Origin of the sequence: Shewanella sp. SM55, from assembly GCF_025654025.1 — a bacterium.
GTDB classification, from domain to species: domain Bacteria; phylum Pseudomonadota; class Gammaproteobacteria; order Enterobacterales; family Shewanellaceae; genus Shewanella; species Shewanella oncorhynchi.
The window spans coordinates 1-57,671 of the sequence record NZ_JAKKRS010000020.1; the positions used below are offsets into that span (position 1 = coordinate 1).

A 57,671-nucleotide genomic window follows, 5' to 3' on the forward strand; every position below is an offset into this window, starting at 1 on the left:
TTGCTAAGACACTTGATTTGATGACGAGACAGTCAGACTGATCTACTGAAAACCTTAGTCGGGCATAGGCTCATAATGAAGCCGCAAGGATGATAAGGACAGTAGAAGCAGATATCCATCAGGGCCAGAGGAATCCCTCAATAACAGGCCGAATATATGGGTGCAATGAACTCTTCTCAAAATCGCTATCGAATGTCTTGCAAACCGGATGGGTCCATATATGACCGACTAGCTTTCGCAGGTGCAGGGGCGAATGAACATCGGTGATTTTCGCACTTATGAGCGAGAGGCTAGGACTGCCGAACTGGAGGGCTTTACATGGATGTAAAGCGCATCCTTCGGAAGCGATAGCAAATTTGGCAATGAGCACAAGGGGCTTTCAACTCCGTTGGGGGCGTCTTGGAGCATCCAAGGGCGAAGGCCTACTGCCGCTTTGAGCGCGAGATATGGATATCGAGCTGGCTATTTAACATGGACGTTTTTGATAGAACGAGCAGTCCTCCTTGGTCGGGTGTGGGGTGAAGCCCCACGACTTTGATTTTGATTAAAGCATTCAAACTACGAAACACACTTTGGGGCAATAGCTTCTAGCTAAAGGAAATCGTTAGGATTATTAAAGCAGCGACCATCACCATAGGGTCGCGGCTTTAAATCTCACTCATAGGGATATGGAAACAAGACTAGTCTGCTTTAATAACGGCTTGTGTCAGTATTTCTTGGTCATTCTTAAACACCACTAGCTCGCCTAGAGGACTATCGCTGCCGCCTAAGACGGTGACATAACAATAATACTGGTATGGGCCGCTGCGAAATTGGTATGAATGATTCCCTCCACTGCCATCAAAAACGAGTTTGCCTTTATTCAGCACTAAATCTGGCTTTTCACTCAATGCCTTACCCTTTGCCCATGCGGCATAGCGGTATTGGCTGTTCCCCATATCATCGACACGAATGGTAAACTTGGCGGTCTCCCAAGATAACGCTGGGCTGACAAACTCGCTCACACTCGGATGTAATGCCGTTTGTTGCTTAGCAATAAGCTCTGCTTTCAGTTTTGCCTCTACCGGTGTTTGATAGTTAATGGCGATGATCTTGCCATCAAAATCCAGCCACACAACACCGCTACCGAGCATAATGCCGCGCCAGCCCATCGTCTGCCAATCGGCTTCAATCTTAGAATGGGCGATCTGCTCAAGCAGCTTAGGATCAAAAACCTGATCGAAACGTGCGATCATTTCCTGCGTATTTTGAATCGCTGGGATCGGATATTCACGTTTAAGCGGGTAAGCCACACGCTTAGCAAGCGCCTCAAGATCATTGGCCTTGGCGGCGTCGATAAGCCCCTGCACCAGAGGGATATATTCCTGTGGCATGGCTTCATCAGCGGCGTTTGCATTGATGCTTAAACCCATAACGCTGAATATTAACACCGCAGAAAAAGCGATATTCATCAGTTTAACTTGGCTGAAAACGGCTAATTTGCTTCCCTTGAGTCGTGAGGCGAATGGCATCTTTATCCCTTACTCCAAATGTCTCTGCTGAGACTAAAGGCCAAGAATACCATAAGTGCCTCAGACTAAAACCTAAGGTGATTTACACTGCACCTGACTAAGCGGTTAATAATAGGTTTGAGTAAATCGCCAAGGCTACTGACATAAAGATGACACCAATAACCGCATCGATAACCGGTGTTAGTCGCTGCAATTTAAGTTGCACCTGCGCCTTTGACAACATTACCGCTAAAAAACCAAACCATGCCAATGACAAAGACAACAACAAAATAGCGGAAGCGATTTTAGTACTCGTTGTAACACTTGGGGTAATCAAGGCCGAAAACAAGGTTAAGAAAAACACTAATGCTTTCGGATTCAATAGATTGGTATAAAGCCCAGTCAAAAAACCTTGCCTGCGCGACATAGCGCCACCTAAGCCACCAGCAACAGACGCCACGCCTTCAACGTCACCAGCGCTAATAACAGCATCATCATTTGTTCCTGCATGGACTCTGGCACTCATTTTACGTTTAGCGAGTATCGCAAGACCGGCACGCAGGGCACCAAACCCCATCCAAGCGAGGTAAGAAGCGCCCACAATTTGCACTAAGAGATACAGAGTGTGCGAACTCTTAATGAGTAGACTCACACCGGTCAGACTCAAAATCGTATGAGCTAAAATGGCTATTGAAATCCCCACAGCGGCGGCAACCGCAGTGCTTCTGGACTGCTGAGTCGCAATCTTCACCATAATGGCAAAATCGGGTCCGGGACTGATTAAAGCAACGGCATGGATTACAGCCAAGGTGAGTAATAAAGATAAATCCATAGATATGCGGCTCCGCAAAAAAGGTTAATAACGATAACTGAGGCAGCCAGTATGGCAATTTGTCGCAGCGCTGAATTGTAATAAATTGCACTATTCAGTGTTTTTAAAACCAGCGGCGTCGAAAGACGGGGAAATTAGAGCATACGCCGCTGAAATTGCACTGGCGATAATAGGAATGCCTGCTTAAAAGCTTTGTTTAAATGACTTTGATCGAAAAATCCGAACTGCTGCGCCACATCTGCCACTAAAGCGCCATGACTTAAGGACTTTTTCGCCAGCTCTAAACGCACACGCTTGAGATAAGCATGGGGAGTCATCCCTGTCGCCTGTTTAAATTGCCGTAAAAACTGAAACTTACTTAAATTCACTTCATTGGCTAAGGTTTCAAGTTGAGTATTATGCCAAGGCTCATCGTGAATTCGCTGTTTCACTAAGCTCACCTGCAACTTAGATAACCCCTGCGGTTGATTTGGTTTAGATAGGCAAGATGAAATACCGCTCGGGTAACGCTCCAGCAGCAGATGAATAAAATTCAGTAAGTGGGACTCACCCGCAAGCGCACTGCATTGGCCTTGAATTAATAGCTCGTGTAGTTGAATAAAATATTGATAAAGCGTCGGGTCATCCACCATAGGCGCGCTGAAAAAGTGCTCCTTCAAACCCAGTTCTTGGCTGACTTCATTCATGTATTCCACAGGGATCGACATCACTTTCACCCGATAACCGTCGGCATCGCGGCTTTGACCATCATGGGTTTCGTCGGGATTTAAGGTCGATAGGCTGTGCTGACCAAGCTGATAACTGCTGCCCTTATTCACAAACTGCTGCGCACCTTGAGTGACTACGCCTAAGTGGTAATCCAGATGCACATGTTTATCAAAGCTGAAATGCGTGAATTCCGCCTGACTCAGTTCTATGCCTGATAAGCTAGGATGACGCCAATAATTAATGTTTTCAATGGGTGTTGCAGTACTCATAACTCGCGGCGATTACCTATAGCATCAGCTGTAAAACAGGGGGAAACTCAGATCGACTCGTCCTCATTCTAGCCTCCATTGTCAGCGCGGGAATAGTAAATTATTGCAGCCACATAGTTTGAAACGATTTGGGCTTAGATTAGTGCTTAAATTAGTGCAGCAGAAAAAAAGCGCCCAACTATCTGGACGCTTAATTGAGATACATTTTTGCTCGGCGACATACGTAATAACCTTCGATATCGCCTTAACAGATGAATATCACTAGAAATGATAACTCACGCTGACTCTCACCATTCGTGGCTCAACAGGATGATAATGCTGATCTTCAACCCCTTCGGCTGCTTCGCCGGGCAAACGAGAGGCATAAAAATAATCTATGTCGTGATCTTTACTATCAAACACATTGAGCAGCTCAAGCTTAGTGTCGAAGCGGCGGAACTCGTATCCTAACGCGAGGTTAACTAATGTGGTCGCATCAGCCTTGTGATCATTAAAGCTGTCGAGCACCCGCTCGCCAAGGTGTCGCACACGTACACTCGAATACAGGCCATCGCCGTCGGGTCGATAGGTGATGCCCGCACTGGCAACAAAGGGAACCGCGCCATCAATATATTTACCCTCTTCAAATTCATTTTCAGTAAATCTGGCGTTAGTCCACGCTAATTCCATATCGATACTGATTGCCTCATTCAGCCAATAATAAGCCGTTAATTCAGCACCATAACGTTCAGATGCACGACTCGGCTCAGTGTTACCCGCATCGCCCACAAATACTAATTCTGAATCTAGTTGCAGATACCAGATCGCAGCAGAGAAATTAATAAAGTCCCTGTCATAGTATTTCACCCCAAATTCGCCGCCATTTGAGCGCACGAGCAGATCGACTTTTTCGACCTCATCGCCACTCACGGGGTCAACCTTAATCGTCGCACCGCGGGCATCGTTCGAATGCAGCCCTTGGCCTGCATTAACATATAACTCAAGATTATCGCTCCACAAATAAGAAGCGCCGGCTTTGAGGCTGAACATACCATCGGACGCATCGCCACTGTTAAGCGGATTATCACTGTCGACCTGCACATCAAAATAATCGTAACGCAGCCCAAGATTAAAACGCCATTGATCAGCTGGCAGCCACTCAACTTTGCCAAAGATGCCACTCGACAACTCTTGCACTTCATCAAGCCTTACCGTATTCAGCCGTTGTCGCGCCTGAGTGTTATACAAACCCACTGCGCCAATATCGTCATAACGCACATCGCCGCCCACACTGTAATTCAGTTGAGTGCCACCAAGTGAAGTCTGCCAATCACGCTTAAGATCACCGCCCCAAATCGTGCGTTCATCGACTTGTTCAAACTCATCACCATTGATGGGATCGTTTAAGAAATAGGTAAAATTAGAGAATAAATTCATAGTCGAGCGAATGGCGTAGACATTTCCCTGCCAATCACCCGCATCGTAATTAGCTGAAACGCTATAACGGTTAGATTCACCACCGACGTCTTTATCTAAAGATCCATAAAAATCAATCAATCCAGAATCCACCGCACGGGCGGGGATCTGATCCGCCGAATTCCAGCTGTTGTCGTAGGCCATCATAGTGACGCTCAAGTCACCCTCACCCAGCCGAGTTAAATAACGCCCGACGACACTGATCTTACTCACATCCTCATCAATATCCGTCCACGGGCCATCATAGGTTTGTGCCTCACCACCCCAAATAAAACGCCCCATGTCAGTGTTTAACTCCTGAGTCGCCACGAGTCGCTGGTAGCCATATTCACCCAACGTCACCCCAACTTGGTTATGGGGGAGTTGATCAGCCAGCAGTAATTGCGCAGCACCCGCGCCAGAAAAATCGGCCACCTCAGGATAATAAGCGCCTTTGGCATAACGGATCTCGCCTATAAGTTCAGGGATCAAAAAGTTAAGATCCGTATAACCCTGGCCGTGCCCATGGGTTCGCATATTCACAGGCATACCATCGACTCGAGTATTAAAGTCTGTGCCATGATCCAAATTAAAGCCGCGTAAGAAATACTGATTCGCCTTACCCGAACCACTGTGCTGAGTGACTATCATCCCAGGAACAAATTCGAGGATTTCGCCGGTTCGTAATAGGGGGCGACTCTCGATTTCTGCCGCGCCGACTATTCCCTCAGATGCCGAGGTGCTATGGCCTAAGGTGTTAATTTGCCTGCCGCGCACCTCAAGGCGTTCGATATTGTCCGTTGCCGCCTCTGCCACTACGGCACTCGATAAACAACAAAGAGGTAATAACCACGTCATTGATAACCAAAGCTTTGATAACCGCATTCCTGATAATCCCAGTCCCGATTTCATCCTTTCTTTCCTACTACAGGTGATAGACGGCAGGGATTTAACGCCTTATTTACAAGCAAAAAACCGATCAAGCTCAAACTCTGATGAATAAAAAACCAGCAAAATACAGACAAATATCATTTCTATGTGCCGTATCGCACATTTTTAAACCCAAAAGGACAAAATGTCCGCCAGCAGATCACATTTCAACCGTGTGTTAGTGCGAAATCATGGAAATAAAATAATCTTGCTTGAATAAAAATGAACCCATTTATCAGGCTAGCTATACTCTAAATAACTCAACACTTTGAGAGACACGCTATGCAACGATGGAGCAATATGCACATTTGGAGTGTGTGGGTAGGCCTTTTCTTTTGTGTCTCGGTTCATGCAACCAGCAAATCAACAGCAGAAACCACAGCAATGATTGCTGATAAACCTATCATTACGATGGCGTTTTATGAGGACCCCAAACATAACTTCTACTTTAAATGGGCTGAACTGATTTACGCCCAAGCCTTTGAACGCTTAGGATATGACTTCTCCTATCAAGTGGTTCCTGCAGCTCTCGCCAGTATGATGGCGGACTCAGGTAAAGTGGATGGCGAGCCGGGGCGTGTATCTCATTATGGCGAAAAGTTTACCAACCTCATTCGAATTGAAGAACCGGTTATCTATACCCATTTAATTGCCTTCGCGCACAATCCCGAAATCAAAATACCTAACTGGCAAGCACTGCAAAAGAGTCGATACAAGATCGAATACTATCGAGGCGTGTTCCTCGCAGAACAAAAGCTAAAGGGACTCATTCCTAAGGAGCGTCTGACTGAATCTTCGTCCCCCGCGAGCTCCTTTCGTAAAATGCTCCGCGACCGAATCGATATCTATATTGATACGGAGGCAAGCTCATTGGATCTATTACAAACGCCTGAGTTTCAAGGCAGCAAAATAATCGCGATTGCCACCCTAGAAGAACTCACCAGCTATGGTTACTTAAATAAACGTCACGCGGCACTCGCCGTTAATCTTGCTCGTGAGCTAAAACAGATGAAGCAAGAAGGCATATTTGACACCTACAAACAACAGGCCCAAAAATCGCTTAATAATGAAATGAATCATGGCGATACCCCAGAATAAATCAGCATCGACTGTAAAAGTCGTGGCTTACTTTTCTCCACAGAAGATGGCACTAATGTAAAAAGCCTGTTCAATCATACTGAACAGGCCATGTATTCGATGAAAAAGTGAATAAAACTCACCTACAAAACCTAGGTTAAACCTTACTTATTTGCTTGCGAGTTTACGCCAACGCAACCCATCGCGGATCACCTCATAGCCAGGGAACATAGCGGCAATCACTAGAGTATAACTTAGCCAATGTTCTAACTGTAATAACGTAAATTCCCCATTTAATTCAGCTCCTTGGTTTTGTACTTGGCTTTGTAATAGTGGCGAACTAAAGGCCAGAAAGACTAAGAACGAGGCATAAGCAAGATTGATCCCCATATTCGCCAGTAACAATTCAGTAGTCCACACTCGGCGGCGTAGTTGCCAGAGACTATTCCCCATAGACAGCAAAATAATAGGGCTAAACCATTGCAATAATTGCTGAGCATTGGCGCTAAAAATCACAGTCCGCGCGGCTAATTGCTCGCTACTCATCCATACAGAGCACCAGATCACAAGCAAGAGAAAAAGATATGTCGCCAGATCAGTAAACACATCGCTTAAACTAATATGCTGCCAACCGGGCCCAACCTTAGGCAAATTATGCGGCTGCCATTTTTGGCAATTGCTGCCGGACATAGGTTTCCCCTGAGCCGAGAAACTCCAAAAGGCCAACAGGATAGCGGTAAAGGCAAGACAGGCATCGCCGATAAAACCTTTGGCAATATGGTGGATAAATCCTAATAGATCCCCCTCTGCAGAGCCCAACCATTGAGTCGTGCCGCCCACAACCTGCAGCACAAACAAGACCCCAAGCACAGTGAAAAGTGTATGTTTAAAAAGCGGAATATCCTCAGAGGCAATAATAGGCACTGCCGGAACAAATTGCTGCGCGACCTTACAGGGATGCCCCATTTGCTTTAATACCGCGACAATTTGCGCTTCAGTCAATTCGCCTTGTTCAGATAGGGCATCCAATTGGTCGCAGATATTGGCTTTTAATTCACGGCCAATTTCCTGACGTTTGTTCTCGGGCAATTCTCGCTGCACCGCGGCGATATAGCGATCGACTAATTCCATATCAAATCTCCTCTGCACTCTCGTCTGAGCTTTTCATATCAGAGCCATTAGTGTCAGCGCTTTGCTCCAGTAAAAAAGCCAAGGCGCCATTAAGTTGCTGCCATTCATCGGTCAGTTGACTAAGCAACTCAGTCCCCAATGATGACAATTGGTAATAACGACGCTCACGCCCTTCGGCCTGTCGCCACTCACTATCCAACAATCCTTGATCGGCTAGGCGGCGCACTAAGGGATACAGAGTCCCTTCGTCAATATCAATACCACCTTCCTGCAACTGTTTGCGGAGCGAATAACCGTAGTGGGCTTGTTTTAATAATCCCAGTACCGCCAACACTAATACCCCACGGCGCAACTCGAGTCGCATTTTGACTAGCTGTGAACTTGTCATTGTCGAATTCCTGTCCTTAACACTGTGTCACACACACTGTGTGCCACACAGCAAATACTATGTAGCACACAGTAAAATTGCAAGTTTTCATGCACGTTTTTTGTTCGATTTGTTTATTATTAATGCAATCTATTGTTTGTATTGAATTTACAAAAATGCCAACCGTTTCTGCTAAGTGCTCACATTTCCCCACCGCCATACACTCAAAGCGAATGAGTCACACATAAGCAAATTCAAGATAAAAAATTGCAAAACTTCCTATGCTTGAGTAACTTAGCTGCCAACATTGAATCGCTGACTCGTCAACCTAAGTACGGTTTGCTCCTTAAAAAAGATAAATCGGAGCGACTCAAGTAAGTATTGATATTCAATAACTAAAAATATTAAGCGGTTAAATTAAGGACATAGAAAATGCTCATGGATAGAGGCGTGCTGGTACGCTGGAACGATGAAAAGGGATTTGGCTTTATTCAGCCTGAAAAAAACGCAGCCCAAGATGTGTTTATTCACATTTCGGTGCTGAAAAAGATGGCGAGAAAACCCATAGTGGGCGACAGCATTCTGTTTCAAACGGAAGTGCAAAATGACGGCAAAAGAAAAGCGGTTATCGCCTCGATTGAAGGCGTCGCTGTCGTTGCAGCGAGTGCAACACCGCGCTCCCACTCTCATGTCCAATCACGCAATGAAAACTTCAACTTCAATAACAAAGATAAAGCGCATCACCATAACTCACGAAAATCGTCCTTTAATACGATAATCCCGCTGCTAATAATCGTGGCCATAGTTATCTTTGGCTTTAAACAATACCAAGAATTCAATGAAGCTCCTGCAATCGATGAAGTACCTGTCCTCACGAATGAAGACATTGAGAGAATGCCCATATATGAATCTGCAACACCAAGTTTCCAATGTGAAGTGGGTAAAACCCATTGTAGCCACATGAGTTCCTGTGCTGAGGCGACTTTCTACATCCAAAATTGCCCCAATACTCAAATGGATGGTGACGATGATGGCATTCCCTGCGAGCGTCAGTGGTGCAGTTAGCAATGCGACATATGTAAAGTCACGCGTATAACCTTAAGCCTGAGCAGGTAGCAGGTAGCAGGTAGCAGGTAGCTAGTAGTGAAATGATAAATAATCTAAAACAATGGCGAGATAGCCTGACAGGCATACAGCAAATCGGAGTGATTGCTGCCAGTATCGGGCTTCTCATGCTTGGCTTATTCTACCTTGGTCAATTTATCGGTAGTAGCGTGGTAAAAATGGGCTGGCTGTAACCCTAGAAATACGCAAACTAGCCCCATGAATTCATACCCATAGCAACTTCAAAATGGCAACGCATGCACACTGATATCATCACGCACATTGATTCACCTGAGATACTGGAGTCCATGTTAACCGAGCATGCTGCGGTGCTGTTGTTATTTGGCGCGCCAAACTGCGGTGTGTGCCAAACGCTCAAACCGAGAATTGCTGAGATGTTGGCGCAAGAGTTCCCGCTGATGCGGATGGCCTATATTGATTGCCAAGCCCAAGGTGAGATAGCGGCGAGCCGCAATGTATTTGCCTTGCCTGTGGTGGAATGTGTGTTTTATGGCAAAACCTTTGGACGGTTTTCCAAGGTGTTTTCATTAGCGGATATTCGAGGGGCGCTTGCCCGCCCCTATGGTTTGATCGTGACGGAATAATTCAAATTAGACAGTGAGATTATTTGTTTACCAAGGGTCTAAACCCAGCGTAATGCACTGACTTATCGAGCTTAACCTGTACTGCTGGCGTGCTTATAAGACGTGTTGAACCAGGTGCTGCTTTAGCTTTACCACTGCAACCGCAGCCGTCACCTGTAGAATGACAACATCCGCCCTTGGCGGCATGTTTGAGTGAAGCGCGACCTTGGGATGCATCCGTCAACCTAAGATTCAAATCCGCCGTTTGTGCAAGTAAAGTCGCCACTGTTTGGCTCGCACTGCCTTTACTCACGCTAATCCCCGCATCGAGCAACTTTCCTAACATGCGCTCACCAATATTCTGCACAAGTACAATATTGGTACCCTGTTGGATAATCAGCTCTAGTAAGGCTTTTTTAGCACTACAGTCACCTTCAATTGCCGGGTTATCGACCAGCTTGATCAGCTGAAGCTGTTCATTATAAAAGCCAATCTGTAGGGCTTTCGTAAAGTGACTGGCGAGGCGTTCGCGGCTCATCGGCATGGCAATAATCATGATAAATCCTTGTCTGTTTGGGTTGGCAGTCTCAAGGCTTGACCTTGAGTAATGGCCGTCGCCACCTTTTTGCGGGCATTGGCGAGAAGGTATCCAAAGGTTTGCCGAGAGATCCCCATCAAGGCCGCGGCTTCGATCTGACTTAATCTTTTGACGTCACCCAGTTCGAGGGCCTCAAACTCATCGGCCTCTAATTGAATATGAGTTAATTTAACCGCAGGGATCCCATTAGGCTTAAATAGGCTACAGGGCACACAGCTCGATAATTGACGGCATTTTTTGGGTCTTGGCATAAATGTTTTTATCTTTAAGTCGTCTTATATGTCTTGAAATCGTGTTTTAGGTCTTAGTGCACATCTTCGGTACTACGAGTGACACTCGGGCTCATCTCGCTAAGGGAGTCCATAGTTCTGGATTCTCAAGCGTGATAACTGACTTGATGAATAAGTTCAGTGGATGAACCATAAAACTGTCACGAGTTTCCGGCCTAGGCCAGAAACTATTATTCGCGCCAACGACATTCAAAACTGTAAGACGGCTCACAGTTACCTATATCAAGCATGGCTAATTAACAGAACTGCTGTCTGACGAATGGGGGATTAAACACTAGGGCGATGCCATCATTATCGATATGTGGTGCATCTCAGTTTTCACTGGAATACGAAAATCTTTCGCGCCACAGGTATATTGCCATTGAGCGTGACTAACACACTCAATGGCTAGCGCCCTGTAAGGTCAATCTTAACCTGCATTGGAGTGCCGAGGGATAATGACAAACTCTGCAAACAAGTAAGCAGCCGTTAAGCTGCTGTGATAGGTGGCATTTACTGATTTAAACGGGTTAAATCCTCAGACTCACAGTAGTTCACCTGTACCGAATAGTCGTCATCTTGCTTGATAAAATCGACAAAGTTTTTAATCGCAGGTAAGGCATCTTCCCTATGGTGCGACACGTACAGCAATTGGCTCAGATGATGCTCGGCTATCATCTCCAGCGCCCGCATCACTAAGGTGCGATTGATAAAATCTAAGCCCTGATACGGCTCATCTAAAATCAGTAACAGTGGCTGTTTAATCAAGGCACGACCTATCAGCAATAACCGCTGCTGACCATAATCGAGCTTCTTAAAACTCGTGCTTGCCAGCCCTGTCATGTGCAGAATAGCTAACCATTCCTTCGCCAAATCTAGCTGAGGTTTAGTGGGTTTATGGTACAGGCCAATAGAGTCAAAAAAGCCCGAAAGCAGCACATCTAATGCCGAGCAACTGACGCGATATTGCAAGTGTAGCGCCGACGATACTATGCCAATCCGTTGTTTAATCTGCCAAATACTCTCGCCGCTTCCGCGAGGTCGGCCAAAGAGCGTGATGTCATTGCTATAGCATTGAGGATGGTCGCCTAAAATCAACCCCAGCAAAGTGCTTTTACCGCAGCCATTTGGGCCACGAACTTGCCAATGTTGCCCTGCCTCGATGCGCCAATTCACGCCGCTGAAAATCAGCCCACTGACATATTCCACTTTGCCATTTTTAATCTCGACCAGAGGATCAAACGCCTCAGCGTTGTGCCTTTGCCGCTCCATTAAGGCCAAGAGTTCATCGCTACGTTGGGCGGATAACGCATTCAACTGCGCCATCACAGGATGATTGTGCCATTGCTCAATCGACATCGACGGGCTGAGTTTATGCACACTCTGCCCCGATTTGAGCATCTCACCATTAAACAGCGCTACATGGCTGATACACGGCGGCAATTCTTCTTGGCGTGAGGTAATGATCAGCAACTGGCTATGCTCGGCCACTTCACTCAGCAGCTCAGATAAGCTCGCCTGATGTTCAGCATCGAGCCCTGCATAAGGGTCATCTAAAATCAGCAATTGCGGTAACATTGCCAGTGCACGTGCCAGCATGACTCTGCGCGTTTCGCCCGTGGATAATTGCCGAAAACCACGCAGGCGCAGCGGCTCAAGCCCAACCTTTTGTAATAATGCAGGGAGTTGCTTGGCATCTTGGCAGCATTCCAACACTAAGGATTCGACACTCGAACCGTAATCCAGTTCGTCTTTTTCTAACTCGCGCTCCAGCAACGCTTGCTGCAGTCCAAGTGACACCCAGCCGATACGTTGCGGCAGGCCAGCAATCGTCCCTTCATCGGGCAGAATATCACCCGTTAATATTCGCCCGAGCAAGGAACCACAATAACTGTCGGTCGCGAAAATCGCCCAATGTTCAGCAGGGTTCAGTTGCCACTCATCGACGACTAACACCTCATTATCACGCCCGTATCGCAACTGTTTAACCACAATACTTTTGTCTTGGTTCGCGACAACATCAAGCATAACCACAGTTCCTTTCTATTTTTAAGGGATGATAAAAGCCAGCGATTACCCAATCGCATTGCGCCATGATATCTAAGGCAATCATATCTAGAGCCGCAAAATCCAATGCAATGGTTCACACAGCACGACAGTCGCTCAGGTTTTATCGGCAGATTTTGGGGAATACTTCACCAGAGTAAAGCTTATTGGGAATAAAATCTAATGCGCTTAATGGCATAGGCAAAGCGTGGCAACATCCAACGGGTACGCATGTGTGAGGCAACCACTCTGGCAGAACTGTGATAAAATCGGCACCTGTTTAACTTTCATATCAACAAGGTAATGCAATGAATCCCATTATTGCCATTTTAAAAGAACACAACGTCAGTGACGCTAAAATCCAAGAACTGTTTCAAACATTAACCGAAAATCCATTAATGGCGATGGGTACGCTCGGTCAATTAGGCATCCCAGCCGAAAAACTACAACAACTGCTGGGGCTAGTGATGCAGAAACCGGCTTTGATCAAAGAAGCCGTGCTCGAACTCGGTTTGGATTTCTCAAAAGTAGAAGCCGCAAAAGCCCAACTGCAAAAATAAGCGCAGACTGTTCAAGTTTGTAGCCATCATGCGCTAGGGGAATCCGCGTAACTCAGCTCCCCTAGCGAATGTTAAAACCACTAAACCGCAAAGTAACTAAATCTCACAGCAACTAAACCTCAAAGCCATTGACGCTCAAAATGATTAATACCAAGTGAGCTAACTGTTTTGCGCCTGCCACTCCTCAATCGCCTCTTTCGCCGCTCGAAAAGCTTCAATCCCCGCTGGCATACCGCAGTAAACGGTGCAATGCAGTAAGACTTCTTGGATCTCTTCAACCGAGCAGCCATTGTTTAGCGCGCCCCGCACATGGCCCTTTAACTCAGTCGGCGCCTTTAATGCCGCCAGCGTTGCTATGGTAATCAAACTGCGCGTTTGCCTTGAAATGGCATCACGCACCCAAACCTCACCCCAGCAATTGGCCGTAACTAAATCTTGCAGCGGTTGCGTAAAATCCGTCGCACTATTGAGCGCCTTATCCACATAGCTATCGCCCATCACAGCACGACGCACCTCAAGCCCCTTCTCGTATTGCTCATCGTTCATCGATGCATCCTTTTTGTTATGTGATTAGGCTCTGTGATTAGGCTTATTGAACCGCCGCCAACCAATCTGCCCTATATCCTTACCACCTATAACTGATAACCAACGTTAGATTGAGTGCACCCAAGAAACGAACTCTTCGGCGAGTCTGGGAGGGTTACAGGCCTCTGTCTGATCTGCGATCTCGTTATAGTACTCGAGCTCGTGAACTATGATGGGTACCGAACGACCGAAAACGCGACTAACGGTTAAGTTGGAATGGAGTGTAGAAGCGACAACGCATACTGCGGCAACAAATTGCTCGGTTATCTCCTGACCAAGCTCAAGGCAGCGATCAAAATCGACATCTTCCTCCGCATCACTGTACCCGAGACCGAGATCGGCCACCCAGCGAGCTAAGATATCCGCAGTCTGAGAGTCAGAATCCCCAAAGACGAGGAGTTCGTTTTGAAGCCAGAAGGCATAGTTCCATTTTGCTTCGTCAGAGCTAGAAGCCTTTGGAATCGAGGCATGCCACTCATCGACTGTGTTATAGCCGACTGTCAGCGTAGGTAGACGGGGATCGTCATATTCGTTGTTGATATAGAAAGACAATGCATAGATCTGCTCCGCCTCAGAGGTTGGTATACTCTCTAGCGCTTCGGTAATAGCACTCTGAAGCGCGGTAATCATTGGGATATTCATACTGGGTTTCCTGCTCGTTTAATGCCGCATTTAGCGAATGAAAATAGTGCATTGTAATTGAGAAAAAGAGCTTAACCCACTATTTTTGTTCAGCTTAAATGTCTGCCAATATACTAGTATTCAACCAATTTATCATCGAGATAGTCTCCAATCTATCATACGTAAGACTGCCATTTTTATATCACCCTACGGCCAAGTGATAGAAGCTTGGAATACTCAAAGATACCTATATTTTTCTTGTAAATAACTCAGAAAGAAATATGTCTGTCCTCGCTTTCGATCTTATCAAAGGTCGGAAGACTATTTTGCTGCTCGTTTGCTGCTTAACAGCGGAAGCTGATGATTAAGCACTGTCATTCCAGTGACACGCCACCCCTTTTATTTCACAAGAAGTATCCATGAGGGCTCGACGACGGCATCTGCTGCATACGGAAGTGCAAATGCCGCGATCACATGGATGTGAAAGAGCGGCCATGCCGTCAACAGTCACTTACATGCCAATGCTTAATTCAACCAACTCTCCAGTTATCTGTATGCCTTTGTATAAGCATACACTCTGCAAATTTCACAATGGATGGCTCGTTAGATTTACCTAAAAAGCGATGCTTATCCCATCTTTGGCTTAAGAGTTAAATGTTCATCTTGAAAGGGTATACAAGTCGCTTCTTTTTTATCGCGTATGCAGGGTTGCGGTGTTATCAAGCTGGCCATTGGCATCAACCCACACCAGTACCGAATGGTCTCTGGATAATTTAACAAACTTTATCTGTTCTGCTTCAGGCTGTTGCCAGTTAAGGATAAAGAGCGAAGCGTTTTCATCCTGCTCAAACCCGCGCTCGGTATTCAGCTCCCCAAGCGTCACATGGCCATCAACGGTCATTCGATATTGGTTGCCTTGACCAATAATTTCCAGCGTGATGGGCTTAGCATTAATGACGCCACGGTATACCACGCCATCGAATTTATCGTAGGCGGTATGATCCGCATTGCGTTCACAGTGGTCAGAGTGTTGTTCGGAACCGCTGACATGCTGACAGTTATCCGCTTCGCTAACCTCAGGCGCTTGCAGGGCATATCCCCATACTGGTAGTAAAACCAGAACGCCAATAAGAGATGCTATTTTTCTTTTATTTATCAATGAAAGCTATTCCCAGAAGTGTAGTCGCCATGAGCCGATGACAATGATGCTAACCACTTCGCTTGCACTTGTCAGCAATCAAAAGGCTAGCCGCACTAATTTGCACTGAGATTGGGGATCTCTTGCTGACTGTAAAACAGCGCCACATCTTGTAATTGCTCGGCCGTTAACGCACTGATCTGTGATTGCATTAAGGGATCGAGGCGTAAGCCTGTTTTGAAATCGACTAACTGCTTATTAAGGTAAGCCGGTTTTGCCCCCTTCAGTTTGGGAATTGCTTAGCCATGGCGATCATAGCCAGCCCATGACATCGACAAAGATGGGACAGGCATCGAAAACATTAATAAATTTTTAAAAGATGTTGCGGCCAAACGACAAAGATGGGGCAGACATAACTCTTTTGGGTTTAACTGCCGATGCCAAGGCCACAGTATTTCACTCCCCCCTGCGAAATTACCGCTGGGTGATAAGATGTAGCTAGAGCTACACTTTGACATCCCTGACCTCGGCGGCAAAACTAAGGTAACGATCACATCTCGCCAGCAACTGCGCTTTGTAAAGAGCCACAAATGATGTTTCACTCTCATCGAGGGCTGGAAGCATTGAAACCACCTCAGCTATTGCCTGCGGTATTCTTCGCGCTATTGTCGTTAAGTTACTGATTAATAAATTTCTTGGTAAACCTAAGCCATCAATAAATGCGGCCAATTGATAAGCGTAAATGCTGTTTGGATCAAATTCGTCATCGATTGCCATCGCAAGCTGTTGTTCAAAATCCTCATACATAGCCACGCTGACCAAATCGTACCAAGGAGTTGGCTCCATTCCGCTTGGCGTCATAAAAAACGAGTAGTTTTTACCGTGTGCATCGGCATTACCGGTCAGTAAATTGAATAGCGCCCATTGCAACATATCCTGTTTAGCAGCCACTGGATTACAGCATTTTGCTGCGAGACTAAAGAGCCTGTTAAAACTTACCCCTTCACGAATATCTTTAACATCACGCCCTGAACCAAAATTACGTTCATATTTTTTGCTAACACTAAAACCAAGAGCTTGGCAGCTATCGACAATATGCCTTCTTAATACCCTTTGCGCATTTGGTATATAACGTCGGTCAAAGCGTTCGACACAGAGTACTTTGTAATCTCCAAAATGAACGATATCAACATTAGCCACATTCATTCCAATCGCCTTAGCTAGGCGCATCGTCATAAATTCATTGAGCACTAAATGGCGATATTTTTCGAATTTAACAATATGGGTAGATGAAAGCGCGCCTTCGGCAAATGCAAATTTTTCACCGTTATAAAACAGGTTTAATTTAGGTTGTACACCCGCTACCGACAGTCGAGGTTTGCCGTCCCAAATTTCCATAGGCCACATTGTGGGATCTTCAATTCGCTGAATAACTTCTTCAGCCTTAATTGGCCGTAATTGTGTTTCAGGCAGCAAAGTCCCTTTAGGAACAAAAGCAACAGCACCTGCAGTATCGAGACCAATTGCACGGATCAAGGCAAACGTATTTCCCTTGGAGACGCCAAGAGATTCAATTAAATAATCTAATCCTTTGTTTTCCGGTAATAAGTTAACCAAAAACATCGATATCTGACTGCTACTTCCTGTGCCATCTAAAGGAATTGTTGGAGACAGTGGGAATCCGCTTTGTTGCCAGTCTTTGGTGTAATATACGGCAAAGGTGTCGGTCGTCGCATCAAAGGACAATTCCCCGATAATTAAATCACCGAGGTGCATCTCTAACGTGAGCTTTTTAGAAGTACTCATAGGTTAATACCAGCCGTTAGTTTCGGTGTCGCTGGTTTGAACCGAAACGATATCAATCCCCAGACCATCAAGAATTTTGAATACGGTTGAGATATAAACATCCTCACCTTTTTCAACTCGGATCAGCGTTTTTTTGGTTACGCCGCACAGCATGGCCGCCACGTCTTGGGTAAGAGCAGCACTTTTCCTTCGTTCTTTAATTAACAAGCCGAGGGATTGTTGATTTAACGGTGATGCCATCATCATCTCCAAAAGTGTAACTTCATACACCTTAGCCCTAAAACCAGCCCCATTCAATATAAAAGTGTACAGAACTACACTTTTGGATTGTTGAAAATGATAAGCCACCAAAAAGTGTACAATGTTACACCTTCATGACTATTTCAGTACTTAAATCTCAAAAAGTGTAGATAAGTACACCCAATATTTCCCCAAGTTGCCAGACCAAAAACAAAACCCCGATACTGTTACCAGTATCGGGGTTTTTCTTTTACAAGAACTTTGGTTTGAGGCTTTTAGGCTCCAGACCAGCAAAGTATCTTACGTTGGATAAATCGAGTTAGAACAAGGTGCTTTACCACGACGTTTAGCTTTCTGCTCCCAATACAATCTAGAGTGGTTAAGCAACACTTCCTTAGCCCCTCAGATACAAAAAAATCCCTGACACTATTAAGTATCAGGGATTTTTTTAGGTGTCGCTCTTAGCGGACTAAGAACTTAGGCCTAGGGGTCTGACGTTTTTGCACAGCATAAAACGTTCAGTACAAGGCGCTGTGAGCGTAGCATACGTTGTGTGTATGTGAGCGAGCAGCAACGCCGTAATCAACGTTTTAGACCAGCAAAAATTACATCATGCCGCCCATTCCGCCCATCCCACCCATACCGCCCATATCTTGGCTAGCATTTTGTGGGATCTCAGCAACCATAGCTTCTGTAGTGATCATCAGACCTGCGATTGACGCAGCGAATTGCAATGCACAACGGGTCACTTTAGTTGGGTCAAGGATACCCATTTCTAACATGTCACCGTAAGTGTCATTACCGGCGTTGTAACCGAAGTTACCGCTGCCGTTCTTCACTGTGTTAGCAACAACTGACGCTTCTTCACCCGCGTTAGTGGCGATTTGACGCAGTGGTGCTTCCATTGCACGCAGTGCGATAACCACACCGTGTTTTTGGTCTTCGTTTAATACTTCAACGTCAGCGATCTTAGAAGCTACGCGAACCAGAGCAACACCGCCGCCAGGAACCACGCCTTCTTCTACCGCAGCGCGAGTTGCATGCAGAGCATCTTCAACGCGGGCTTTTTTCTCTTTCATTTCAACTTCAGTCGCTGCGCCAACTTTAATCACTGCTACGCCGCCAGCTAGTTTAGCCATACGCTCTTGCAGTTTTTCTTTGTCGTAGTCTGACGTTGATTCTTCAACTTGTTGTTTGATTTGGCTTACACGAGCAGCAATTTGTGTTTGCTCGCCGTTACCATCGATGATGGTGGTGTTGTCTTTAGTGATCACAACACGCTTAGCTGTACCTAAATCTTCCAGCGTTGCTTTTTCAAGCTCTAGCCCGATTTCTTCAGCAATAACAGTACCGCCAGTCAGGATTGCTACGTCTTGCAGCATTGCCTTACGACGATCGCCAAAGCCAGGTGCTTTAACGGCAGCCACTTTCACGATACCGCGCATGTTGTTCACAACTAAAGTTGCTAATGCTTCGCCTTCAACGTCTTCAGCAACGATAAGCAATGGCTTACCGGTTTTTGCCAGACCTTCAAGGATAGGTAACAGTTCGCGAATGTTAGAGATTTTCTTGTCTACTAACAGTACGAATGGGTGATCTAATTCAACGCTGCCCGTTTCTGGCTTGTTGATGAAGTATGGAGATAGGTAGCCACGGTCAAACTGCATACCTTCTACTACGTCCAATTCGTTTTCTAACGCTTGGCCTTCTTCAACTGTGATCACGCCTTCTTTACCGACTTTTTCCATCGCTGTTGCGATGATTTCGCCGATAGATTCGTCAGAGTTTGCAGAGATAGTCGCAACTTGTGCAATCGCTTTTGAATCTGCACAAGGTTGTGATAAGGCTTTTAATTCAGCAACTGCAGCGATAACGGCTTTGTCGATACCGCGCTTCAGATCCATTGGGTTCATACCGGCTGCAACGGCTTTTAAGCCTTCAACTACAATGGCTTGAGCCAGTACAGTTGCAGTAGTAGTACCATCACCGGCGGCGTCGTTGGCTTTAGAAGCAACTTCTTTCACCATTTGCGCGCCCATGTTTTCGAATTTGTCTTCTAACTCGATTTCTTTGGCAACAGAAACACCGTCTTTAGTGATCAGTGGTGAGCCGAAGCTCTTGTCTAATACCACGTTACGGCCTTTAGGGCCTAAGGTCACTTTAACTGCGTTTGCGAGAATGTTTACGCCAGCCAGCATTCTTACGCGAGCGTCATTACCAAATACAACTTCTTTAGCTGCCATCTTGATTATCCTTTAAATTTTTAATGATTAATTGGAATGTCGAATTGATGCTGAGGATTAACCCACTACTGCCATCAGGTCAGCTTCCGACAGGATCAAGACTTCTTGACCGTCGATTTTTTCTTTCTTAACGCCGTAACCTTCGTTGAAGATCACCACGTCACCCACTTTGACATCCAGTGGCTTAACTGTGCCATTTTCTAAAATACGGCCATTGCCCACAGCAAGGATTTCACCGCGAGTTGATTTTTCAGCGGCGCTACCGGTCAGTACTATGCCACCCGCTGATGTTGATTCAACTTCTAGACGCTTAACGATTACGCGGTCATGTAATGGACGAATATTCATCTATGAACTCTCCTAATGATTTGATGCCCTACAATCGAGCCTATTTGTGATTAAAAAAACAGACACCTTAGTCTGCTCTTTTGCTGTCTGAGATATGGGGCTGACAGTGTCGAGATCCAAGGGCATTTAGAAAAAAAACTTCAATTTTTTGATGTCGGTTTTTTCAAGTCCGCACAATCCTGCTAGAATCTCGCCTCCGCTCGCTAACAAGGCACTATTTTTCCATGAAAGACAGACACGGGCTGCTCACCGCGCCAATTGGTCGTGTACTGCTCAACATGAGCCTCCCCAACTTAATTGGCATTATGACCATTCTAGGTTTCAGCCTCGCTGACACTTTTTTTATTAGCCAATTGGGCACCGAAGCCTTAGCCGCCATTAGTTTTACCTTTCCGGTGACCTTAGTGATCTCGAGCATCGCCATTGGTATTGGCGCTGGAGTCTCGACCAATTTAGGTCGACTTATCGGTTCGGGTAATGCCCATAAGGCCAAAGTGTTCTTGCATGATGCCTTATTGCTCACCTTTGTCTTGATCGCCAGTTTAGCCGCACTGGGTAGCATTTTTATTACGCCACTGTTTCGCTTACTCGGGGCAAACGATGACAGCTTGCCGCTGATCCACGACTATATGATTTACTGGTATGTCAGCGCACCGCTGCTGGTATTGTTGATGGTAGGCAATCAAGGCTTACGTTCCACTGGCGACACCCGCTCGCCGGCGATGATCATGGCGCTGGCGGCAATCATCAATCTTATCCTCGATCCGTTACTGATTTTTGGTATTGGGCCATTTCCACGTTTAGAAATCCAAGGCGCCGCAATTGCAACCCTGTTCGCTTGGTTGATTGCCTTATCTTTGTCGGGATATTTGTTGATTGTCAGGCGCAAAATGCTCGAATGGGCCGCCTTTGACATAGACAGAATACGCGCGAACTGGAGCAAACTAGCCCATATAGCACAACCCGCCGCCTTGATGAATTTAATCAATCCACTAGCCAATGCCATTATTATGGCCATGTTGGCGCATATCGATCACAGCGCCGTGGCAGCCTTTGGTGCCGGTACTCGGTTAGAGTCAGTGCTATTAATAGTAGTGATGGCACTGTCGTCGAGTTTAATGCCCTTTATTGCGCAAAACTTAGGGGCAGGACAGCCACTCAGAGCAAAAGAAGCCCTGCTATTATCGATAAAATTTATCTTTATTTTCCAAACCTTACTCTATATCCCACTGATCTTTTTAGCCGAGCCTATCGCGCATTTATTCAGTACCGATCCGCAGGTTATCGAATGGCTAAGTTTTTATATCTTAGTGCTGCCCTGCGCCTACGGACCTTTGGGTATAGTGATTATTGTCGCGACCTCCCTCAATGCCTACCATAGGCCTATGAGTTCATTAGTCATCAATCTGTGCCGCTTAGTACTGCTCATGCTGCCGCTAGCAGCCTTGGGATCGTATATAGGTGACGTTAAGGGCCTGCTGCTCGCGCTACCTGTGACCAATATTTTGATGGGAATTGCCTGTTACTGGCTGGCGCAGCGGATCTGTGAGCCCACAAAGATCACGACCGCAAACGCCATTAGCGAGGGGTAAACTAGCTTGATTTTTTAACGGGAAAGCGCAAAACATCGTCTGAAAACGCTCCCGTAGAGGCTTTGCAGGATCGACGTGGGCCTTGCTCACTCATATTAGTCGGCACCCCGTTTGGCACTAACTCTTGCATGATATAGTCGATAAAGCGCCGACTGGCTAAACTTACGTAACGTCTTGATGGATAAGCTAAGAAGCACTCGCCTTGGTGGGGTTGGATTTCAGGTAATAAGGTCACTAACTCACCTGTTTCCACATATTCGGCAACGACTTCAGAAGGTGCATACACGATACCGCGTCCTTGCAATCCAAACTCAACCGCCACTTCAATACTGTTGGAGCAGAAATTGCCTCTGACTCTCACCTCTTGTTCTGAACCGATAAATAACTCATTAAAGATTTTGCCATTGGATAAACGGAACATAGACACATTATGTGCTTCAATCTCTTTCGGTGTTTTAGGTGTGCCATGTGCCGCTAAATATTGCGGACTGGCGTAAAAACGTAAGTCAGTGGTAAAAATCGGCCGCACTACTAAATCTAAGGTATCCAACGCAGGCTCGACTACAAAGGCCACATCGAGATTATGTTTCACCATATCAACGGATTCTGAACTGCTGATGACTTCTAAGGTGAGTTTAGGGTGCATATCCATAAAGCGGAAAATGGCTTGCATCAAGATTTTCATGCTGTGGATGGGGAACATTTGAATACGCAAATGCCCGCTGATCTCAGCATCGTCATTGGTCATTTCGAATAGGGTTTCGTCGAGCTGAGCCAAAATATTCTGCGAGCGCTGGTAAAAATGACTGCCCGCAGAAGTGAGCGTCATAGAGCGGCTCTGACGGTGAAACAATTTAATGTTCAGCTCATCTTCCAAGGCTTGCAAACGCCGACTCACAGTCGATTTAGGTAAGTTAAGTAAATCCGCCGCTTCAATCAAACTACCGGTTTCAGCAATTCGGTGGAATAACGCTAAGTCCTCTGTCTTCATTTTGACCTTAAGTTCAATCTCATTATGTGGGACTGATAATCCCAAAGTATCCCGTTTATTGCAACTAATTTAGCTGGTATCTTCGCGCCCAGAAATGCTGACAATTTGTTAACTAGGAAATCTCCACCATGAAATCATATCGACTCTTGCCGCTGACAATGCTGCTTCCAGCCCTGATCAGTGGTTGTTCGCCTGCGGAAAGTTCAGTGCAAGTGGCAACAATTCGTCCGGTTAAACTGTTTGAAGTACTCAATGTAGAAGACGGAGATTTCAGAACATTTCCAGCCCGCGTTGCCGCCAATAGTCGCGCAGAATTATCGTTCCGCATTTCAGGACAATTAACAGAATTGGCATTAGTTGAAGGGCAAAGAGTCACTCAAGGTAGCTTGCTCGCAAAACTTGATGACAGGGACGCCCACAATAATTTAATGACCCGCGAGGCGGAGCATGAACTGTTAGCCGCTGACTTTAAACGTAAAGTTGAGCTACTCAATCGCAAGCTGATTTCACAATCTGAGTTTGATAGCACTCAAGCGCAACTCAAATCGGCCACCGCCGCCTTAGCCGCTGCACGCGATCAACTGAGTTACACCCGTTTAACGGCGCCTTTTAGCGGTACAGTCGCCAAACGTTTAGTGGATAACCACCAAATAGTGCAAGCAAACCAAGGGGTATTAACATTACAAAACAATAATTTGCTCGATATTAGCATTCAAGTTCCCGAGTCGATGGCGGCGGGTTTGAAACAATATACCGATCAAGCTCACTTTGCAGCTAAAGTGCGTTTTAGTGCCTTCCCCGAGCAAAGTTTCGATGCCAAATTTAAAGAATACTCGACTCAAGTCACGCCGGGTACTCAAGCCTATGAAGTGGTGTTTTCGTTACCTCAACCTCAAGATATTCAGTTACTTCCAGGAATGAGTGCCGAGTTGACTTTAGCCTTAGTCAAAGATCCTAGTGCCCTTGCGTCAACGGTAGTGCCAGTGACCGCTATCGATAAGCGCGACCAAGATGGCCAAGTGCAAGTGTGGATTTATCAAGCGCAATCGGGTGAAGTAAAACCGACGATGGTGACGCTAGGACGCGTGAGTAATCAAGGTATTGAGATTTTAACGGGCGTCAACAAGGGCGATCTCATCGTCAGCGCTGGAGTGTCTCAATTATCCGATGGCATGAAAGTCAAACCACTACGCTGGCAGCGTGGGGTGTAATTGATGAACATTGCAGAATATTCGATACGCCACAAAGTCATCAGTTGGATGTTTGTGTTGCTACTACTCGTGGGTGGTAGCGTCAGTTTTACCGGTTTGGGGCAACTAGAATTCCCCGAATTTACCATTAAAGAAGCTTTAGTGATCACGGCTTATCCCGGTGCATCGCCTGAGCAAGTTGAAGAAGAAGTGACATTACCGCTCGAAGATGCCCTGCAGCAACTCGACGCCATTAAGCATGTGACTTCAATTAATAGTGCGGGTTTATCACAAATCCAAATCGAGATTAAAGAAAGTTACGATAAAACCAGCCTGCCGCAGGTGTGGGATGAAGTGCGTCGTAAAGTTAATGATGCTGCGGGAAACTTGCCGCCGGGCACAGCAACGCCACAGGTGATGGACGACTTTGGCGATGTGTATGGCATTTTATTTAACCTTTCGGGACCTGATTACAGCAACCGCGAGTTGAGCAATTACGCCGACTATCTGCGCCGCGAGCTAGTGCTAGTACCTGGAGTAAAAAAGGTTTCTGTTGCTGGCAACGTCACTGAGCAAGTCGTGATTGAAATCTCCCAGCAAAAGCTATCGGCACTGGGGTTAGATCAGAGCTATATCTATGGCTTAGTGAACAATCAAAACGTCGTCTCTAACGCGGGCAGCTTAGTGATTGGCGATAACCGTATCCGCATTCATCCCACGGGCGAATTTAGCAATGTGCAGGATCTCGCGCGTTTAATCGTCAGCCCTCCAGGTAGCTCTGAGCTGATTTACCTTGGCGACATTGCCAATATTGAAAGGGATTATGACGAAACCCCTAATGTGCTTTATCACAATAAAGGTGAAGCAGCGTTATCGCTGGGGATTTCTTTCTCTAGTGGTGTGAATGTAGTCGAAATCGGGCAAAAGGTCAGTGACCGTTTAGCCGAGCTTGAATCACAACGCCCAATCGGCATGAATTTAGCGACGGTTTATAATCAGAGTCAGGCGGTAGATGAGACAGTTAACGGCTTCTTAATCAACCTAATGGAATCCATTGCCATAGTGATCGCCGTGCTTCTGCTGTTTATGGGATTGCGCTCAGGTCTATTGATGGGCCTGATCTTACTGCTGACGATTCTAGGCACTTTTATCGTGATGAAAGTGCTCGGGATTGAGCTACAACTCATCTCCCTCGGCGCACTCATTATTGCCCTCGGTATGTTGGTCGATAACGCCATTGTCGTTACTGAAGGCATTTTAATTGGTATCCGTCGCGGTAAGACCCGCTTAGAAGCGGCCAAACAGATAGTGTCCCAAACCCAGTGGCCGCTATTGGGTGCGACTGTGATTGCCATTATTGCCTTTGCCCCCATTGGCTTATCGCAAAATGCCGCCGGTGAGTTCTGCCGTTCTTTATTCCAAGTGTTGATGATTTCACTGTTTATCAGCTGGATCACCGCCATCACACTCACGCCGTTTTTCTGTCATCTGTTATTTAAAGATGCGCCGAGCGATGAAGAAGCCCAAGACCCCTACAAGGGCTGGTTCTTCAGCTTATATCGCACAAGCTTGATTGTAGCGCTGCGCTTTAGGCTGGTGAGCATGCTGCTGGTTATCGCTATGCTTTTCAGCGCTGTGGTGGGCTTTGGTCATATCAAGAATGTGTTCTTTCCTGCTTCTAACACACCGATTTTCTTTGTGGATATCTGGATGCCAGAAGGGACAGATATTAAAGCGACCGAACGCTTTACCGCTGATATCGAGAAGTTAATGCTTGCGCTGGACGAGCAAAAAGACGTTGGGCTAAAACACTTAACAACCGTTATTGGCCAAGGTTCGCAGCGCTTCGTACTGCCCTATCAGCCAGAAAAAGGCTATCCCGCCTTTGCCCAGTTGATTGTAGAAATGCAGGATTTAGACGCAGTTAAAGCCTATATGCCAGAATTAGAAACCTTGTTAAATCAACGTTTCCCGCAGGCACAATATCGTTTAAAAAACATGGAGAACGGCCCTTCGCCCGCCGCCAAAATTGAGGCACGCTTTTACGGTGATAACCCAGAAGTGCTGCGCGCTTTAGGTGCTCAAGCCGAGGCGATTTTCCACGCCGAACCGAGCATGGATGGCATACGTCACAACTGGCGTAATCAGGTGCCGCTGATCCGTCCGCAACTGGAAAATGCCCAAGCGCGCGAAACAGGCATCAGCAAGCAAGACCTCGACAATGCCTTGTTGGTTAACTTTAGCGGTAAGCAAATTGGTTTATACCGAGAAACCAGCCACTTGCTGCCCATCGTCGCCAGAGCGCCCGCCGAAGAACGTTTGCAGGCCGACAGCCTATGGAAGCTGCAAATTTGGAGCAGCGAACACAATACCTTTGTGCCCGCCACCCAAGTAGTCAGTAGCTTCAACACTGAGTGGGAAAATCCGCTGGTGATGCGCCGCGATCGCATGCGCATGCTCGCTGTGATGGCCGACCCTAGGCTTGGTAGCAATGAAACCGCCGATTCTGTACTGCGCAAAATCAAAGACCAGGTCGAAGCGATCAGCCTGCCCGCAGGTTACCGCTTGGAATGGGGCGGTGAATTTGAAACCGCAGGCGAAGCACAAGCGTCGGTATTTAGCTCGATTCCCTTAGGTTATCTAGCGATGTTTTTGATTACCGTATTCTTGTTCAACTCAGTGCGTCAGCCCTTAGTGATCTGGTTTACTGTGCCACTGGCATTGATTGGGGTTTCAGCGGGACTCTTGTTGTTCGATGCGCCCTTCAGCTTTATGGCACTACTCGGATTACTGAGTTTGTCGGGCATGGTGATTAAAAACGGTATTGTCTTGGTCGATCAGATCAACCTCGAGCTCAGTGAAGGTAAACCAGCCTATTTTGCCTTAATCGACTCCTGTGTCAGCCGTGTTCGCCCAGTGATGATGGCCGCGATAACCACTATGCTCGGGATGATACCGTTGATCCCTGACGCATTTTTCGGTTCTATGGCGATTACGATTATTTTCGGTCTAGGCTTCGCTTCTCTGCTGACGCTCATCGTACTGCCAGTGATGTACAGCCTAGTATTCAATATCAAAGCGACGGCAACAGGAGGTCAATCACCCAGCTAACCTGCTCCGCATTTTATCCAAAAACGCTTCCCGGCGCGGCCAGTCAGTCCCTATGCAAGTGGGCTGGCTGGCCATTTCATTTTTGATCTATTACGGTTTGAGGGACAATTTAAACAAGCACATCCATTAGATAAACAAGTTTGGCAAACTGAGATTGGTCTTTAATTACGATAACTAATATGACTGATAAATAAATATATTAATTAAAAATATGAACTATCAGTTCCATATTTTCACCGCTAATACGGGACAATTACCTGTTACACACATTTACACGAGTAAATAGCAGCGGTATATTTAGTGCTGATTATTCATTTACAATGCCATCTGAAATACCACTACCTATAACTAACAGCATAAATAATGTTATTACTTTGTTGAAATACTAATTTATGTTTGAGAAACATCATGAAATTACGCTTTGATAGCGTCCAGGCAATGAGTAAACAGACAATATTACTGGCAGTTATTAGCACTTTACTAATACTCACTTCAATCCCGTTTATCTGTAGGTCATTCTGGCTCGCACTTGTACTATTATGGTATGTTTTTTGTAGTTTTTAATTCTAAAATTAATTAGAAATCTGCCTAATCAAAAACTTTATTGCTTCAAACAGAAAAAATTTAAGTCATTTATACATAACATCAGCCTCACTACAAAACATTGCTTTTAATAGAGATTAGCTAAAAAGAGTTTTCGATGAAATATGCAAAGAAAATTTTATTTGTGACTATTAGAGCACATCTAATTTATACGGTAATATTTTTACCGAGTACTTTCGCAGAAAATATCAATTATAGTCATTATGGGCCACTTCGTGTGCATGCCCAATCACCTACACATGCGGGTAGCTTAACGCCTCTACTTCGTTCAGGATTTGCACAGCCTGAAGGGAAAAAAGAGATATACGGATCTGCAACAGTAGCAAGTGTATGGGCTGAAACTGACGATTACTATGCTGACTATTATCATAATTCTCTTAATGGCGGAATAAAGTGGCAACTCACTGAAAAATGGATGTTTGATAGTAATTATAAGTGGAGTTTTAGTGGGGATAACCATCTTGACTCGGTCACTATCTGGTTTCATGATGCATTTGGTGTGGGTCAAAATGGCCGCGACAATACAATCAAAGACAAAAACCAAATATTTTCAAAGAATGGTATAAATCAACCTGATCTTTCTGGCGATACGCTAACGAATGCCCTAAATTTCTATTTAGAATATCAATTGCTTAGTGAGGATAATTATGGTCTATCAATAGGTGGCAGCTTATATTACAACCATGTTAATTCTGGCCCATTTGTAGATAACCGTTTTGAACAAGCATTACAGCTGAATTATAGCTATACATCTGGAATGCATCATTTTTACTCCACAACAGGTATAAGCTTTAGACCAAATGATGAAAGTCTATCTGGAATAGACTATAAAGACCATGCTGTAATGTTATCTTTAGGTTATGAGTATTTAATGGGACGCCATGGTTGGCTTATTGAATTACATCATTATGAAGGTTTACTCAAAACAGATAATGACTTTTCAAAACCTTCCCACGAAGTATTTCTAGGCTATAGGTATTATCTGAATAACAGTGCAATTGAATTCACTATCGTCGAAAACCTACTCAACATGGACAACAGCACTGATATTGCTTTTTCTCTTGGGTACAGAGTCATGATTTAATAATACCTAACTTTATCGCGTGGATGCGAAAAAAAAGCTTTTCTCTAATATCATGTTAACTCTTATACCTTAGTGGGCGGGTTATTAGTATTGGAGTTTTTTAAGAGTGAAATGGCTATTACTGTGGAGGTGAACCAGCGGCACAGGTCAGATTGATTCAGTGGGCCACTGGTATCTAAGGGATATTAGGGAGAAAACTCAAGCGAATAAACGCGATAATCAACTGAGTTAATCCAATAACAAACTAACGCAACAAGCGACTGAGACAATACGAGACTAAGACTAATACTAAGGCTTAGGATCTTTATCCTGTTCTTTGTCCTGCGCTTTATCAGAGAGTTGATGGCTAGCGGGCTTGATATCACTTGGATCGACTTTATGTTCGAAGTCCCCCTCAAACACATTACCGTCCTTTTTCACACTATCATCAAATGGCGCTTGGCCAAATGGGTCCTGTGGCTTAGGCCCAAAGGGACCTTGGCCCGCTTGAAAGCCACCGTGCATTGTGCCCTGTAAACCGGCAACAACCCGTAACTGCATGCGTTTGAACAACAAAGCAGCAATGGGGCGACGGGTTAATGGCGTCAAGAATAATAGGCCAATGGCATCGGTCACAAAACCGGGGATCACGAGCAAGATGCCCGCCATAGCTAACATCATGCCTTCGACAATTTCTTGCCCCGGTGCTTCACCGCGGGCGAGTTTTTGTTGTACTTGCATTAAGGTATTTAAGCCTTGGCTGCGAACCAGAGAGACCCCGAGCACGGCGGTAAACAGCACTAAACCTATGGTAGTCCAAGTGCCAAGCACTTCACCCACACGGATCAGCACCGACAGCTCTATTACTGGGATCAGCACAAAGAGTAAAAAAATAATGAAAAACATACCGACCTCAGGTTTATCTGACTATCTCTGTAAACTAAATGGGGGTTATCCGGTCTTAATTCAAGTCAGGATAACCATTAGGACGAAGTAAGGGAGCAAAACACTGATATTTAGCTCACCCTTTTGTTAACCCGCTAATGTATGAGACCATTAAAACACGTAAAGTAGCCTAACGGAGTTGGCTTAAGCGAACTTTAAGATTCTTAAGAGACGATACCTAACACTATGCAGCATCAGTATTTAGTGGTTAGCACTACCTGCCCCGATGAAGTACAAGCCAATACTTTGGCTCGAGCTTTAATTGAGTCGCGTATTGCCGCTTGTGTTCAGATTTCCGCCCCGATACGTTCAATTTATGCTTGGGAAGGAAAAATCTGTGAAGAGCAAGAATTTAGCTTACAGATTAAATGTTTACAAAGTCGATATACAGAGTTAGAACAACTTGTGCTTAGGCTTCACCCTTATCAAGTACCCGAAATTATTGCCGTGCCTGTGACCCACGGGCTACCAGCCTACTTAGATTGGATAAAAGACAACACTCAGCCATGAAAAAACTACTCAGCCTTATTTTCACTTCTATATTGCTTCTTGCGCCCTTAGCTCATAGTGAAGGGGTTTTCGGTAACAAATTCGACTTCATGAAGGGTGAGCCTGAATTGATGCCTGTCGATCAAGCATTTGCCTTCGATTCCAAGCAAGAAGGTAATCAGGTCAAACTCAATTGGGTGATTGCCGACGGTTACTATATGTACCGCGACAAGCTTAAATTTAGCGTCAATGGTGCCGAGTTAGGCACGGTCGCTCTACCAAAGGGAAAGCCCCATGAAGATGAGTATTTTGGTAAGCAAGAAGTCTATTATACCTATGTCGATATTCCCGTTGGTTTAAAACAGGCCGATGAAAATGCCACGCTCACAGTGACCTTTATGGGTTGTGCCGAAGGTAAATTGTGTTATCCACCGACCAAGCATGAAGTCGTTTTAAAGGCGATTGCAGCCAACGATGGCTTAATTGTAGGCGCCGAATCAACCACGACGACTGAGCAAACCAGCACTGAGCCAAGCACTGCCGATAAAGCCAATACGCAACCCATTACTCAGCAAGATACCCTGAGCCAAATGCTGTCAAACGACAGCTTAATTTGGACTTTAGTGATCTTCTTTGGTCTAGGTGTCGGTCTGGCATTAACGCCCTGCGTATTTCCTATGTATCCGATTTTGTCGGGTATTATTGTCGGCCAAGGGCAAAAGCTCTCAACCGCAAAAGCCTTTACCTTGTCCATGGCTTACGTCCAAGGCATGGCAATCACTTACTCTATCTTAGGGTTAGTGGTCGCATCGGCGGGACTAAAATACCAAGCGGCATTACAACATCCTGCCGTATTAGTCGTACTCGCGATTTTGTTCTTTGTGCTCAGCTTATCTATGTTTGGCCTATACGATTTGAAACTGCCATCGAGCTGGCAGGAGAAGATGAACTCAGTCTCGAATAATCAAAAAGGCGGCAACTTAGTTGGCGTGTTCTTGATGGGCGTGATTTCTGGCCTTGTCGCATCACCTTGTACTACCGCGCCGCTGTCGGGTGCACTCGTTTATGTGGCGCAAACCGGCGACCTACTCCAAGGTTTCTTAGCCCTGTATGTACTCAGCATGGGTATGGGATTACCACTACTGATTATCGGCACCTCAGGCGGTAAATTATTACCGAGAGCCGGCGCTTGGATGGACATCATCAAGACTATCTTCGGATTCCTGCTGATCGCTGTATCTATCGTGATGCTTGGCCGTATTTGGACAGGCGTAGTATCCGATATGCTTTGGTCACTGTGGGGCGTAAGCTTCACCGGCTACTTGATGCATCAGAACAAACTCAGTGAATTTAACTGGAAACAAACTGTACGTTCAGTGCTATTAACGCTGGCGCTACTGGCGAGCTTCTCCTACGGATTCCAAGCTGTGATGGGACACTTTGGTTTTAATAACAATTCCGTAGGCACTGCGGCGACGACCGAAGAAGTCCATGGCTTTAAACGCATTAAATCCATTGAAGATCTTGAGCAAGAAATTGCAGCCGCTACCGCCCAAGGTAGGCCTGTGATGCTCGATCTGTACGCCGATTGGTGTGTTGCCTGTAAAGAGTTCGAAGCCATCACCTTTAAAGATACCGACGTGTTAGCCCGCATGAATAAAATCGTGCTACTACAAGCGGATGTGACTAAAAGTGACAAGGTCGATGTGGCCTTACTCGAAAAATACAATGTGCTCGGTTTGCCTACGCTGTTGATGTTTAACGAACAAGGTGAGCAAAGGGAAGATTTACGCGTGACTGGTTTTATGGGCCCCAAAGATTTTGCAACCCATTTAGATCATCTCGTGAAATAGTAACGATTTAGGCTTAGACCAGCGGAGTGATTTAGTTCACGTGTGTTTTAACAGCCAAGTGTATTTACCGCAACACCAATAAAAAGCGGACTTTTTTCATTAAAAGTCCGCTTTTTTATCCAAGTGTCATAGATTTCTTATACAATCACTTACAATTTTAGACTTTTTAGATTGGAGCATCATGGAACCAGGCATCCTCATTATTACACTCATCTGCGGCATGCTCGTCAGCCGTATAGGACTCCCTCCGCTCATCGGCTACTTAGTGGCAGGCTTTGTACTGTTCATCTTAGGAATAGATAAAGAAAGCCTGCCATTACTGCAAGAACTCGCCAGCCTAGGCGTCACTTTACTGTTGTTCGCCATAGGGTTAAAACTCGATATTCGTAGCCTGTTCAAGGCCGAAGTATGGGCGGGTTCGAGTGTGCACTTAGTGCTCTCGATCGTGATTTTTGTGCCGATTCTGAAACTCTTCGGCTTACTGGGCTTAAGCCAACTCACGAGTCTGAACCTAGAACAACTGACGTTAATTGCCTTCGCATTAAGCTTCTCCAGCACCGTATTTGTGGTCAAAGTGTTAGAAGATAAAGGCGACGTGCAATCCCTCTACGGCCGGGTCGCTATTGGTATCTTGATTATGCAGGATATCTTCGCCGTACTGTTTTTAACCATTTCTAAAGGCGATGTACCTTCGGTATGGGCCTTTGCATTACTCTTACTGCCACTAGCTAAACCGCTCATCTATAAAGCGTTCGACCGTGTCGGCCACGGTGAACTCTTAGTCCTTTTCGGCCTAGTTATGGCACTCGTGGTTGGCGCTTGGTTATTTGAATCTGTTGGTTTAAAACCCGATCTCGGCGCACTGATTATCGGTATCTTGTTGGCGGGCCACAAAAAGTCCTCCGAGCTGGCAAAATCCCTGTTCTATTTTAAAGAACTCTTCCTCGTTGCCTTCTTCTTAACCATAGGACTCAATGGCTTACCTACGGTATCGGATATCGTACTCGCGGCGCTATTAGTGCTGTTAGTGCCACTTAAAATCCTGCTGTTTGTTTACATTCTTACCCGCTTTAAACTGCGTTCACGTACCTCTATGTTGGGCTCATTTAACCTAGGTAACTTCAGTGAATTCGGTTTGATCGTCGCCGCAGTAGCCACCTATAAAGGTTGGTTACCTCCCGAGTGGCTAGTGATCATCGCCGTGGCATTAAGCTTTAGTTTTTTACTCGCCGCGCCACTTAACGCCACCGTCGGTAATATCTACCAGCGATTCCAGCAGCGTTTAATCAAACTTGAAAAACGCCCGTTACACCCAGAAGATAGACCGATAGCCATTGGCAATCCACGCTTTTTAATCTTAGGCATGGGCCGTATTGGTAGCGGTGCCTATGATGAACTCAGGGAACAATTTGATGGGGAAATTCTCGGTATTGAACACAAGCAAGACTTAGTCGACTTACATAAAACAAAGGGTCGCAATGTAGTGCAAGGTGACGCCTCAGATACCGACTTTTGGGAAAAACTCGACAGAGCACCTAATCTTGAACTGGTACTGCTAGCCATGCCGCACCACGCGGGAAATATGTTTGCAGTTGAGCAACTCAAAAAACTGAATTATCAAGGCAAAATCAGTGCAATTGTGCAGTACAGTGACGATGCTGCGGCGCTTCGAGAATCGGGTGTACACAGTGTGTACAACCTGTACGAAGCCGCAGGTGCTGGTTTTGTGGATCATGTGATTTACGAGCTATTGCAAAACTCGGAAAAAAACACAGTTCAAGCGGAAGATACTGTACAAGTGCCTGATCCTAAACTTAATGCGGAGCCACGTAGTTAAGTGCCTGCTAATGCTGCATTAAATTAAAATCACGCCATAACAGGTCGCACAAACGAGCAGTAACATCCTCTGCTAGTTTGTGCGGCATCCAACTAAATGCTGACTAATCTTTACAAATCAATTAGCTAGATAAAACACTCAATACGCTATTTTGCCCCCTCATCCCAGTATCGATTTACTCATTGCAGCCTATCGCCATTTCAGCAAAAAATCTCAGTTACATCACTGACTCAGTCGTGATATAAATCGATGACGGTAACGAAATTAGCTCAGCTTTTTTGGAATTTTTTACAGCATGTCAAACCCTGCGCAGCGCGCCACTAAGTTATTTGTCCAAACCTTTGGCACTAAAGCCGATGATTTATATCAAGCCCCAGGGCGAGTCAATCTGATCGGTGAATACACGGATTACAATGACGGTTTTGTACTCCCGGCAGCCATTAATTTTCATACAGTGATTGCGGTAAAACGCCGTGACGATACTAAGTTTCGAGCCGTCGCCGATGCGTTTCCCGGACAAATTAAAGAGTGGGTTTTCGGCCAAGAAAACGACATGGACCCGCAAGATGGCTGGGTGAATTACCTCAAAGGTTTTACTGCTGCTATGGCGCAAACTGGCTTATTAGCCAAGGGCTTAGACTTAGCCATTGTGGGCGATGTGCCACTTGCCGCAGGTCTTTCATCTTCAGGTGCACTCGTTGTCGCCTTCGGTACAGCCATTAGTGATACCAGCCAACTGCATTTATCCCCAATGGCGGTGGCGCAACTCGCACAGCGCGGTGAGCACAGGTATGTTGAGTCGGCCTGTGGCATCATGGATCAAATGTGCAGCGCCATGGGTGAACAAGACCATGCACTCCTGATTGACTGCTTAGATCTCGATAGCGAAGCCATTCCCATTCCAGAAAACCTAAGCCTTATCATCATAGATGCCCATATCGAGAAACAACGCTTAGCCGCGACCAATGAGCAACGTCGCACTGAGTGTGCACAAGCGGCAGAGTACTTTGGCTTAGATGCACTGCGTCACCTCAATTTACGCCAACTAGAAAGTGCAAAGGCAGATTTAGATGAAGTGCTATACCGGCGAGCGAAACACGTAGTCACTGAGAACCAAAGAACTCAAAATGCTGCTCGCGCCTTAGAGCAAAATAACATCCAAAAATTCAGTCGTTTAATGGCTGAATCCCATGCTTCACTGCGTGATGATTTTGAAGTCACACTGCCCGAATTTGATACTTTAGTTGAAATTGTCAGCCAAGTGATCGGCGAACGTGGTGGCATCCGCATGACCGACGGCTGCGTGGTCGCCTTAGTCGACCATGAACTGACTGACGCTGTTGTTGCCGCCGTTGAACATGAATTCTTCGAAAAAACCGCCATCGATGCCACAGTGTATTTATGTTCCGCCAGCGCTGGCGCGGGCCGCATCGATAACTAGCCCGAACAGGCAATTTGCTAGAACAAGCACTTAGCCGCACTTAAACCAAAGACAACCGAATAGAGTGACTACGCCGTCGATAACATACGAATTCATCACTGAACTTTATGCTGTTGATGGCAAATGATAGGGTTAACATACTCATTTAACACAATAAGCAGTGAGCATATTCAACACAGAGGGAAGCTAAATGGTACGTTTCAGTGTTTTGGATCCTTGGACAGATCCCCGCGGCGGTGAAATCGAACGGGTTCGGATCGACAATGGCATACTCGCATTAGAAGTCATCAGCTTAGGCGGTATTATCCGCGCTCTGTGGACCCCTGATAAACACGGCGAACGTGCCAATATCGTTTTAGGTTGTGATAGCGCCGAAGATTACTTGACCCAATCGGCTCATTTAGGTGCCATTGCAGGCCGCTTTGCAAATCGCATCGCTAACGGCAAAATGCACTATCAAGGTCATGATTATCAATTAGATGTAAACCAAGCGACTAACTGTTTACACGGCGGCCATGAGGGTTTTAATCGTAAAAACTGGCAACTAGGTCAACTCCCCGATGGTGTGCGTTTGACCTTAATGAGCCCAGATGGCGACATGGGTTTCCCCGGTAATTGCACGGTTCAGCTGGATTACCGCCTCGCAGGCAATAATTTGTACGTAGAAATCTTAGCCTCCGTCGATAAAGCCTGTCCCGTAAGCCTCACCCAGCACAGTTATTTCAACCTCGATGGCACTGAGACCAATCATGAGCATCTGATGCAAATCGATGCCAAGCGCTATCTCACCATGAATGATGTCAGTGTTCCCACTGGGATTGCCGATACAACTGGGTCGATTTTCGATTTAAGTCAACCAATACGCTTAGGTGACAAGCTGCATGCCGCTGAACTCGCAAGCACTCACGGTTATGATCACTGTTATATGATGAATAACCCCGATGGCTCACTCGCCCGTTTTGGCTGTTTAAGCAGTCCCATCAGCGGTCGCGCTATGACGGTTTATACTAATCAACCGAGTGTGCAGCTGTACTGTGCTAATTTTTTAAATGGCACTGTAGGTCGCAATCAACAGGTATTAAATCAACATCATGCAGTGTGTTTAGAGCCGCAGATGCTGCCAGACTCACCGAACCAAGGCGAGCGCTTTGGTGATGACGTTTGGTTAATGCCAGGCAAGGTTTATCACCACATCAGTCGTTATCAGTTCGATACCGATGCGTAGCAATTCGCAATAAAAAATTGAGAAAACGAGGGAAAGTGCTGTTTATCAGAAGGAAATAAAGCGATAAGGAATAAAATAAACACTACTTTATTCCTTACACTCACAGTGTTAGCCCTTAGGCCGACACTGTGTTAATCATCAAAATCATCGCCCCAATCATCGTCAAAATCCACGCCAACGGCATCAGATTCGACTTCTGGTTCAACTTCAGGCTTCGCCTTACGTACAGGCGCAGTTTCCTTCACGTTGTTCAAGTCAATGCGAGCTTGATGTTTACTCATAAATTGAGATCTTGCCGCCTTCCATGCACCACCAAACTTAGCCTCAGCAGCTTTTAACGCAGCCTCATCTAAGTCGTATAGGTTCACTTTGACTATATCTTCCACATACTCAATGATCGCATCGCGATCGGTATTGTATAGGTAGATACGTCCTGGGGAGGCATCGGGCAGCTGGTTGTCATGGACGACAATCGCGTTGCCTTTCGATGTTCTCAGCTCACCATACCAAACCTGTTTCTTTGCTGTGTTATACATATATGCTAATACCCTTAAATCAACACATACACCATGAGTTTTTTAGCCTGAATAAGCGAAGCATCGCTTGCTTTGATCCACGAATAGCGCCTGAAAGTCTCTGACGTTTTCAACTGGGTATTTTTACAGAATATTTCCGATAATCAATGCCTCATACCATGAAATTTTCACTAATTACGTATTAATTTCTGCCAAAGTACCCAAAAAGTTTAATCATTAACGACTTTAGTCTAAAAAATCGACGCGGCAAGTTTTATTCCCAAGAAAAAGCAATCATATCTATGGTGTTTGATGAGTCATCAACGTTAACAATTCGAGGTTGCTGTAAAGTTAACCATCAAGGTTATCCATGAAGATTTAATTACAGCGCTACAAACTCATATTTACCGAACAATGACTAAGTCACTATGATGTCAGAATGTCTTCTAGATTGACTCGAATGGCAGCGACTTAAAGCAAATATGTCGCTGCAAAACCAAGTATGCCTAGCTCAAACGACAGTCAGTATTACTTTACCCCTGTGCTCACCCGACTCCATCAAAGCATGGGCTTTAGCAGCCTGTGCTAATGGAAAGGTTGCAAAAATATTGGGGACAATTTTATGGGCGTTTAACAACGGCCAAACTTTCTCCAATAATTCAGCGGCAATGGCGGCTTTGGCCTCCACGCTCTGCGGTCTTAGGGTCGACCCTGTCCACATGATACGTTTTGCCATCAGGCGGAAAATCTCAACCTCGGCTTTAGGCCCCCGTTGCATGGCTACCGACACCATACGCCCGTCCATCGCTAAGGCTTGTAAGTCGAGATTGATAAAATCGCCACCCGCGATATCAAATACCACGTTTACGCCCTTATCTTGAGTGAGTGCCATCACAGGTTCAACAAAGTTTTGAGTACGATAGTTGATGACTTCAGCGGCGCCAAGGCTCAAGCAATAATCGCGTTTCTCATCCTGTCCCGTCGTCGCTATTACTTTTGAACCCAGTGCACTGGCCAACTGAATAGCCGTACTACCAATGCCACCTGAGCCACCGTGGATCAGTACCGTCTCGCCCGCTTTGAGTCCCGCACGCATAAACAGGTTACCCCATACGGTGAAGAAGGTTTCTGGCAGCGCTGCTGCCTGCACATAACTAAAGCCCGTCGGGATCGGCAAACAATGGGCAGCATAGGTGAGCACATACTCGCCATAACCGCCGCCCGGCACTAAGGCACATACCTTATCGCCAACTTGCCATTGGCTCACGCCGTCACCGAGGACACAAATATCCCCAGCAACCTCAAGACCAATAATCGGTGATGCACCCGGTGGCGGTGGATACGCGCCCACCCTTTGTTTAACATCGGGGCCATTCACTCCTGCTGCATGTACGCGGATCAACACTTGCCCCGCCGCAGGGACAGGCAAAGGCGAGCGCGATAGCCGCATCACCTCGGGCGCACCAGGTTGCTCAACATGAATATGGGTGTACTCGCTTGGTAAAGCTGACATAAAAGCTCCTGTGAGAATGGCACCAACCTAATAGCAGATTGCTATGCTTAAACGGTTCGTTTGCTAAACCTTAATGCGGCTAAGCTAGCGCAATTTCAAGCCAAATAGCCACAGTTATTCCATTCTATATTCCATCACACTCAATCAAGCGGCTGACGTTAACCATTTGAACTGAAAGCTGAACCTAAGCTGAACAGAAAAGATGTATCAAAAAAATATTATGACAAATACTAGATATATTAAAAACTTACAGCCATTATTCTGAGGCATTATTTGCTGGCTGCGATGTTTGTCGCGCTATTGTTATCACGCAAATAATCCAATGAGGTTTGATGCAAGTCTGTGTTAAATGCATCAAATAACGCCCAAGGAAGATCTGCTTTGCAGACTAGATAACTACGGATACACAATGAAAAACACACTACTCTTCGCAGCAATTAGCTTAGCGATTGCAACTCCCGTTCTTGCCCATAACACCCATGCAAGCCCCCCATTAGGCAACAACAGTTCACCAGCTCAACCCGTCCCGCCACCGCCCTCTGCACCGATTAGCTTAATTGAATCACATAGACCACTGCTACGGGAGACGCCATTGATGGCATCCCCTAATGATCCTACGATGACAGAGCAGCCTAAGATTCATTCACGCCAGAAACGTCAGATAGAGGTCTCGGAGCAACCCCCACTTAAGTTGCAGAATCGTAGCACCGCGATGCAAGTCAGCGACTGCAGTGACTTTGTTGGGAAATCAGGTCAGGCACTAGTCAATGAACTGAGCCAATCTACGCCAGAATGTGTCGGTAAACTCTATAGCCTCAAAGGCAGTAGCGCGACCGCACTATTTAGCGAAGCCAATGTGATCAGTGTCGCCAATGCCATTGCCACTAAAGCAAAGGACTACACTGGGGTCGATATTCAGCATCTTGAGTCCCATATTTACTTTGTCCGCGCCGCCCTCTATGTGCAGTTTTACAGCCCAAATGATGTGCCCGCTTACAGCAATGCTGCTAAGGTCAGCTTAAAATCTGCCCTTAATGCGTTATTTGCGAACGCTGCGATTTGGACTGTCTCCGATGCTAATGCTGGCGTGTTGAAAGAAGCCTTAATCCTGATTGACTCAGCCGAGCTCGGCGCCGATTTCAATCATGTCACTATCAAAGTGCTTACGAACTATGATGCTAATTGGCAAGCCAGTTTCGCCATGAACGCCGCAGCCAACTCAGTGTTTACCACCTTATTCCGCGCCCAATGGAATGATGACATGCGGGCGCTGTTCGCGCGTGACCAAGGTATTTTAGATGCGCTAAATAACTTCCAACTCGAACATCGCGACTTGTTAGGCACCAATGCAGAGTACCTTTTGGTCAACTCAGTTAAAGAGTTATCTAGGCTGTATTACATTGATGCCATGCGCCCACGAGTGACCCAGCAGGTCAAAAACATCCTCAACAGCACCAGTAAAACCGAACCGAGCAAAGTGCTTTGGTACGCGGCGGCAGAAATGGCCGACTATTACGATCGCAGCCATTGTAACGATTACAATATCTGTGGTTTTAAGGCGCAGTTAGAAGCCGATGCTTTACCTTTTAATTGGAAATGCTCCGACAGCCTCAAGATCCGCGCCCAAGATCTCTATCAAGATCAAGCCAAATGGGCCTGTGATGTGCTGACCAGCCAAGAAAGCTATTTCCACAATAAACTCGAAACGGGCATGCAACCCGTGGGGCAGGATAACAACGATGATTTAGAGCTAGTGATCTTCGGCAGTTCGTCTGAGTATAAATCCTTAGCCAACAGTATCTTTGGTATCAGTACCAACAATGGCGGCATGTATTTAGAAGGCTCGCCCGCTGGACTCAAAAATCAGGCACGTTTTATCGCCTATGAAGCCGAATGGCGCACGCCGGATTTCCACGTCTGGAACCTGCAACACGAATACGTACACTACCTCGACGGACGCTATAACCTGTTTGGTGACTTTAGTCGCGGCACTTCGGCCAATACCATTTGGTGGATTGAAGGCCTAGCGGAATACATCTCTTACCGTGACGCAAACCCTGCGGCAATTGCCATGGGCGAAACCGGTGAGTTTATGTTGTCGACCATATTCAAAAACAACTATGAATCTGGTCAAGACCGCATCTATCGCTGGGGTTATCTAGCGGTGCGTTTCATGTTTGAACACCACAGGGACGATGTGAGACAGATTCTGGCCTACCTACGCAACGATCAATATGCAGAATATCAAGCCTTTATGGATAATATCGGCACACGTTACGATAACGAATGGCAGGGTTGGCTCGCCAGTGGTTTAAGCACGGCTGACGATGGCATAGTCGATAAGGGCCCGAGTGATGTCGACGCTGAGCCCAGTGGCCGCGAAGGCAACTGGACAGGACCCGCGGGCACAATCAGTAAGGATTACTCACCTTGCCAAGTGACGAACGAAGCCTACCGTTACACTGAATCGGCCAGCCTGAAAATTGATGTGCCAATGGAATGTATCGATTCAAAACTCGGCCGCGCCAGTTTCAGCTTCACCAATACCGATCGCACAGCCCAAGAGCTTTGGATCAAGATTGGCGGTGGTTGGGGAGATGCCGACATTTATTTCGATTCTAGAGGCTGGGCAAGCCCTGAGCAAAACCAAGGGGCTGGTATCGATAATGGTAATTATCAAGTGATTAAGGTGCAGTTAAACCCTAACGAGTATTGGCACTACATTACCTTATCGGGGGATTTTGGCGGCGTCGATATGCAAGTCAGCACCACTGAGCTATTTGCTGATATCGACCCCGATCTGGGGGATGGCGGTGTGGATCCTGAGCCACCAGCCAATTGCGGCGCAGCGACCTTAGATTACGGTAAGCTCACCCTAGGCAAAAATGAGTGCATCAGTGGCGGGCGTAACAGCTTCTACTTCTGGGTTGAGGAAGATAATACCCAGTTCACTGTCACCACTAAGGGCGGCGCTGGGGATGCCAATATTTACTTCAATGCCAGTCAGTGGGCCGACGCAGATAATGCCGATGCAAAGAGTGCTAAAGCAGGAAATCAAGAATCGCTTAGCTTCAGCGCCAATCGTGGCTGGCGTTATATCACGATTGATACTGCCACTGAGTTTAGCGGCGTAACACTGACCTTAAGCACAGGCACGAGTAACACACCCGATCCGGTGCTCATTGCCAACGCCTGCGCGACGCAATCACCTTTAAGTTATGGTGAGCTCAGTGCTGGCAAAGCCATTTGCACCGCCGATGGGCGCAACGATTATTACCTTTGGGTACCAGAGGGAACGAATCAGCTAAGCATCAACTCCGCCCACGGCAGTGGTGATGTTAGCCTGTTTTCGGGGACGACTTGGGCGAATGCTCAACACTTCGATGCAGCCTCTGTGACACCCGCCAACACGCGGGAAAGCATCACAGTCAATGCGCCAAACGTGGGGTGGTATTACATCACAGTGCAAAGTGAACCCCAGAGTTCAGGAGTCGCACTGCTGGTTGATTTACGCTAGTTTGATGACTCGCATTACTTAAATAAGCAGTTTTAGCCATTACGCATAAATCAAGCATTTGAATAAATAACAAAATCCCTGCTTCGGCAGGGATTTTTATTGAAGATAAGCTGAATAAGCGACACTGACGTCATAGAGTCTTTAGCGACAATACGTTATTAGCGCATCCCTTCGAGCACTTGCACTCTCTCCTTGGCCCTTACTGCATAGTCGTTTGAAAACCGCTCTGCCATTTCAATGCTCTGCTGATAAAGCGTTAACGCTGCTTTAGCATCGGCCGGTCCACCCTCGCCTTTATCTAATAAGGTTGCGAACTGAAAGTAAGCATTGCCTAGAATATCCGCCTGCAAACCTTGTTTAGCACCCAAGGTTGTCACTTTTTCTAACCAGTATCGCGCGTTAACCGTATCTCGATAGGGTTCCAATAACAGGATATTGGCAAGTTCAGCGGCGGCGTAAAGATCTCGCTCGGCGGCAATGTTCCAAAACTCTTCGCTCTGCTCAAAATCCTCTTTAAAGTAATAATAGGTTTCGGCAGCATCTCGCGCTAAATCAGGTTGAGCTTTAACGCTTTGGCGATAATTTTCCAATGCCGTTGTAGCATTAAAATAGGGCGAGCAAGATAACACTTGATAAAACGCCATCAGACTTCTTGCCTCAGGCAACCCTTGCTCAACTAGCTGATTTAACTGCTGCCATGCTTGCATTTCACGGACCTTATCCGCACCTGTATTAACCAAGCCACGCTCGATAACCGATAAAGGTAAACGGATTAACTCAAGCTTTGCCGCGTTATCACCAAAGCTTGCGGCGCGTTCCAGCCAATAGATCTTTTCATCGGCACGCCCCGCGTAACCCGCTTGATCTCGCATCCAATGCAGCGCCTCAATATCGCCAGCTTCAGCGGCTTCACGGTAATATTTCTGTGCCTTAATTTTATCCTTGGGTAAGGCGTGCCCAAGCTCATAGATACGTGCCAAGAAGCGCTTATCTTCGGCCTTGGCACTCTGAGCTAACGTCTTGATTTGAGATTCAGGTTTACCATAGGCATACAATTTCACATCACCGTTAGCATAAGTATATTGAGTACCATCGGGATAATTCACCTCAACCGTATCAGGCTGATACCAAACATTGACCTCATACTGTTCGGCAATCTGTGGATTAAAATTCACCCGCATCACAGCCTCATCACCGCGACGAACCGCTTGAGTATAAGGACTAGCCCATAGGCTAGAAATTTGCTGCAAACTACTTTTCAGCCTAGCCTCGAAGGGTTTGTCTTCCTTAGGAGAATGAATAAATACTGGATAGTAAACTGGCGCTAAAGATAAAGGCGTAGTCGCAAGCAACGAATTATCCGCCTCGCTACCCGCATGAATAGGATCGATATTAAGTTCATGACTTAAATAAAAATCATCGTGGGGTGACACTTGAGTCGGCAACGTCGTTTGGCTAGCAACTTGTGCCGCATCCACAACAGAAGTGCGCTGCAACTTAGCAAGGTATTGTTGTTTAAGTGCTTTAGCCCTTTGCCACAACGGATGGTTCGGCAGTATTGTCACATCGAGCATTAAATCCTCAAGCCGCCACTGACAATCGCCGCCACCGTTCAAAGCTAAGGGCAGCGAAAACTCACTCGCTTTGCTACCACTGCTAATCACTTGCCGCAGCACTGAGGTTTCTTCGAATGTCGCGCGGTAGGGATTAGCAATATCACCACTGGGAAAACGGATTTCCTTTCGGGTACAAACAGATGAAACGTAATAACCGACAAGTTCTAATTGCGTATTAGCAGGTAATACACCAACAAACTCGAAACGCGGACTATCTACAGGTGCAGTCACTTGATCGACGGGCAACTCACTACGAAATAAGGAATCCCAAAAAGAGGCCATGGCGGGAGAGGCAAACATCAATCCAGCCGAGCAAGCCAAATATAAAAAAGCCCTATGAAGGCAATGTAACAAACTCATAATGCCAGCTCTCCGTCGCTGATGAGGCAAATCCACTCGCACTTAAACACTCGCTTAAATACAACAAAGATCATTAAGTTATCGACAAAAAATTAAGCCAACGCGTTTAGCCGTTGGCTTAAATCATAACGTATTTACAGGCAAGTTGAACCCATGCCTCTTAGCCTAGGGGCGATAAACCCAGCGCATAAAACTCAACTTAAGCACTTCGCAGTCTAGCAAGCACATCCTTGGCCTTCAATTCAGCCATAGCGACATAGGCCACAGGCACTACAAATAACGAGAAGAAAGTGCCCGCTAACAGACCTCCGACTAAGACTAAACCTATGTTAGCTAACCCTAACGAGCCCGGTCCCGATGCCAAGGCTAAAGGAATCGCACTTAAAATCATGGTTAAAGACGTCATTAGAATCGGTCTTAAACGAGATTTGGCACTGCTTCGCGCCGCCTCAATCGCACTCAAACCTTGGTCTTGTTGCTTATTGGCAAACTCCACCAGCAAGATACCGTGTTTAGTCACTAGCCCCACTAAGGTTAATAAACCAATCTGCGAATAGATATTCACACTCTGGCCAAACAAGGCTAAGGTCAATAACGCACCGACAATACACAAGGGCACAGTCAGTAAGATAATTAAGGGATCGACAAAACTTTCGAACTGCGCAGCCAAAATCAAATAGATAAACACCAATGCCAGCAAGAATAGCGACTGAGTGCCCGCCTGCGAATCCATAAGATCCTTTACCACGCCATTGTATTTAAAGCCTTGGGCATCATTAAGCAATGTCGGTAATTGTTCATCTAAGTAGGTTTTGATTTCATCAGTTGAATAACCGGGCATAATATCTGCCGTCAATTCAGCGCTATCAAGACCCATAAACGTCTTAATGTTAGATTCTGCCGTAGTCTGTTTAATCGACACAAATTGCGATAATGGCAGTGCTTGCCCAGATTCAGAAGTGACATACAGCTTATTCAACACTTTAAAATCACTCAGTTTGTCTAAGTTTACTTGCACTTGAATAGGATAAGTAAAACCATCGGTAGCATGTAAGTCCGCCGCCTTCACTGAGCCAAGAAAGGTAGAAAGCGCATTAGTGACATCACCATAACTCACACCAGAGAGGATAATCGCGTTGCGATCGATAGACAGATCGTAGCGTAGTTGATCCCTCAGCACTGAGTTGCCCACGTTATTCAGGCCAGGATAATCCTCGAGTAACTTTTGCACTTTGGCGGCGGTTTCGCTGAGTTCGTCCTTATTCCGATCTAAGGTCGTCAGTTCTAAACGCAAGTTATTGGCAATATTGAGATTATTCGCTGAGCGAATGCTAAACGACATGTTATAGGCAGAAACGTTTTCCTTTGATGTTGTAATCAAGTCGCTGATCACATCATCTATACCCTCACTGCGCTCACCCCAAGGTTTGAGTAGTACATGGTTCACAGGCTCTCCCTCGATATAAGACAAGTTAGCCCCAACCGCGGGATGATCGTCCATCACGCTATTAAGCTCAGCATTGTGATTGAGATGATACTGCCGACCGACACCGGTAGGGCCATTAGACGCCACATCGATAAAGCCGGAGTCCTCCGCAGGCAAGAGTATTTTGGGTAATTGCCAGTAAGCAATACCCGCAAGACCCACCAAAACCACAGCCGCGCCAAACATCAAACGCTTGCGAACAAACCACTTATTCAGCTCATTGATATACAAATGATTTAACTGCTGCAGCGCATTCTCGACTCGGCTAAACCATTTAGGGTGTTGCTCAGTGGTATTGATAAGATAGGCGCTCATCATAGGCGACAAAGTTAACGCCACCACGCCAGAGATCATCACGGCCGCTGCTAAGGTAAAGGAGAATTGCCGAAACAGATCGGCGGTTAAGCCCGACATTAATCCGATCGGCAGATACACGGCGGCGAGCGTTAACGTCATCGCAATGATAGGGAAAATGATCTCCTGACAGCCTTTAATCGCCGCATTGAAAGGCGTTTCACCGTTTTCAATATGGCGATAGCAGTTCTCGACCACCACAATGGCATCATCCACCACCAGGCCAATGGCCAAAATAATCGCCAGAATAGTCAACACATTGATGCTAAATCCGAGCGCCGACATCACAGCAAACACCCCAATCACGCACACGGGAATGGTAATAATGGGGATCGATGCCGCCCGCAGGCTACCCAAAAATAACACCACAATCAGCGAAACTAAGATCACCGCTTCAATCAACGCAGAAAAACCTTCGTCGATGGAGGCTTCAATAAAATCAGCTTGGTTATAAGCCAAGTTCATTTCTAAGCCTTGGGGTAAATGTTTTTGCATGCGTGCAATTTCGGCTTTAATGTTCGAAGCCACTGTCACTGGGTTAGCGTTGCTCAGCGGTAAAATCTGCAATGACATTGCACTATGTCCACCGATAGACAACATACTCGGCGACAGACTTTCCTCGCCCATCACCACATCGGCGACATCGGACACGCGGATGATCTTACCTTCGCTGACCTTAATCACCAGATCCTTCACGTCTTCAAGCGTTTCAACTTGATTCAAAGGGTTAATCGAAAAATCCCGCGACTTACCTTTGATCGCACCCGAGGTAAAACTGGCATTGTAGGAGCCTAACGTGCCCACCACATCGGCAGCTTTAATATTCAGCGCCTTCATTTGTTCAGGATTGAGCCAGACTCTGACCGCCTTTTGTGAGCCACCATATGGCCCCCAAACGGCACCAACGCCTTGAACTTGTTTGAGTTGCGGTACTAACTGCTGGCTAATGTAGTCGTACATAGCCTGCTTTTCCATGCCACCCGCGTTCACAAAGGTGATGATATTACTGGCCGAATCCGTGGCCGAGGTATCGTCGGTGACTGTGGGCTTATCTATCATGCTCTGGGGGAAATCGTTAATCCCTTCGACGCTGCTACGCAACTTGTTCATTAAGTTGGTGTATTCAATATCGCTGGTGTCATCATTGAATTTAATCGTTAATGAGCAACGCCCCTCGCTACAGTCGGTCGACATGGTATCGACTTTATCTATGCCCGAAGCCGCAGCAATCAACTTATCGGCCACGTTGCTCGACATAAAATCGGCGCTCGCCCCTGCAATCGACGCATTCACAGATGCCGAGTGGGTGGTATGCTCAGGGAAGTATTGGATATCGAGTTTTTGAAAGGCAATCAAGCCCAGTAACACAGCCATAATACTGAGTACGGAGGCGAAGATAGGATGACGAATACAGACTTCGGGTAAACGCATTATTCAGCCACCTCAATATTTGGAGTAGCTCCTGAATCAGCACCTTTATCAGCGCTTGATGTTGCCGCTTTATCTCCAGTGTTTCTATCCTGCACGACTTTGATCTTGCTATCGGACTTGAGGTTTTGCATACCCGTTTTAACGACTAAATCGCCTTCGGCTAAACCTTCAGTCACGACGGCATAACCGTCATTTGTATTTTGAGCGAGTTTAACTACTTGTTTTACTACGCTATCGCCCTGCACTAGCCAGACAAAACGTTCATCGTTATTGGCAATAATCGAATTTTGCGGCACTAATAGACGTTTAATCCCTAGACTATAGAACTGCTTGATGTTGGCGAACATGCCAGGAGCAAGCTTAAACTCAGGGTTTTCAAGGGCGGCATGCACTTCAACCCGTCCTGAGCTTTCGTCTACCGCTGGGGCAACATAGTTAACTAACCCTTTGAATACCTTATTACCATAGGCCTCAACAGTCACATTCACCTTTTGGCCCTTTTGCGCCTTGCCTAAATCCTTCTGACTGATGGCATAACGCACTTCGACCGGATTTAAACTATAGAGGGTGACTAAGGCCGTACCAGCACCAATTTGACTGCCGATAGACTGACTAAAGCTGGTCAACTGACCATCGAAGGGAGCCTTGATCAGGTAATCGTTCATGGTTGCTTGTTTCTGGCGAAAATCCGCATCGGCCAGATTCACATTTTCCCGTAGCTCATCCACATCTTGCTTAGCAAGCGCAAAGGGTTCTTTAATCAGTAAATCTTCGATACGCTCCAGCTTAGTTTTAGCCAGTGCTAAGGTGCTCTTGGCTTTGTCTAAATCAGCCTTGGCTTTAATGTTGTCCTGCTCGGCAATCACTTGACCTTTAGTCACTTTGTCGCCGTTACTAAAATGAATCGCGCTAATTTTTTCGCTAGCATTAAAGTTCAGCGTGGCTGAATCGATAGCGTTGATTTTACCGACTTCATTCACTACATCGGCAAAGGACGTTTCTTTAACGGCCTCGACCGTCACAGGGATGATGTCGACCTTGTCCGCCGACATCACGGCCATAGGGGCTAAAGCGAAAGCACTCGCCAGTAGAAACGGCAAAGGCGCGAATAAGGGCGCCTTTGGGAGATGATGGGGATGGCTTTTTAATGAAATATCGCATGCACTGCGTGCTCGTTCAGTTACTCTTTGTGTAAACAGCGTTCGTGTAAACATAGTATGCAAACCTATCGTTCTTACTATTCAACGGACATCCTATCCGACAACAGCAAACCGGATTGAACCCAAAACTAATACCAAGTCCCCCCAAAGTGCCTGTTTCAGCAATTTGAGGTTATTTGGGTATACAGCCTATAGGCTTAATCCCAGTCAGTGCCAGTAAAAACTCGGTTACACAACCAAACAAAACAATAACTTAACGATAAACTTAATAGTGAGCACTTAAATCACACAAACAACCATAAAACACAGCAAACTTGAAACAAGTTTAGAGCCAGCCGGTTAGCAAGCCACTATTTACCTTTTAGCAGGGCTCCGATGGCCTTTTTCACGTCTGCAAAACAGGGGCGCTGAGCCACATCTAACTGCATGCACTCGTCTTTAATCGCACTCAACTGTGTGTAGTACAGAGGGCCAATCGAGGCACTCATATAGGCAGATGCATCCACATAGGCCAATAGATCTTCAATCAAGCAACCGAGCGCCCGCACTTCAATAGCTTCTATCGCTAAGCGTTCTGCTGTCGATAGATTGCGTAAGTTTGATGCCGCACCAAAATCCCCAAACAATAAGCTCATCTGTTGATTAACCATAATATTATGGGCGTAGACATCACCATGGCTTACTTGTTTGGCATGCATGTGCGCCATCGCATCGGCCAACTGGTGTGTGATTTTGGCGACTTTATCAAGGCGAAATTGGCTACCGTCTTTAAAGGTATCGCGAGTGCAGGTGACAAGACTTGGTGGTAGCCCTAAGTTACTAAACCCTGGCGGAATTAGTTCCATTACTAAACCCAATTGATCTTTTTGGCTAATATGCGCCACGACCTTAATAAGGCAGGGATGATCACCCGTTGTGAGACAGCAATCTAACTCGTCAGCGGGATAACCATCGCTCGTCACTTCACCCTTAAAGAGTTTTACCGCAATCTGCGCCGACCCCGTCGCGGCTATCATGGCTTGATTCAACCAATCGCCTCGATAAATGACCCCAGAAGCCCCTTCGCCAAGCTTCTCAGCCAACTTGATATCAACCAGAGTCACATTCGCCACTGTGGCCACATCGGCGTGGGGATCGACTAAGGTATGGCTGAATGGATTTCCCGCAAAGGCGAGCCAAGTCAGTTTGGGCAAACTGAGTAACCAAGCTGGCAGTGCGTGGAGTTGATTGGCCGATAAACGCACTAACTCTAAATTGCGGCAATTGGCCATCGACTCGGGCAAGGTTGTTAAACGGTTACCCGCTAAAGCTAATTTTTGCAGACGATGTAAATCACCCATGGCCGCAGGCAATGTCTCAATGAGGTTATCGGTTAGGATGAGCCAGCGGGTTTGCAGCGGTAATGCCGCAGCTGTCACTGTTTTAATTTGATTGGCCTTAAAGCCAATCATCTCTAAATTTGTGCAGCGCCCTAATGCCTCAGGCAAATGTTCAAAGCAATTATTCGAGGCGAAAATTATCTTTAAATGCGATAAGCGGTGTAAATCCTCGGGCAAAGTGCTCAGTTGATTATTCGATAAATCGAGGATTTCGAGGGTATCGGCTAAATCAAAAATCTCCCGCGGGAACTCGGTTAAATCCTCAACCAATTGTAAACGTGTGATCCCTTGTAACTGCCCTGCCCTTAACTGCGCTAACGTCTGCACTTTGCTACCCAAGTTAATGAAAAATCGCGGCTATGGTAGCGTATAAATCGACAAAGCTAAACGCAGGATCTGCAATCAAAGGGCGGCACAATCGGCCTTAAGACAACTTTGATACTATAGGTAAAACTTGGGGGAGCTATCCAGAAACTCGAAAACAGATTAGCATGTGCACCAATATGGAATGCCCAGTCAACTCATCACAGGACAATCATGCGGACACATTTTCGCCAAACGCACTCATTTACAGTGCTTATGCTTGCCATGCTAATGGCCCTACTGAGCGGTTGTGCTACAACATCAGCAAGCCCATCAACCACTGAATTCAATGCCACAGCAAGTGATGTCAGTAACGATAACGACCACTCGCCACAACAGCATCAAACACCACCCGCAGTGATTGAGCAGTACAGCGATGTGTGGGAAAAGATCCAACACGCCAATACCATTGATGTCCATGATGATGCCGAAGTACGTAAACAGCGTAACTTTTTCGACGATAAACAAAAATTTATGAATCAGGTTGGCGATCGCGCCGAGCCATTCTTGTATTACATAGTCAGCCAGCTCGAAGCGCGTAACATGCCATTAGAATTGGCGTTATTGCCCATAGTCGAAAGTGGCTATAACCCTTTAGCACAAGCTAACGGCCCCGCAGGACTGTGGCAAATGATCCCCGCCACTGGGCGTAATTTTGGCTTAACGGTTAACTCAGCCTACGACGGTCGCAAAGATGCACTGGCCTCAACCGATGCCGTGCTCGACTATCTACAGCATTTGTACGACACCTTAGACAAAGACTGGATCAACGCCGTCGCCGCCTACAATACCGGTGAATTGGTGATTAAAGCCGCCATCGACAAGAATAAAGCCAAGGGTAAACCAACGGACTTTTGGTCGCTGGGCATTCCGGCCAAACGCGTACAAACTGTGCCTAAGTGGCTGGCCTTTATTCAAATTATTCGCGCACCCAATCATTACAATCTAAAAGTGCGACCGATTGCGAACCGCCCTTTCTTAGATAGAGTCCCTGCGCCCAATGGCGTGGATATCGGCCAAATCGCCAATGCGGCAGGGCTGAGCAAGGCAGAATTTAAAACCTATAACCCGGGCTTTCGCCAAGGCGTGATCCCGAGCAAAGGCAAATATCAGATCGCCTTACCGCTGGAAAACATAGGCCAATATCAAGAAAATCACGACAAACTCTACGCCCAAAAACGCTATGACAGCCAAAGCTATATCGTTAAGTCCGGCGACAGCCTAGGCACAATCGCGGCTAAGTTTGATACATCAGTCAAGGCATTAAAACAGGCTAATAACCTGACCTCTGATCGCCTCAAAATCGGCCAAGAGCTCACACTCTTAACGCCAATGGCAGCCAATGATAATGAGCCAGAACCCGCTAAAGCCAACACTAAGTCCGATAGCAAAGCCAAGTCATCGACCAAAACAAATGCCAACGGCACTAAAACCACCAGCTCAAAATCGGCCGATATGCCAACGGCAAAAGCCAAAACCTACAAGGTAAAATCCGGCGATTCGCTGGATAAAATCGCCCGTAAGAATAAGGTCAAACTGGCTGATTTAATGAAGTGGAACCAGCTCAATAGCAAGAGCATTATTAAGCCAGGCCAAGAGCTGAAAATCAGCGAATAACACTTGCGATATTAACTGCAAAAAAGCCCAACAAAGCGCCAATTAAAAACGCTGTGTTGGGCTTTTTGCTGTCCCAGTGTCAGAGTTAACCATCACTTAAACATTGCTACTCAGTTGACCTCACATTGACTTCCAGATAATGACTCCAAAACAAACCATTCTAATTGCACGCCATTATTTTGTGTCTTTCTTCGCTAAACCAAGGGGATACAATTGCTGCTTAAACATGCCAACAGGCATGTAATCGCCCACGACACCATATTGCTCTGGCCACTCTTTCTGACCTCGAACTGCAGTCCCAAATAGGTAATCTAAAAAAGAAAAATGGGCAGCATAGTTACGGTCGATTGCCGCCTTATCGGAAGCATGGTGCCAATGGTGAAATTGCGGACTGACAATTAAATAACGTAGCCAGCCAAAGTTAACCTGCACATTGGCATGATTAAAGACCGCCTGCACGCCAACGATAATCACATAAATACTGATGATGTCTTTGGAGAATCCCAAGATAAAAATCGGCGTGAGCACTAAACAACGGGTAGCAATCAACTCAAACATATGTTGCCTTGAACCAGCCAACCAATCTAAATGTTTCGCGCTATGGTGCACCGAATGGAAGCGCCACAGGAAAGGAATTTCATGGTAGGCACGGTGCGCCGCATATTGCATTAAATCGGCGACCAATAAAATCAACAACAGTTGCAACACAAAGGGAAGACCCGCGATAAAGCTTTGCACTGTGCTGGAAATAGCCCAAGAAAAGGTCGACTGCACAAATTGGTTTGCCACCAATAATACAAATCCAATCGCTAAGTGATTCACCAAAAAATGGTTTAAATCCCCTTGCCACTCGGGTCTCAATATTGCTTGTTCTGGTTTATGGGGTAGCCATTTCTCGATAAAAATGAAAATTAAGGTTGAGCCTAATAAGTCTAAAATAAACCAATCTAAACCCAGTGAGACCTTATGATTAGCAAAAGGCTCGACCTCAACTTGATGACCACCAAAGGCAATCGCTAAACTCACAAATACCCAAGCCACAAAGCCGAAACGCTTATTTTTATTTCGAATAAAATTCAATAAACCTAAACTGCCCGACACCACTAAGGCGACAAATATTAAGCTGCGAATAACATCGACATTATAGCTTTGGCGTAATTCTGGAGTGGTGAGATATTCTGGAAAATGAAACGCCAATACGCCCAGAAACGATAATATCGCTAACATACACGCTATAGTACCGCTAATACTGCCTTCACCAATTTGGAAATGACCGTCTTTAAATCCTTTACTCATCACAGTGAACTCCTTTTCCTATATTGCTCGCGTTATTCACATCACAGCAATGCTCGGCTTAATTTTTGCCGATCAGCCTACATTAACCCCGCAGCCACAATCAATAAAAAGTGAATGCTAAGACAATAATGCTCAATCTACTAAGCCCACTAAAACGAGCACACAAAAACAGCTCAAAAAAAGCGCTACCTAAGTAGCGCTGTTTTATTAGAGCCGTTCACTCACCTTAGCGGTTAGATCTTAATCAAGTTATAACCAAAGCTAGTAGAAGGATCTTTATTCAGCACCATAGTCACATTGTCTTCATTGCTGAAATCCATTAAATCGGATGCATAGACAACGGTTTTAGTACCGTTTTCCACAGCGATAACCTTAATAGAATATTCGCCAGCTGGCACAGTCAATGACTGATGGCTTGCTGGATTGACCGAGGTGATCTTATTTACAGCCGTTTCAATCGTGTCATTTGCCTTTAAGAAATACACGGTTAGATTGCTTTTATCGGCAAAACTCACAATGTCGAACTTAAAGCTATAGGGACTTGGCGTCTTAGTTTGCTTCATCTCCATCGCCTTTACTTGGCTGCCCTGCTCGGTCGTTTGCTCATAGATGAAGATGGTTTTAATCTCATCTTGGTTCAGGGTGATAAGCACATTATCGAGCAATTTATTTTGCGTACTGTGGTCGAACACACTCACACCAAAATCATTAAACTCAGCACCTTGATAGCTCGTCACCCCAAAAGATGGCACTTCGCTAAACAGAGTATCTTGCTTACTGCTAGCCACTTTCACATCGATAATGTGCGAACCTAAACCGTTAAAGACGCGATAATCGACACTCGCTTCTAATGCTACATGATTGCGAACATTGGTGGTTGAATCGACACTGTCCAAGGTAATTTTTGAATCCGAAGCACCAAAACCTTCGCGGATAATCAGCTTATAAGGCACCTTAGAACTGAATTTAATGTTTGCAGTTGTATAAGAAACATTGGTTGTTCCCGCTGGTGCGAGGTAAACCTTATATTCACCCGTATCCATCACTTGCGGCTGCGACACTTCACCATAAGCCACACTACCTAACATCACGGCATCGGCAAAGGTTTGGGTCGACTTAGAAACATAAGCGTCAAAGGCTTGGGCATGAACTGCAGTATTGGCAATCAAGAGCTGCATTTTACTGTTTTCAGCCACTTCGTTGAGCTTATCGAGTTCAGTGCGAGAATAGTTGATATTAAGTAATTTAGGTTCGGTAAAATCACCATGTAATACAAAGAAATGGTCCGTTGCAACTTTCAAATCGATATCTTCTTTATAAATAGAGATATCTTTATCAGAGGCATCCTTAGCCATCACTTCAATCGCAGCTACGCCAGCCGTCGACGTAAATCGCGGCATAGTGTCCCCATAGATCACACTTTCATAGGTTTTATCGGCAACTTTGAGTGCAGTAGCAGTGCTTCCAGCTGAAGCATTATAAAATTGCACATAGGTGGCATTTTGATCTGTGCCCTCTTCATTATTATCATCTGAGCCACATGCCGTTACCGCTAAACAGGCAACAGCCACCGCAGCGAATCCCTTTAGCTTACTTTTTATCATTGTTTCCCTCATTAGCAGACAAAAATTCAGTTCAATCTACGCAGTTATACAATGACAACAATGGCAATTTCCACTAAAAACAAAAACAAATATTTTACAAACTCAAACACTTAACAAACATTTCAATAACACACCAAAAAGTGATACAAACCACACTTTTCAGGCCCTTAATTGATACAAATGCGGCTGCTGATACTTTTGCTCGCCTATCAAAAATTCTGCTCCAGTGGAAAATGGCTGATCTATCGAACTCCTCTCTTTTAGGCTTATAGCGACTATGGATAAACTATCCTCAGACGGTACAAACCTTGTTCGACTAATGCGATTAGGTTACTCTCGCATCGCCAATTAAGCCTTTGGGATGGATAGGATTTGCAAGGGATTCTCAACTACTACAAACAATGTTTTCAACACGATAGTGCCGAAATCAATCTCTGGTCTAGCCACAAGCTTACCGAGCAAGATCAGCTATTACTCCAACATGAAGACGAGTTAAGCAGTGGCTTCCTACCCCGCTTGCCTGTGCCATTTGCTCCCGCCAGTGCATTACTAGCACGTAGCGCTTTGTATTTACGTGAAAAGGTATTATTGCACTGCTGTCTGTTTTTCTGCGGCACAGTCGACCTTAATGGTGAAAAACGTAAAGTCGTGACGCCACTGCTGTACCGCGAATGCCAATTACAGGCTGACGGCGATAATCTCTACCTAGAGAGCAATAACACTCTAGCTGGCAGCGGACCATTCACTATCAATGAAGCTCTATTAGAAAAATTAGTCGTTGAAGGACATAGCCTAAGCCAAGATTTACGCGATAATCCAACGGATGTCAGTGGCTGGATAGCTTGGCTGCGGGCGGGCCAAGCCGACGTTGATACCAGTCACTTATTGCATTTTCCCAAGCTGATCGATGAGGCTGAATTTACTAGCTTATGCCGTAAACGTGGGCAGTTTATGGTTAGTCGAAGCCAAATCATTTTGGCAGAACGTTCGATCGCGAGTCGGGGCATTTTGCACGAACTCGACAAACTAATGACAGCGGCTGAACCATCAGCACCGCTTAAAGCACTATTCGCAGAAACACAACAAACAACATCAATAAGCGCTAGTGTAGACACGCAAGAGGCTTATCTTCCTGGGCTGTTAAGCCGCGCGCAAATTCAGGCCTTCAAGATTGCGGCCAATCATACTTTGGGGCAGATCTCAGGCCCACCGGGAACAGGTAAGAGTTACACCATAGCCACAGTGGCGGCGGAGCAGGTATTAAGGGGCAAATCTGTCCTCATCGTCGCCCACACTGATGTTGCTGTTGATGTGATTGCCGATAAATTGCAACAACAATTCCAGCTAGGGAGCAGCCTTATCAGAGCAGGCTCGCCGCAGTTTATAAAAGTCCTTAAAAACCAGATTGATGAAATGCTCCATGGTCAGCACCCTGCATCTGATGAAGCCGTCTCGGATAGGTTGCTATTAAGTGCAAAACAGCAACTTAACACTGTGACTCGTCAGCAAGTCAAGATGGAAGCGGGCTTTATACGTCATTGCCGCCATGCCATACGTCGCGGCCAAAAACTGGCAACCTTACAACAAGGACAATCGCGCTGGCGCTTAGGATTTTACAACTGGGCTTACCGCGCAGGTATAAAAAGGTTTGCCCAGCAATGGAATGAACTCGATAAATTAACCGCCCTCATCGCCCAAAAAGAAGACTTAAGCCTCAAATACTTACAATTGGCCACTCACTATCGATTACACCAATTGCTCAAACATAAGCGCAGTACGCTGGTGAGTTTTGCCAGTGCACTTCGCGCTCGACAATCAGCTAAGCAACTCGACGGTTTCTACAAAACGGATTTTGATGCCTTAAAGCAAACCTTTCCCATTTGGTTATCGAGCCTTGCCAGCTTGCATAAAGTGCTGCCCATGGAGCAGCAAATGTTTGATTTAGTGATTATTGATGAAGCCACCCAAGCCAATATTGCCGCATGTTTACCGGCCTTGCAGCGGGCAAAAGCAGCACTGGTGGTGGGCGACAGCAAACAGCTGCGCCATTTCTCGTTTTTATCCCGCGCAAAACAAACCCAAATCCAGACCCAACTCGGACTCGCCCCGGATTGTCGCGGCCTAATGAGCTACCGTGATGCCAGTATGCTCGACTTAGTATCGCAATCCCTTGCGAGCCAATCCCAAGTGGTATTTTTAAATGAGCATTTTCGGAGTAAACCTGAGCTGATCCAATTTAGTAATCAGCAGTTTTATCAAGGTATGCTGAAGATTATGCAGCACAGACCCTGCACGAGTTCGGGGCACTTACACAGAGTCCAGGTGACTGGCAGCCGTGACAGTAAAGGAATTAACGCCATAGAAGCGGAGGCATTAATTGAAAAGTTAGCTCAACTGATTGATGAACAAGAAAATGCATTAGTGCCCGCCAGCATTGGTGTGCTCTCCTGTTTTCGCAATCAGACGGAGTATTTATCCCAGCAGATCCTCGCACGCTTTAGCACGCAGCAAATAGAACGTCATCAATTACGGATTGCCACGCCCTTTGGTTTTCAAGGGGAAGAGCGCGATATTATGCTGCTGTCGTTTAGCATAACGGCCAACGACAGCCGCGCCGCCGTGTATTTAAATCGCGAAGATATGTTCAATGTCGCCATCACCCGTGCTAAACAGATGCAGTGGCTATTTTTATCGGTACAAGCGCATGAACTCCCCAACAATAATTTACTGGCAACTTACT

The 57,671-nt window shown here is 46.0% G+C and carries 43 protein-coding genes (1 of these 43 running past the window's edge); 17 read left to right on the forward strand and 26 right to left on the reverse strand.

The window, feature by feature from the left end; all coding sequences use genetic code 11:
* Window positions 1-680: 680 nt before the first annotated feature.
* The 4 genes from L5L91_RS20790 to L5L91_RS20805 all read right to left on the reverse strand — a co-directional run bounded on the left by L5L91_RS20790 (window position 681) and on the right by L5L91_RS20805 (window position 5,618).
* Window positions 681-1,511 carry a hypothetical protein gene (locus tag L5L91_RS20790; RefSeq protein ID WP_198573449.1) on the reverse strand — a complete coding sequence of 277 codons (831 nt, stop codon included), beginning with the start codon at window positions 1,509-1,511 and terminating at the stop codon, window positions 681-683.
* A gap of 97 nt (window positions 1,512-1,608) precedes the next feature.
* Complete coding sequence (locus L5L91_RS20795) at window positions 1,609-2,322, reverse strand: LysE family translocator (protein ID WP_028759343.1); 714 nt, start codon at window positions 2,320-2,322, stop codon at window positions 1,609-1,611.
* 134 nt (window positions 2,323-2,456) lie between these two features.
* Window positions 2,457-3,299, reverse strand: coding sequence for an AraC family transcriptional regulator (locus L5L91_RS20800; RefSeq protein WP_113939990.1), 843 nt, complete (start codon window positions 3,297-3,299; stop codon window positions 2,457-2,459).
* A 261-nt stretch (window positions 3,300-3,560) separates the two neighbouring features.
* Entirely contained in the window at window positions 3,561-5,618 is a 2,058-nt protein-coding gene (locus L5L91_RS20805) for a TonB-dependent receptor (protein ID WP_411568917.1), read from the reverse strand.
* 327 nt (window positions 5,619-5,945) lie between these two features.
* Between L5L91_RS20805 and L5L91_RS20810 the strand changes: the two genes are divergently transcribed.
* The gene (locus L5L91_RS20810; RefSeq protein WP_263237612.1) at window positions 5,946-6,761 is read left to right on the forward strand and encodes a hypothetical protein; all 816 of its coding nucleotides are present in this window, start codon (window positions 5,946-5,948) and stop codon (window positions 6,759-6,761) included.
* A 147-nt stretch (window positions 6,762-6,908) separates the two neighbouring features.
* Here the strand turns inward: L5L91_RS20810 and L5L91_RS20815 are convergent, their stop codons facing one another.
* Entirely contained in the window at window positions 6,909-7,871 is a 963-nt protein-coding gene (locus tag L5L91_RS20815; protein ID WP_263237613.1) for a hypothetical protein, read from the reverse strand.
* Window position 7,872: 1 nt separating this feature from the next.
* Entirely contained in the window at window positions 7,873-8,259 is a 387-nt protein-coding gene (locus L5L91_RS20820) for a PadR family transcriptional regulator (RefSeq protein ID WP_263237615.1), read from the reverse strand.
* A gap of 411 nt (window positions 8,260-8,670) precedes the next feature.
* On the opposite strand from L5L91_RS20820, the gene L5L91_RS20825 reads away from it, so the two are divergent.
* From L5L91_RS20825 to L5L91_RS20835, 3 genes are all read left to right on the forward strand, one after another.
* Window positions 8,671-9,303, forward strand: coding sequence for an excalibur calcium-binding domain-containing protein (locus L5L91_RS20825; protein ID WP_263237616.1), 633 nt, complete (start codon window positions 8,671-8,673; stop codon window positions 9,301-9,303).
* A gap of 83 nt (window positions 9,304-9,386) precedes the next feature.
* A complete protein-coding gene (locus tag L5L91_RS20830) occupies window positions 9,387-9,536 on the forward strand; it encodes a hypothetical protein (RefSeq protein ID WP_173246947.1) in 150 nt (49 codons plus the stop codon).
* A gap of 63 nt (window positions 9,537-9,599) precedes the next feature.
* Entirely contained in the window at window positions 9,600-9,947 is a 348-nt protein-coding gene (locus L5L91_RS20835; RefSeq protein WP_113939995.1) for a thioredoxin family protein, read from the forward strand.
* A 19-nt stretch (window positions 9,948-9,966) separates the two neighbouring features.
* On the opposite strand, the gene L5L91_RS20840 is transcribed toward L5L91_RS20835, so the two are convergent.
* From L5L91_RS20840 to L5L91_RS20850, 3 genes are all read right to left on the reverse strand, one after another.
* Window positions 9,967-10,482: a NifB/NifX family molybdenum-iron cluster-binding protein gene (locus L5L91_RS20840; protein WP_263198426.1), complete on the reverse strand. Its 516-nt coding sequence runs from the start codon at window positions 10,480-10,482 to the stop codon at window positions 9,967-9,969.
* The gene (locus tag L5L91_RS20845) at window positions 10,479-10,775 is read right to left on the reverse strand and encodes a DUF134 domain-containing protein (protein WP_012088215.1); all 297 of its coding nucleotides are present in this window, start codon (window positions 10,773-10,775) and stop codon (window positions 10,479-10,481) included. The genes L5L91_RS20840 and L5L91_RS20845 overlap by 4 nt, the downstream gene beginning before the upstream one ends.
* Before the next feature lie 531 nt (window positions 10,776-11,306).
* Complete coding sequence (locus L5L91_RS20850; protein ID WP_263237619.1) at window positions 11,307-12,821, reverse strand: ATP-binding cassette domain-containing protein; 1,515 nt, start codon at window positions 12,819-12,821, stop codon at window positions 11,307-11,309.
* 326 nt (window positions 12,822-13,147) lie between these two features.
* On the opposite strand from L5L91_RS20850, the gene L5L91_RS20855 reads away from it, so the two are divergent.
* Window positions 13,148-13,399: a DUF2999 family protein gene (locus tag L5L91_RS20855; RefSeq protein ID WP_006083102.1), complete on the forward strand. Its 252-nt coding sequence runs from the start codon at window positions 13,148-13,150 to the stop codon at window positions 13,397-13,399.
* A gap of 159 nt (window positions 13,400-13,558) precedes the next feature.
* Here the strand turns inward: L5L91_RS20855 and L5L91_RS20860 are convergent, their stop codons facing one another.
* The 7 genes from L5L91_RS20860 to L5L91_RS20890 form a co-directional block, all read right to left on the reverse strand.
* Entirely contained in the window at window positions 13,559-13,945 is a 387-nt protein-coding gene (locus L5L91_RS20860; protein ID WP_219253638.1) for a carboxymuconolactone decarboxylase family protein, read from the reverse strand.
* 105 nt (window positions 13,946-14,050) lie between these two features.
* Window positions 14,051-14,626 carry a hypothetical protein gene (locus L5L91_RS20865; protein WP_219253639.1) on the reverse strand — a complete coding sequence of 192 codons (576 nt, stop codon included), beginning with the start codon at window positions 14,624-14,626 and terminating at the stop codon, window positions 14,051-14,053.
* 670 nt (window positions 14,627-15,296) lie between these two features.
* Entirely contained in the window at window positions 15,297-15,764 is a 468-nt protein-coding gene (locus tag L5L91_RS20870; RefSeq protein WP_263237620.1) for a hypothetical protein, read from the reverse strand.
* Between the two features lie 483 nt (window positions 15,765-16,247).
* Window positions 16,248-17,549, reverse strand: a complete 1,302-nt coding sequence (locus tag L5L91_RS20875; RefSeq protein ID WP_263176399.1) for a HipA domain-containing protein — start codon at window positions 17,547-17,549, stop codon at window positions 16,248-16,250.
* Between the two features lie 3 nt (window positions 17,550-17,552).
* On the reverse strand, window positions 17,553-17,789 hold the full coding sequence (hipB, locus tag L5L91_RS20880) for a type II toxin-antitoxin system antitoxin HipB (protein ID WP_105253052.1): 237 nt from the start codon (window positions 17,787-17,789) through the stop codon (window positions 17,553-17,555).
* A 605-nt stretch (window positions 17,790-18,394) separates the two neighbouring features.
* Window positions 18,395-20,032, reverse strand: a complete 1,638-nt coding sequence (gene groL, locus L5L91_RS20885; protein WP_263146635.1) for a chaperonin GroEL — start codon at window positions 20,030-20,032, stop codon at window positions 18,395-18,397.
* 57 nt (window positions 20,033-20,089) lie between these two features.
* Window positions 20,090-20,380 carry a co-chaperone GroES gene (locus L5L91_RS20890; protein ID WP_006086113.1) on the reverse strand — a complete coding sequence of 97 codons (291 nt, stop codon included), beginning with the start codon at window positions 20,378-20,380 and terminating at the stop codon, window positions 20,090-20,092.
* A gap of 224 nt (window positions 20,381-20,604) precedes the next feature.
* On the opposite strand from L5L91_RS20890, the gene L5L91_RS20895 reads away from it, so the two are divergent.
* Window positions 20,605-21,972, forward strand: a complete 1,368-nt coding sequence (locus L5L91_RS20895) for an MATE family efflux transporter (protein WP_263237621.1) — start codon at window positions 20,605-20,607, stop codon at window positions 21,970-21,972.
* Between the two features lies 1 nt (window position 21,973).
* Here L5L91_RS20895 and L5L91_RS20900 read toward each other — a convergent pair whose 3' ends face one another.
* Window positions 21,974-22,963, reverse strand: coding sequence for a LysR family transcriptional regulator (locus L5L91_RS20900; RefSeq protein WP_006086115.1), 990 nt, complete (start codon window positions 22,961-22,963; stop codon window positions 21,974-21,976).
* A gap of 128 nt (window positions 22,964-23,091) precedes the next feature.
* On the opposite strand from L5L91_RS20900, the gene L5L91_RS20905 reads away from it, so the two are divergent.
* From L5L91_RS20905 to L5L91_RS20915, 3 genes are all read left to right on the forward strand, one after another.
* Window positions 23,092-24,174 carry an efflux RND transporter periplasmic adaptor subunit gene (locus L5L91_RS20905; RefSeq protein ID WP_263237622.1) on the forward strand — a complete coding sequence of 361 codons (1,083 nt, stop codon included), beginning with the start codon at window positions 23,092-23,094 and terminating at the stop codon, window positions 24,172-24,174.
* A gap of 3 nt (window positions 24,175-24,177) precedes the next feature.
* On the forward strand, window positions 24,178-27,264 hold the full coding sequence (locus tag L5L91_RS20910) for an efflux RND transporter permease subunit (protein WP_263237624.1): 3,087 nt from the start codon (window positions 24,178-24,180) through the stop codon (window positions 27,262-27,264).
* 700 nt (window positions 27,265-27,964) lie between these two features.
* Complete coding sequence (locus L5L91_RS20915) at window positions 27,965-28,951, forward strand: DUF3187 family protein (RefSeq protein ID WP_263237625.1); 987 nt, start codon at window positions 27,965-27,967, stop codon at window positions 28,949-28,951.
* A gap of 288 nt (window positions 28,952-29,239) precedes the next feature.
* On the opposite strand, the gene L5L91_RS20920 is transcribed toward L5L91_RS20915, so the two are convergent.
* Complete coding sequence (locus L5L91_RS20920; RefSeq protein WP_105251362.1) at window positions 29,240-29,836, reverse strand: FxsA family protein; 597 nt, start codon at window positions 29,834-29,836, stop codon at window positions 29,240-29,242.
* Window positions 29,837-30,061: 225 nt separating this feature from the next.
* Here L5L91_RS20920 and cutA point away from each other — a divergent pair, with 225 nt between their 5' ends.
* The 5 genes from cutA (at window position 30,062) to L5L91_RS20945 (ending at window position 36,720) form a co-directional block, all read left to right on the forward strand.
* Window positions 30,062-30,385, forward strand: coding sequence for a divalent-cation tolerance protein CutA (gene cutA, locus L5L91_RS20925; protein ID WP_113940010.1), 324 nt, complete (start codon window positions 30,062-30,064; stop codon window positions 30,383-30,385).
* Window positions 30,382-32,217 (forward strand): protein-disulfide reductase DsbD, encoded by a 1,836-nt coding sequence (locus L5L91_RS20930; RefSeq protein ID WP_263237626.1) that lies wholly within the window; start codon window positions 30,382-30,384, stop codon window positions 32,215-32,217. Before cutA ends, L5L91_RS20930 begins: the two co-directional genes overlap by 4 nt.
* A gap of 181 nt (window positions 32,218-32,398) precedes the next feature.
* Window positions 32,399-34,054, forward strand: coding sequence for a cation:proton antiporter family protein (locus L5L91_RS20935; protein WP_263181796.1), 1,656 nt, complete (start codon window positions 32,399-32,401; stop codon window positions 34,052-34,054).
* A 295-nt stretch (window positions 34,055-34,349) separates the two neighbouring features.
* The gene (gene galK, locus L5L91_RS20940; protein WP_263237627.1) at window positions 34,350-35,495 is read left to right on the forward strand and encodes a galactokinase; all 1,146 of its coding nucleotides are present in this window, start codon (window positions 34,350-34,352) and stop codon (window positions 35,493-35,495) included.
* A 190-nt stretch (window positions 35,496-35,685) separates the two neighbouring features.
* The gene (locus L5L91_RS20945; RefSeq protein ID WP_263237628.1) at window positions 35,686-36,720 is read left to right on the forward strand and encodes an aldose epimerase family protein; all 1,035 of its coding nucleotides are present in this window, start codon (window positions 35,686-35,688) and stop codon (window positions 36,718-36,720) included.
* Between the two features lie 131 nt (window positions 36,721-36,851).
* Here the strand turns inward: L5L91_RS20945 and L5L91_RS20950 are convergent, their stop codons facing one another.
* Entirely contained in the window at window positions 36,852-37,256 is a 405-nt protein-coding gene (locus tag L5L91_RS20950) for a hypothetical protein (protein WP_105251357.1), read from the reverse strand.
* A 490-nt stretch (window positions 37,257-37,746) separates the two neighbouring features.
* A complete protein-coding gene (locus L5L91_RS20955; RefSeq protein WP_263237629.1) occupies window positions 37,747-38,748 on the reverse strand; it encodes an NAD(P)H-quinone oxidoreductase in 1,002 nt (333 codons plus the stop codon).
* A 409-nt stretch (window positions 38,749-39,157) separates the two neighbouring features.
* Here L5L91_RS20955 and L5L91_RS20960 point away from each other — a divergent pair, with 409 nt between their 5' ends.
* On the forward strand, window positions 39,158-42,265 hold the full coding sequence (locus L5L91_RS20960; protein WP_263237630.1) for a M9 family metallopeptidase: 3,108 nt from the start codon (window positions 39,158-39,160) through the stop codon (window positions 42,263-42,265).
* 158 nt (window positions 42,266-42,423) lie between these two features.
* Here L5L91_RS20960 and L5L91_RS20965 read toward each other — a convergent pair whose 3' ends face one another.
* The 4 genes from L5L91_RS20965 to L5L91_RS20980 all read right to left on the reverse strand — a co-directional run bounded on the left by L5L91_RS20965 (window position 42,424) and on the right by L5L91_RS20980 (window position 50,378).
* Window positions 42,424-44,241 (reverse strand): sel1 repeat family protein, encoded by a 1,818-nt coding sequence (locus L5L91_RS20965; RefSeq protein WP_317630186.1) that lies wholly within the window; start codon window positions 44,239-44,241, stop codon window positions 42,424-42,426.
* 199 nt (window positions 44,242-44,440) lie between these two features.
* On the reverse strand, window positions 44,441-47,512 hold the full coding sequence (locus tag L5L91_RS20970) for an efflux RND transporter permease subunit (protein ID WP_263237634.1): 3,072 nt from the start codon (window positions 47,510-47,512) through the stop codon (window positions 44,441-44,443).
* Window positions 47,512-48,726: an efflux RND transporter periplasmic adaptor subunit gene (locus L5L91_RS20975; protein ID WP_263237636.1), complete on the reverse strand. Its 1,215-nt coding sequence runs from the start codon at window positions 48,724-48,726 to the stop codon at window positions 47,512-47,514. Before L5L91_RS20975 ends, L5L91_RS20970 begins: the two co-directional genes overlap by 1 nt.
* Window positions 48,727-49,022: 296 nt before the next feature.
* On the reverse strand, window positions 49,023-50,378 hold the full coding sequence (locus L5L91_RS20980) for a leucine-rich repeat-containing protein kinase family protein (protein WP_263237640.1): 1,356 nt from the start codon (window positions 50,376-50,378) through the stop codon (window positions 49,023-49,025).
* Between the two features lie 210 nt (window positions 50,379-50,588).
* Between L5L91_RS20980 and L5L91_RS20985 the strand changes: the two genes are divergently transcribed.
* Window positions 50,589-52,031 carry a LysM peptidoglycan-binding domain-containing protein gene (locus tag L5L91_RS20985; protein ID WP_263237642.1) on the forward strand — a complete coding sequence of 481 codons (1,443 nt, stop codon included), beginning with the start codon at window positions 50,589-50,591 and terminating at the stop codon, window positions 52,029-52,031.
* Between the two features lie 174 nt (window positions 52,032-52,205).
* On the opposite strand, the gene L5L91_RS20990 is transcribed toward L5L91_RS20985, so the two are convergent.
* Together L5L91_RS20990 and L5L91_RS20995 are read right to left on the reverse strand one after the other, a co-directional pair.
* Window positions 52,206-53,327, reverse strand: coding sequence for a sterol desaturase family protein (locus L5L91_RS20990; protein WP_173247017.1), 1,122 nt, complete (start codon window positions 53,325-53,327; stop codon window positions 52,206-52,208).
* A gap of 233 nt (window positions 53,328-53,560) precedes the next feature.
* Window positions 53,561-54,931: a DUF4397 domain-containing protein gene (locus tag L5L91_RS20995; RefSeq protein ID WP_263237643.1), complete on the reverse strand. Its 1,371-nt coding sequence runs from the start codon at window positions 54,929-54,931 to the stop codon at window positions 53,561-53,563.
* Between the two features lie 372 nt (window positions 54,932-55,303).
* Between L5L91_RS20995 and L5L91_RS21000 the strand changes: the two genes are divergently transcribed.
* Window positions 55,304-57,671, forward strand: partial view of a DEAD/DEAH box helicase gene (locus L5L91_RS21000; RefSeq protein ID WP_263237644.1) — the 5' portion only. Its footprint extends 350 nt past the window's final position; the window shows 2,368 of its 2,718 coding nt (coding positions 1-2,368); it begins with the start codon at window positions 55,304-55,306; its stop codon lies off the right edge, out of view.

What these genes read in the sequence shown, in the direction of transcription:
- L5L91_RS20800 (WP_113939990.1), bottom strand. Translation starts at nt 3,299, where the DNA reads ATGAGTACTGCAACACCCATTGAAAACATTAATTATTGGCGTCATCCT.
- L5L91_RS20915 (WP_263237625.1), top strand. Translation starts at nt 27,965, where the DNA reads ATGAAATATGCAAAGAAAATTTTATTTGTGACTATTAGAGCACATCTA.
- L5L91_RS20855 (WP_006083102.1), top strand. Translation starts at nt 13,148, where the DNA reads ATGAATCCCATTATTGCCATTTTAAAAGAACACAACGTCAGTGACGCT.
- L5L91_RS20890 (WP_006086113.1), bottom strand. Translation starts at nt 20,380, where the DNA reads ATGAATATTCGTCCATTACATGACCGCGTAATCGTTAAGCGTCTAGAA.
- L5L91_RS20960 (WP_263237630.1), top strand. Translation starts at nt 39,158, where the DNA reads ATGAAAAACACACTACTCTTCGCAGCAATTAGCTTAGCGATTGCAACT.
- L5L91_RS20850 (WP_263237619.1), bottom strand. Translation starts at nt 12,821, where the DNA reads ATGCTTGATGTTGTCGCGAACCAAGACAAAAGTATTGTGGTTAAACAG.
- galK (WP_263237627.1), top strand. Translation starts at nt 34,350, where the DNA reads ATGTCAAACCCTGCGCAGCGCGCCACTAAGTTATTTGTCCAAACCTTT.
- groL (WP_263146635.1), bottom strand. Translation starts at nt 20,032, where the DNA reads ATGGCAGCTAAAGAAGTTGTATTTGGTAATGACGCTCGCGTAAGAATG.
- L5L91_RS20975 (WP_263237636.1), bottom strand. Translation starts at nt 48,726, where the DNA reads ATGTTTACACGAACGCTGTTTACACAAAGAGTAACTGAACGAGCACGC.
- L5L91_RS20895 (WP_263237621.1), top strand. Translation starts at nt 20,605, where the DNA reads ATGAAAGACAGACACGGGCTGCTCACCGCGCCAATTGGTCGTGTACTG.
- L5L91_RS20790 (WP_198573449.1), bottom strand. Translation starts at nt 1,511, where the DNA reads ATGCCATTCGCCTCACGACTCAAGGGAAGCAAATTAGCCGTTTTCAGC.
- L5L91_RS20930 (WP_263237626.1), top strand. Translation starts at nt 30,382, where the DNA reads ATGAAAAAACTACTCAGCCTTATTTTCACTTCTATATTGCTTCTTGCG.
- L5L91_RS20910 (WP_263237624.1), top strand. Translation starts at nt 24,178, where the DNA reads ATGAACATTGCAGAATATTCGATACGCCACAAAGTCATCAGTTGGATG.
- L5L91_RS20970 (WP_263237634.1), bottom strand. Translation starts at nt 47,512, where the DNA reads ATGCGTTTACCCGAAGTCTGTATTCGTCATCCTATCTTCGCCTCCGTA.
- L5L91_RS20965 (WP_317630186.1), bottom strand. Translation starts at nt 44,241, where the DNA reads ATGAGTTTGTTACATTGCCTTCATAGGGCTTTTTTATATTTGGCTTGC.
- L5L91_RS20920 (WP_105251362.1), bottom strand. Translation starts at nt 29,836, where the DNA reads ATGTTTTTCATTATTTTTTTACTCTTTGTGCTGATCCCAGTAATAGAG.
- L5L91_RS20860 (WP_219253638.1), bottom strand. Translation starts at nt 13,945, where the DNA reads ATGAACGATGAGCAATACGAGAAGGGGCTTGAGGTGCGTCGTGCTGTG.
- L5L91_RS20835 (WP_113939995.1), top strand. Translation starts at nt 9,600, where the DNA reads ATGCACACTGATATCATCACGCACATTGATTCACCTGAGATACTGGAG.
- L5L91_RS20815 (WP_263237613.1), bottom strand. Translation starts at nt 7,871, where the DNA reads ATGGAATTAGTCGATCGCTATATCGCCGCGGTGCAGCGAGAATTGCCC.
- L5L91_RS20945 (WP_263237628.1), top strand. Translation starts at nt 35,686, where the DNA reads ATGGTACGTTTCAGTGTTTTGGATCCTTGGACAGATCCCCGCGGCGGT.
- L5L91_RS20995 (WP_263237643.1), bottom strand. Translation starts at nt 54,931, where the DNA reads ATGATAAAAAGTAAGCTAAAGGGATTCGCTGCGGTGGCTGTTGCCTGT.
- L5L91_RS20990 (WP_173247017.1), bottom strand. Translation starts at nt 53,327, where the DNA reads ATGAGTAAAGGATTTAAAGACGGTCATTTCCAAATTGGTGAAGGCAGT.
- L5L91_RS20805 (WP_411568917.1), bottom strand. Translation starts at nt 5,618, where the DNA reads ATGCGGTTATCAAAGCTTTGGTTATCAATGACGTGGTTATTACCTCTT.
- L5L91_RS20795 (WP_028759343.1), bottom strand. Translation starts at nt 2,322, where the DNA reads ATGGATTTATCTTTATTACTCACCTTGGCTGTAATCCATGCCGTTGCT.
- L5L91_RS20900 (WP_006086115.1), bottom strand. Translation starts at nt 22,963, where the DNA reads ATGAAGACAGAGGACTTAGCGTTATTCCACCGAATTGCTGAAACCGGT.
- hipB (WP_105253052.1), bottom strand. Translation starts at nt 17,789, where the DNA reads ATGGCATCACCGTTAAATCAACAATCCCTCGGCTTGTTAATTAAAGAA.
- L5L91_RS20935 (WP_263181796.1), top strand. Translation starts at nt 32,399, where the DNA reads ATGGAACCAGGCATCCTCATTATTACACTCATCTGCGGCATGCTCGTC.
- L5L91_RS20820 (WP_263237615.1), bottom strand. Translation starts at nt 8,259, where the DNA reads ATGACAAGTTCACAGCTAGTCAAAATGCGACTCGAGTTGCGCCGTGGG.
- L5L91_RS20825 (WP_263237616.1), top strand. Translation starts at nt 8,671, where the DNA reads ATGCTCATGGATAGAGGCGTGCTGGTACGCTGGAACGATGAAAAGGGA.
- L5L91_RS20840 (WP_263198426.1), bottom strand. Translation starts at nt 10,482, where the DNA reads ATGATTATTGCCATGCCGATGAGCCGCGAACGCCTCGCCAGTCACTTT.
- L5L91_RS20905 (WP_263237622.1), top strand. Translation starts at nt 23,092, where the DNA reads ATGAAATCATATCGACTCTTGCCGCTGACAATGCTGCTTCCAGCCCTG.
- L5L91_RS20985 (WP_263237642.1), top strand. Translation starts at nt 50,589, where the DNA reads ATGCGGACACATTTTCGCCAAACGCACTCATTTACAGTGCTTATGCTT.
- L5L91_RS20865 (WP_219253639.1), bottom strand. Translation starts at nt 14,626, where the DNA reads ATGAATATCCCAATGATTACCGCGCTTCAGAGTGCTATTACCGAAGCG.
- L5L91_RS20950 (WP_105251357.1), bottom strand. Translation starts at nt 37,256, where the DNA reads ATGTATAACACAGCAAAGAAACAGGTTTGGTATGGTGAGCTGAGAACA.
- L5L91_RS20845 (WP_012088215.1), bottom strand. Translation starts at nt 10,775, where the DNA reads ATGCCAAGACCCAAAAAATGCCGTCAATTATCGAGCTGTGTGCCCTGT.
- L5L91_RS20810 (WP_263237612.1), top strand. Translation starts at nt 5,946, where the DNA reads ATGCAACGATGGAGCAATATGCACATTTGGAGTGTGTGGGTAGGCCTT.
- L5L91_RS20830 (WP_173246947.1), top strand. Translation starts at nt 9,387, where the DNA reads ATGATAAATAATCTAAAACAATGGCGAGATAGCCTGACAGGCATACAG.
- L5L91_RS20875 (WP_263176399.1), bottom strand. Translation starts at nt 17,549, where the DNA reads ATGAGTACTTCTAAAAAGCTCACGTTAGAGATGCACCTCGGTGATTTA.
- cutA (WP_113940010.1), top strand. Translation starts at nt 30,062, where the DNA reads ATGCAGCATCAGTATTTAGTGGTTAGCACTACCTGCCCCGATGAAGTA.
- L5L91_RS20955 (WP_263237629.1), bottom strand. Translation starts at nt 38,748, where the DNA reads ATGTCAGCTTTACCAAGCGAGTACACCCATATTCATGTTGAGCAACCT.